This is a genomic window from Maribacter sp. 2-571, from assembly GCF_050589625.1.
Taxonomy (GTDB): domain Bacteria; phylum Bacteroidota; class Bacteroidia; order Flavobacteriales; family Flavobacteriaceae; genus Pelagihabitans.
Genome location: NZ_JBNGOP010000011.1, coordinates 1 through 57,671, shown reverse-complemented (window position 1 = coordinate 57,671; position 57,671 = coordinate 1). Strand labels below are relative to the sequence as shown.

General features: G+C 44.6%; 44 protein-coding genes (1 of these 44 running past the window's edge). 29 read left to right on the top strand and 15 right to left on the bottom strand.

Translation table 11 applies throughout. From position 1 onward, the window contains the following. Positions 1-1,250, bottom strand: partial view of a sugar-binding protein gene (locus tag ACRD7P_RS09700; RefSeq protein ID WP_430907358.1) — the start only. The gene continues 2,053 nt to the left of window position 1, outside the view; 1,250 of the gene's 3,303 nt are visible here — the first part of the coding sequence; it begins with the start codon at positions 1,248-1,250; its stop codon lies off the left edge, out of view. A 220-nt stretch (positions 1,251-1,470) separates the two neighbouring features. Here ACRD7P_RS09700 and ACRD7P_RS09695 point away from each other — a divergent pair, with 220 nt between their 5' ends. Further along, the gene (locus ACRD7P_RS09695) at positions 1,471-2,700 is read left to right on the top strand and encodes a hypothetical protein (protein WP_430907357.1); all 1,230 of its coding nucleotides are present in this window, start codon (positions 1,471-1,473) and stop codon (positions 2,698-2,700) included. Between the two features lie 53 nt (positions 2,701-2,753). Here ACRD7P_RS09695 and ACRD7P_RS09690 read toward each other — a convergent pair whose 3' ends face one another. After that, on the bottom strand, positions 2,754-4,556 hold the full coding sequence (locus tag ACRD7P_RS09690) for a glycoside hydrolase family 15 protein (RefSeq protein ID WP_430907356.1): 1,803 nt from the start codon (positions 4,554-4,556) through the stop codon (positions 2,754-2,756). Positions 4,557-4,659: 103 nt separating this feature from the next. On the opposite strand from ACRD7P_RS09690, the gene ACRD7P_RS09685 reads away from it, so the two are divergent. From ACRD7P_RS09685 to ACRD7P_RS09645, 9 genes are all read left to right on the top strand, one after another. Continuing rightward, on the top strand, positions 4,660-6,873 hold the full coding sequence (locus tag ACRD7P_RS09685) for a bifunctional alpha,alpha-trehalose-phosphate synthase (UDP-forming)/trehalose-phosphatase (protein WP_430907355.1): 2,214 nt from the start codon (positions 4,660-4,662) through the stop codon (positions 6,871-6,873). Positions 6,874-7,163: 290 nt separating this feature from the next. After that, positions 7,164-8,366 (top strand): nuclear transport factor 2 family protein, encoded by a 1,203-nt coding sequence (locus tag ACRD7P_RS09680; RefSeq protein WP_430907354.1) that lies wholly within the window; start codon positions 7,164-7,166, stop codon positions 8,364-8,366. A gap of 6 nt (positions 8,367-8,372) precedes the next feature. Continuing rightward, positions 8,373-9,548 carry an MFS transporter gene (locus ACRD7P_RS09675; protein ID WP_430907353.1) on the top strand — a complete coding sequence of 392 codons (1,176 nt, stop codon included), beginning with the start codon at positions 8,373-8,375 and terminating at the stop codon, positions 9,546-9,548. A gap of 384 nt (positions 9,549-9,932) precedes the next feature. Next, entirely contained in the window at positions 9,933-10,436 is a 504-nt protein-coding gene (locus tag ACRD7P_RS09670; protein WP_430907352.1) for a VOC family protein, read from the top strand. A gap of 82 nt (positions 10,437-10,518) precedes the next feature. Then, on the top strand, positions 10,519-11,808 hold the full coding sequence (locus ACRD7P_RS09665; RefSeq protein ID WP_430907351.1) for a M28 family peptidase: 1,290 nt from the start codon (positions 10,519-10,521) through the stop codon (positions 11,806-11,808). A 59-nt stretch (positions 11,809-11,867) separates the two neighbouring features. Beyond that, positions 11,868-13,490 (top strand): M1 family metallopeptidase, encoded by a 1,623-nt coding sequence (locus ACRD7P_RS09660; RefSeq protein WP_430907350.1) that lies wholly within the window; start codon positions 11,868-11,870, stop codon positions 13,488-13,490. A gap of 10 nt (positions 13,491-13,500) precedes the next feature. Next, the gene (locus ACRD7P_RS09655) at positions 13,501-14,421 is read left to right on the top strand and encodes a carbon-nitrogen hydrolase family protein (protein WP_430907349.1); all 921 of its coding nucleotides are present in this window, start codon (positions 13,501-13,503) and stop codon (positions 14,419-14,421) included. Between the two features lie 110 nt (positions 14,422-14,531). After that, positions 14,532-14,990: a COG2426 family protein gene (locus ACRD7P_RS09650; RefSeq protein WP_430907348.1), complete on the top strand. Its 459-nt coding sequence runs from the start codon at positions 14,532-14,534 to the stop codon at positions 14,988-14,990. Between the two features lie 80 nt (positions 14,991-15,070). Beyond that, positions 15,071-15,457 carry a pyruvate kinase gene (locus ACRD7P_RS09645; RefSeq protein ID WP_430907347.1) on the top strand — a complete coding sequence of 129 codons (387 nt, stop codon included), beginning with the start codon at positions 15,071-15,073 and terminating at the stop codon, positions 15,455-15,457. 182 nt (positions 15,458-15,639) lie between these two features. On the opposite strand, the gene ACRD7P_RS09640 is transcribed toward ACRD7P_RS09645, so the two are convergent. After that, complete coding sequence (locus tag ACRD7P_RS09640) at positions 15,640-19,047, bottom strand: ThuA domain-containing protein (protein WP_430907346.1); 3,408 nt, start codon at positions 19,045-19,047, stop codon at positions 15,640-15,642. Positions 19,048-19,157: 110 nt separating this feature from the next. On the opposite strand from ACRD7P_RS09640, the gene ACRD7P_RS09635 reads away from it, so the two are divergent. The 3 genes from ACRD7P_RS09635 to ACRD7P_RS09625 all read left to right on the top strand — a co-directional run bounded on the left by ACRD7P_RS09635 (position 19,158) and on the right by ACRD7P_RS09625 (position 21,771). Then, the gene (locus ACRD7P_RS09635) at positions 19,158-19,739 is read left to right on the top strand and encodes a YdeI/OmpD-associated family protein (RefSeq protein WP_430907345.1); all 582 of its coding nucleotides are present in this window, start codon (positions 19,158-19,160) and stop codon (positions 19,737-19,739) included. A gap of 144 nt (positions 19,740-19,883) precedes the next feature. Next, positions 19,884-20,798 carry an HNH endonuclease gene (locus ACRD7P_RS09630; RefSeq protein ID WP_430907344.1) on the top strand — a complete coding sequence of 305 codons (915 nt, stop codon included), beginning with the start codon at positions 19,884-19,886 and terminating at the stop codon, positions 20,796-20,798. A 175-nt stretch (positions 20,799-20,973) separates the two neighbouring features. Then, positions 20,974-21,771 (top strand): CDP-alcohol phosphatidyltransferase family protein, encoded by a 798-nt coding sequence (locus tag ACRD7P_RS09625; RefSeq protein ID WP_430907343.1) that lies wholly within the window; start codon positions 20,974-20,976, stop codon positions 21,769-21,771. Positions 21,772-21,773: 2 nt separating this feature from the next. Here ACRD7P_RS09625 and ACRD7P_RS09620 read toward each other — a convergent pair whose 3' ends face one another. Then, positions 21,774-25,004, bottom strand: coding sequence for a S41 family peptidase (locus ACRD7P_RS09620; protein ID WP_430907342.1), 3,231 nt, complete (start codon positions 25,002-25,004; stop codon positions 21,774-21,776). A gap of 103 nt (positions 25,005-25,107) precedes the next feature. On the opposite strand from ACRD7P_RS09620, the gene ACRD7P_RS09615 reads away from it, so the two are divergent. The 6 genes from ACRD7P_RS09615 (at position 25,108) to ACRD7P_RS09590 (ending at position 33,751) form a co-directional block, all read left to right on the top strand. After that, complete coding sequence (locus tag ACRD7P_RS09615; RefSeq protein ID WP_430907341.1) at positions 25,108-25,725, top strand: SAM-dependent methyltransferase; 618 nt, start codon at positions 25,108-25,110, stop codon at positions 25,723-25,725. 273 nt (positions 25,726-25,998) lie between these two features. Further along, a complete protein-coding gene (locus ACRD7P_RS09610) occupies positions 25,999-29,223 on the top strand; it encodes a VPS10 domain-containing protein (protein WP_430907439.1) in 3,225 nt (1,074 codons plus the stop codon). Positions 29,224-29,342: 119 nt separating this feature from the next. After that, positions 29,343-31,298 (top strand): S9 family peptidase, encoded by a 1,956-nt coding sequence (locus ACRD7P_RS09605; RefSeq protein WP_430907340.1) that lies wholly within the window; start codon positions 29,343-29,345, stop codon positions 31,296-31,298. Positions 31,299-31,314: 16 nt separating this feature from the next. Next, a complete protein-coding gene (locus tag ACRD7P_RS09600) occupies positions 31,315-31,995 on the top strand; it encodes a DUF2490 domain-containing protein (protein ID WP_430907339.1) in 681 nt (226 codons plus the stop codon). A 62-nt stretch (positions 31,996-32,057) separates the two neighbouring features. Continuing rightward, positions 32,058-33,275, top strand: coding sequence for a bifunctional alpha/beta hydrolase/OsmC family protein (locus tag ACRD7P_RS09595; RefSeq protein ID WP_430907338.1), 1,218 nt, complete (start codon positions 32,058-32,060; stop codon positions 33,273-33,275). Further along, entirely contained in the window at positions 33,272-33,751 is a 480-nt protein-coding gene (locus ACRD7P_RS09590; protein WP_430907337.1) for a YdeI/OmpD-associated family protein, read from the top strand. The genes ACRD7P_RS09595 and ACRD7P_RS09590 overlap by 4 nt, the downstream gene beginning before the upstream one ends. A 183-nt stretch (positions 33,752-33,934) precedes the next feature. Here ACRD7P_RS09590 and ACRD7P_RS09585 read toward each other — a convergent pair whose 3' ends face one another. Together ACRD7P_RS09585 and ACRD7P_RS09580 are read right to left on the bottom strand one after the other, a co-directional pair. After that, complete coding sequence (locus ACRD7P_RS09585; RefSeq protein WP_430907336.1) at positions 33,935-34,345, bottom strand: DUF1348 family protein; 411 nt, start codon at positions 34,343-34,345, stop codon at positions 33,935-33,937. Positions 34,346-34,354: 9 nt separating this feature from the next. Continuing rightward, positions 34,355-35,980: an NAD(P)/FAD-dependent oxidoreductase gene (locus ACRD7P_RS09580; protein ID WP_430907335.1), complete on the bottom strand. Its 1,626-nt coding sequence runs from the start codon at positions 35,978-35,980 to the stop codon at positions 34,355-34,357. 946 nt (positions 35,981-36,926) lie between these two features. Between ACRD7P_RS09580 and ACRD7P_RS09575 the strand changes: the two genes are divergently transcribed. Then, positions 36,927-37,526: a superoxide dismutase family protein gene (locus ACRD7P_RS09575; RefSeq protein WP_430907334.1), complete on the top strand. Its 600-nt coding sequence runs from the start codon at positions 36,927-36,929 to the stop codon at positions 37,524-37,526. A 632-nt stretch (positions 37,527-38,158) separates the two neighbouring features. On the opposite strand, the gene ACRD7P_RS09570 is transcribed toward ACRD7P_RS09575, so the two are convergent. Beyond that, on the bottom strand, positions 38,159-38,959 hold the full coding sequence (locus tag ACRD7P_RS09570) for a hypothetical protein (protein WP_430907333.1): 801 nt from the start codon (positions 38,957-38,959) through the stop codon (positions 38,159-38,161). Positions 38,960-39,240: 281 nt separating this feature from the next. On the opposite strand from ACRD7P_RS09570, the gene ACRD7P_RS09565 reads away from it, so the two are divergent. Next, positions 39,241-40,428 carry an LETM1-related biofilm-associated protein gene (locus ACRD7P_RS09565; protein ID WP_430907332.1) on the top strand — a complete coding sequence of 396 codons (1,188 nt, stop codon included), beginning with the start codon at positions 39,241-39,243 and terminating at the stop codon, positions 40,426-40,428. An 81-nt stretch (positions 40,429-40,509) separates the two neighbouring features. Here ACRD7P_RS09565 and ACRD7P_RS09560 read toward each other — a convergent pair whose 3' ends face one another. The 5 genes from ACRD7P_RS09560 to ACRD7P_RS09540 form a co-directional block, all read right to left on the bottom strand. Continuing rightward, positions 40,510-41,265 carry a LytR/AlgR family response regulator transcription factor gene (locus tag ACRD7P_RS09560; protein WP_430907331.1) on the bottom strand — a complete coding sequence of 252 codons (756 nt, stop codon included), beginning with the start codon at positions 41,263-41,265 and terminating at the stop codon, positions 40,510-40,512. 45 nt (positions 41,266-41,310) lie between these two features. Then, a complete protein-coding gene (locus tag ACRD7P_RS09555; protein ID WP_430907330.1) occupies positions 41,311-41,649 on the bottom strand; it encodes a 2TM domain-containing protein in 339 nt (112 codons plus the stop codon). Further along, entirely contained in the window at positions 41,636-41,980 is a 345-nt protein-coding gene (locus tag ACRD7P_RS09550) for a 2TM domain-containing protein (protein ID WP_430907329.1), read from the bottom strand. The genes ACRD7P_RS09555 and ACRD7P_RS09550 overlap by 14 nt, the downstream gene beginning before the upstream one ends. Positions 41,981-41,998: 18 nt before the next feature. Beyond that, a complete protein-coding gene (locus tag ACRD7P_RS09545; protein ID WP_430907328.1) occupies positions 41,999-42,310 on the bottom strand; it encodes a 2TM domain-containing protein in 312 nt (103 codons plus the stop codon). Between the two features lie 126 nt (positions 42,311-42,436). Beyond that, entirely contained in the window at positions 42,437-43,774 is a 1,338-nt protein-coding gene (locus ACRD7P_RS09540; protein WP_430907327.1) for a histidine kinase, read from the bottom strand. Between the two features lie 387 nt (positions 43,775-44,161). Here ACRD7P_RS09540 and ACRD7P_RS09535 point away from each other — a divergent pair, with 387 nt between their 5' ends. The 6 genes from ACRD7P_RS09535 to ACRD7P_RS09510 all read left to right on the top strand — a co-directional run bounded on the left by ACRD7P_RS09535 (position 44,162) and on the right by ACRD7P_RS09510 (position 52,297). After that, on the top strand, positions 44,162-45,805 hold the full coding sequence (locus ACRD7P_RS09535) for an AMP-binding protein (protein ID WP_430907326.1): 1,644 nt from the start codon (positions 44,162-44,164) through the stop codon (positions 45,803-45,805). Positions 45,806-45,903: 98 nt separating this feature from the next. Beyond that, a complete protein-coding gene (locus ACRD7P_RS09530) occupies positions 45,904-47,250 on the top strand; it encodes a DEAD/DEAH box helicase (RefSeq protein ID WP_430907325.1) in 1,347 nt (448 codons plus the stop codon). A 242-nt stretch (positions 47,251-47,492) separates the two neighbouring features. Continuing rightward, on the top strand, positions 47,493-48,188 hold the full coding sequence (locus ACRD7P_RS09525) for a Type 1 glutamine amidotransferase-like domain-containing protein (RefSeq protein ID WP_430907324.1): 696 nt from the start codon (positions 47,493-47,495) through the stop codon (positions 48,186-48,188). A gap of 8 nt (positions 48,189-48,196) precedes the next feature. Then, positions 48,197-49,594, top strand: coding sequence for a short-chain fatty acid transporter (locus ACRD7P_RS09520; RefSeq protein ID WP_430907323.1), 1,398 nt, complete (start codon positions 48,197-48,199; stop codon positions 49,592-49,594). A gap of 1,180 nt (positions 49,595-50,774) precedes the next feature. After that, a complete protein-coding gene (locus tag ACRD7P_RS09515; RefSeq protein ID WP_430907322.1) occupies positions 50,775-50,906 on the top strand; it encodes a hypothetical protein in 132 nt (43 codons plus the stop codon). Positions 50,907-51,355: 449 nt separating this feature from the next. Then, complete coding sequence (locus ACRD7P_RS09510) at positions 51,356-52,297, top strand: LysR substrate-binding domain-containing protein (RefSeq protein ID WP_430907321.1); 942 nt, start codon at positions 51,356-51,358, stop codon at positions 52,295-52,297. Between the two features lie 190 nt (positions 52,298-52,487). Here the strand turns inward: ACRD7P_RS09510 and ACRD7P_RS09505 are convergent, their stop codons facing one another. After that, entirely contained in the window at positions 52,488-52,685 is a 198-nt protein-coding gene (locus ACRD7P_RS09505) for a hypothetical protein (RefSeq protein WP_430907320.1), read from the bottom strand. Positions 52,686-52,776: 91 nt separating this feature from the next. Between ACRD7P_RS09505 and ACRD7P_RS09500 the strand changes: the two genes are divergently transcribed. Beyond that, positions 52,777-54,114 (top strand): D-alanyl-D-alanine carboxypeptidase/D-alanyl-D-alanine-endopeptidase, encoded by a 1,338-nt coding sequence (locus tag ACRD7P_RS09500; RefSeq protein ID WP_430907319.1) that lies wholly within the window; start codon positions 52,777-52,779, stop codon positions 54,112-54,114. 34 nt (positions 54,115-54,148) lie between these two features. Here ACRD7P_RS09500 and nudK read toward each other — a convergent pair whose 3' ends face one another. Beyond that, the gene (gene nudK, locus ACRD7P_RS09495) at positions 54,149-54,730 is read right to left on the bottom strand and encodes a GDP-mannose pyrophosphatase NudK (protein ID WP_430907318.1); all 582 of its coding nucleotides are present in this window, start codon (positions 54,728-54,730) and stop codon (positions 54,149-54,151) included. Between the two features lie 137 nt (positions 54,731-54,867). Between nudK and ACRD7P_RS09490 the strand changes: the two genes are divergently transcribed. Then, the gene (locus ACRD7P_RS09490; protein WP_430907317.1) at positions 54,868-56,592 is read left to right on the top strand and encodes an amidohydrolase; all 1,725 of its coding nucleotides are present in this window, start codon (positions 54,868-54,870) and stop codon (positions 56,590-56,592) included. Positions 56,593-56,758: 166 nt separating this feature from the next. On the opposite strand, the gene ACRD7P_RS09485 is transcribed toward ACRD7P_RS09490, so the two are convergent. Then, the gene (locus tag ACRD7P_RS09485; protein ID WP_430907316.1) at positions 56,759-57,412 is read right to left on the bottom strand and encodes a DUF2461 domain-containing protein; all 654 of its coding nucleotides are present in this window, start codon (positions 57,410-57,412) and stop codon (positions 56,759-56,761) included. Positions 57,413-57,671: the final 259 nt, after the last annotated feature.

Genomic DNA, 57,671 nt, shown 5'->3' with positions numbered 1-57,671 from the left:
ACGGGACCGTAGTTGTCCTCAATAAACTCCACCATTGCCACCGTGGCCAAAAAAGGGCTTCCAGCTGCGGCACTTCCGGGTGCGGAAGCAAAATATTGTAATACCGGTCTGAGGTTACCCCCTATCGTTCCCACTCCTTCATTCTGAAAGATCTGCCCTATCTCCACAGTTCGTTTGGCCATTCTTCGCGCGGCCCACAGGTTATCGTTACCATTGGCACCTTGTGCGATGATGCTTCCGCTATTGGCTTCTTGTACCGCCTTTTGAAAATTCCAATCGGTCTGTGAAAAAGCCCCCGCAAAATTCCAAGCTTCGTTACTGTACTCCACATATAGGGTGATATCGGCGGTCAACCTGTTTTTAAACAGACGTGCCAAATTACGGACATAGTTATCGTTGGCATGGATCGGTACATTGATCCAGGCATCCTTTCCGGTAATATTAATATGATCGATAATGGTCTCCCATGCAAGTCCCCTATTGTCAAAGGACCCGGCCCGTATTGTTGTAGCATCGTTTTCACGAGCTACCCTACGCTGATTCCAGCTGATTTCCAAAGGTCCCAATTCCTGATCCGGATTGGAAAATGTAGCATTTCCGTTAGTTTGGGACCAATCCATATACCTGTAAATACTAAAAGGTGCAATGGCGTTCAGCCATAAATCGGTAAACACTTGATCGGTATCCAGTTCATAACCGGGCCTTACGATTTTCAAATCCGTGATGCCCGTATTTTGAGCCGATGAAGGATTGCGTTTTGTTCCTATCAGTTCTATTTGAAAAAACGGGCGTCCAGGAAGGTTTGTCCTAAAATCGATATCAAAGGTCGTGGTATTTGTAGCCGCATTATAACTTTCGTTAAGGATTTCGCCATCGAATTTCACCCGTATGCGTTCGGCAATACCTTTAAACGATGCCTTATAAATACCATCGACGTTCAATCGTGGTGGATTTGGATCCTGTGCGGGGCTGTTTTCACTACCATACCCTCTACCGTTCCGTAGGTCAAAACAGGTTAAAACAAAATCTTCCGTCGGCCAACCTCCGGAGTCCGTTGCCGAAGCCACAAACTTTCCATCGACTTTATCGGGTTTCTGAAAGCCGCGCGTATCTTTTACGATATCGACAAAGACCAGACCACTTCTGGGATCTCCGAGATTCATACCTACATTGTCCTGTGCACTTCCCATGAAGTGTCCAATACAGTAGAGTGTAAAAAAGAGTACTATTTTTAACGTAGTTTTTTTCATGATTTTAAGGTTTTTGATGATACATTTAAGGCAGTAGGTGTTTCGTGCCTAGTATCCGAAGCCAAACAATCCTATGATTAGGATTACACGACACTAAGAATAGTTCGACAAAAACATCTATTTTTTGAATATTTCTTAAACTTATCTACTTAAATTGATAAAATCACAGTTAAAAACCGTTTATTAACCGTTAATTGAAACAGAAATACAATTTGATCCTATGGGAGAAAACGCACTTTTAGAGGAGGCCCAACGCATAGCCACCTCATCGGTCATGAAAGGCTCTTCTACCTATTCGAGCCTATTACTTTATCTTGCCAAGGCATCTATTTCCGGAAATATTCCAAAAGAGAGTACCATAGCTTTCGATATTTTTGGTAGAAAAAACTTTGACCCTTCCCAGAGCACGTTAATACGGGTATACATTTATCATCTTCGAAAGAAAATCGACACCTATTATAATTCCATAGGGTCCAATAACGCGCAACGTTTGCTCTTACCTAAGGGGAACTACAAATTGTTTATTGAAAAAAAGGCACCTAGCCAAGGTTGGACAAAACAAATAAGACCAAAACATCTTGTAATACCGGCGGTAACGGTTTTCGTGCTATCGGCTTTGGTCTGGGCAATTCCGGCACTAACGCGCCTTGCTACGGGCCAGAAGGACACGGGACTTTGGTCGGACCTCATTTCGACCGACGTACCGTTGACCGTAGTCATCGGCGATTTTTACATTTTCAACGAATATCATGCGAATACCAATAATCGCCGTTTGGTACGGGATCCGGAAATCAATTCTAAAGAGGACTACGAACGCTACATGAACACTGCCGGTATGGGCAGTAAGACCAATACCCTTAATTTTACCATGCTGCCTTTTTATAGCAGTTTTTGGATAAAGGATATTTCGCAGACCTTTATCCCACACGACCGCAGTTTTTCGCTGAGGACGGCTTCCCGATTCAATCCCGTGGAACTACAAGACCATAATATTGTTGTGGTCGGCATGCTCAAGACCATAGGCATGTTTCAAAGCTATTTCGATAATTCGGACTACAGTTTCGTCGATAACTACTGCTTGGTATATACCGATCCCAAAAGTGGAAAAGAGACTACTTATACCCCTACCGGAAACCCGAGCGAGGGCCACAAGGATTACACGTTTATCTCAAAAATCCCTGGCCCCGGCACCAATAAAATCTACCTTTTTGGTGGGCTATGGGATATTGGTGCCGATGAGGGACTAAAGAATTTCACCAATCCCGAACTGCGAAAAACATTGGAAAAAACCATGGTAAAAACGTTCGGGTACGTACCGGAATATTATGAAATTTTAATGGAGGCCAATGGGTATGACCGTATGGGAATAGACTCCAAGATCATACGCATCAATGAAATACAAAAAGAAAAGGTTGTATGGGATTTTAAGGTTGTACAACGATCGCCCTAATTGACACAACGTATTGCCATTGTGGACCCTCCCGGGCAGTCCAATAAAATTTCCTATATCCGCATGGCATCCAACACCTGTTCCTCGGAATCTTTTCGTGAAAAATTAATGGCACATTCGATCAGGGCCAAATGCGAGTATGCCTGAGGGAAATTGCCCAACAACCGTTTCGTCCTAAAATCGATATCCTCGCTAAAAAGTCCCAAATGGTTGCTATATCCCAACAACCGGTCAAAATATTCCTTGGATTTTTCCTCCTCCCCTATTTTGTAAAGGCTGTTGATAAACCAAAACGTACAGATGGTAAAGGAAGACGAGGGCAGACCGAAGTCGTCTTCGTTTTTGTAACGGTACAGCAGTCCGTCGTTGCTCAGTTCTTTTTCGATGGCCCTCACGGTACTTACAAATTTCGGCTCCTTGGCATGAATAAAGCCGTACGATTCCATGAGCAGTACAGAAGCATCCAAATCCTTTGATCCGTAAGATTGGGTAAAGGCATTTACCTCTTCGTTCCAGGCATTGTCATGGATATCCCTTTTGATTTCCTGTTCCAAGGCCGTCCATTTCTCCATTTTGGTGGTTTTTCGGAGGATACGCGCCACTTTAATGGCCCGGTCTACGGCCACCCAACAAAGTACCTTTGAAAAGGTGAAATGCCGATCTTCCGTACGGAATTCCCAAATGCCCTTATCGGCCTCTTTCCAGTGGTTCGACACGATCCATACGATGCCCTTGGTAATGCCCCAAAGCTCCTCACCGTTTTCAATATCGTTCGAATACTTTGCGAGTTGCTCGTAAATGACATCCATTAAAATACCGTAGATATCGTTCTGCTTTTGTTTGTAGGCCGCATTTCCGATGCGTACCGGTTTGGAACCCTTATACCCCTCCAAGTGGTCCAATGTTTGTTCGGTCAGTTTCTTTTCCCTGTTGATACCGTACATGATCTGCAGTTTCTCGTCCTTATCGGGCATGAGGTCTACAATAAATTGCAGGTAACGTCGGGCAACATTTTTATGGCCCAAATCCCCGATTACCTTTATCACCATGGAAGCGTCCCGGATCCAACAAAAACGATAGTCCCAATTACGGACCTCACCGATGGTTTCGGGCAGTGATGTGGTTGCGGCGGCGAGCACGGCACCGGTACGATCATAGCTCAATAGCTTTAAGGTAATGGCACTGCGACTGATCTGGGCATTATATTTTTTATAGGTGGGTGTTTTGCTGCTCCAGTTCAACCAGTATACCTTGGTACGTTCCAACTCGGTATAAATTTTCCGAACCGTCGGCACAAATATCTTTTCGTTATAACCGATAAGCACATAACCGTCCTGGCGAAGTTCAATTTCCCTTCCTTCCACCAGTGCATTTTTATTAAAGGAAGTATATAAAAAGATGGTATCGTACTTTTCACCATGGGTAAGGCTGGCGACAAAGTTCTTTTTTACATAGGTCTCGGTCTTTCCCATGGCGTACTCCAGACGCGGATCATATTTGATCCGAAAACTGGGTTTCCCGGAAACATGTTTAAAATACCGTACTACCTCGGGCGGGGAATTATACCCTCCCCCTTCCTTACGGTACCTGGGCATAAAATCCCGAATCTCAAAAACATCCTTTCCTTTTGAAAAATGGGTAATCAGCACTGCCGTATGTTTTTTATACCGTTGCTTTATGGTATAGCCCTCATCCACTAGAATCTCAAAGCTCCCTCCCTTGGAGTCGTCCAACAGTTTGGCGAACACGGAAGAAGAATCGAATTCCGGCAAACAACACCAATCCAAACTACCCGTTTTTGAAATTAAGGCCGCACTCCGGCAATTTCCTATAATACCATAGTCTAAATTATCCATTCCGTAAAAATCTTGATTCAATCGGGCAATCCATTGGTTTTACCCCCGTTTTTGTCGAAATTTAGAGAAATTATTGGCAACCACTAGCAAAAAGATCCGTTTTATGGGTAAAACTATCATAATCTCAAATAGACTCCCCGTTCAATTGCAAATTAGCAATGGGACCATTGCCGCCATCCCCAGCGTCGGCGGTTTGGCAACGGGAATGAAATCGGTACACTCGGGAGGCGATAGTCTATGGATCGGATGGAGCGGACTTACGGACGAAGAAATACCGGAATCGTTGGAGCGCGATATCGACACGGCCCTGGCAAAGCACGGCTCCTCCAAGGTAAGGTTGACCGAAGCGGAAGTGGAGGGCTTTTATTTTGGGTTTAGCAACCGTACCATTTGGCCGTTGTTCCATTACTTTTTGGAATACTCCGAATTTGAACTGGATAGCTGGAACACCTACAAAACGGTAAACCAAAAATTTGCCGATGCCATTTTGGAAAAGGCGGAGGCCGACGATGTGATTTGGATCCATGATTATCAGTTGATGTTGGTGCCACAAATGGTCAGGGAGAAAAGACCGGAGGTTTCCATTGGGTTCTTTTTACATATTCCCTTTCCATCCTTTGAAATATTCCGAACCCTACCATGGCGTCGTGAAATATTGGAAGGGCTTTTGGGATCCGACCTTATCGGTTTCCATATCTACGATTATGAACGGCATTTTTTGAGCTCCGTGCGCCGCCTTTTGGGGCTTGAGGTCAGTTTTAACGATATTTATCAGGACAACCGTATTATTAAGGTCGATTCTTTCCCTATGGGAATCGATTACAAAAAATTCAGCACGGCCGCCGAAGAACACGGACAGCGAACGGTAACGGAGCAGTCGGAACTGCAACAGCGCTTGAACAAACATAAGACCAATGATCCGGAGGCAAAATTCTTACTGTCCATAGATCGCTTGGATTATAGTAAAGGCATTGCAAAACGCTTGTATGCCTTTGAATATTTTTTGAACAAATACCCGCAATATAAAGAGAAGGTCCGTTTGATCGTACTCGCGGTACCTTCCCGGTCCAATGTACCACAATATCAATTGTTAAAACGGGAAATAGACGAATTGGTAGGCCGTATCAACGGAGAATTTTCGACCGTGAGCTGGACCCCCATTTGGTATTTTTATCGTTCCATGCCCTTTGATAACCTGATTGATCTGTATACTTCCAGCGATATCGCCTGGTTGACCCCTTTGCGGGACGGTATGAACCTGGTCGCAAAGGAATACATTGCCACACGGACCGACGGAACGGGCGTATTGATCTTGAGCGAAATGGCGGGATCGGCAAACGAAATGAACGAGGCCCTATTGATCAACCCGAACAATTTTGAGCAGATCGCCGACACCATCGATGAGGCCATCAACATGCCAAAAGAAGAACAACGGCAGCGAAATGGGCAATTGCAACAACGCTTAAAACGGTACAATGTGGAAAAATGGGCCCAAAGTTTTATGAGCTCCCTGCTTGCACAAAAAGAACGTGATGCCGCCCATGTATCTCGAAAATTGAACGATTCGCGTTTGCAAACCATATTGAACGCCTATACCTCCGCGGACAGGCGATTGCTTTTCCTAGATTATGACGGTACCTTGGCAGGGTTTCACAACGATCCCCAAAAAGCGGTGCCGGACGAAGAGCTTTATGCGCTTTTGGACGCCCTTCACCAACAAAAGGGAACCGACCTTTACCTGATCAGTGGTCGCGACAAGGATACTTTTTCCCGATGGTTTCAAGCTAAAAAATACAATATGATCGTAGAACACGGGGTTTGGATCTCTCAAAATGGTGAGGATTTTAGAATGCTGGAAAATGTAAAAAACGATTGGATGGAAAAAATACGTCCCGTATTGGAATCCTTTGTTGATCGAACACCGGGAAGTTTTATTGAGGAGAAAAATTATTCCTTGGCATGGCATTATCGCAAGACCGACCCCGATTTTGGAAACTTAAGGGCTTCCGAACTGACAACCGTATTGACCAGCCTAATCGGAACCGACGATTTAAGTGTTCTGAACGGTAATAAAGTAATGGAGGTAAAAAGCAGTAACGTAAATAAGGGACGGGCGTCCGTACGGGTGTTTGGTGAAAAGGATTATGATTTCGTATTCGCTATCGGTGACGATTGGACCGATGAATTTATGTTTCAGGAACTGCCCGATACCGCGGTTACCGTAAAGGTGGGGCTTCAAAAGACACATGCGAAGTACTTCCTTGAAAACACCAAACAGGTGCGGGAACTATTGCATGCCTTCCTGAAGGAGGCTTAAAACGATTCCAAATACTTCGGCAGCTCCCGTAATGGAGCTATTTCGGCTACCGATGTAAACTGTACCATACGCTTTATAGACCCTAATACCATTTCAAAGTTAAAATGGTATAACACCTTTCCAATACACTTCGAACATCTGGTATTCAAGGACCACAAAAAATGGCGGTTTTTTATTTGGGTAGTTTCAAAGCAAAAATGGTATAGGGTGTATTTTTAAGATAAATTGGTATAACTTATCTTGTCGGCCAAATACGGATAGTACTATCCAACATGAATAACAGCTTATATATGGGACCAAAAAAAACAGTGTTTGTCGCGGTTTTCGTTTTTTTATTGCTTTTTCCGTTCCTTACCGGAAACGCACAGGCCAATACCGAAGTATATCTGTTTCGACTTCAGATGAACGGGGATAGCGTACGGCTATCCGATCCGAGGAATATTTCGAATAATGAAGGATACGACAATCAACCCTCTTTTTATGATGAAAATAGCGTATTGTTCGCCGCTACCAGAGATGGGCAAACCGATATTTTAAAATTCAATATTGAAGAGGGCAGCACTTCCTCATGGATCAGCGACACGCCGACCGGTAGCGAATACTCTCCGTTACGGATACCGGCAACGGATGAAGTTTCTGCCATTCGGTTGGATATCGATGGGCTGCAACGCCTGTATCGCTATAACACCGACAACGGTACCTCAGAACTATTGGTCCCAAAAATGAAAATAGGCTATCAGCTATGGTATGCTCCAGACATTTTGGTGTTCACCGTACTTTCCCAGGATAAAATGGACCTTTGGATGACGGACTTTACGAAGGGTACCTCAAAAATGCTCCAAAAAAATGTTGGTCGATCTTTACAAAAAATACCGAATACCAATTTGATCAGTTACACAAGCGCTACCGATCAGGTGCTGGAGCTAAGATCGATAGATCCCATTTCGGGCAAAACGAGTACGATTACGGATTTAAAGGATATTCAAGATGTTTGTTGGCTTCCTGACGGCTCTTTGGTCGCCGGAAAGGGAAAGCGCATCTACCGTATGATCATATCGGAAAATGCGGAATGGGAACCCTTACAGGCGTTTACCGATACCAATATCAACGCCATTTCGAGAATAGCGGTAAATACCAGTGGAACACGACTGGCCTTTGTAGCGGAAACCTCCCCTGAAACCATCGTGCAAAAGCAACTGGATGCCTGTAACCGTCGTGATATCGATGCCTTTGTGGCGACCTTTTCAGATGACGTTGCAGTGTACGAGTTCCCCAACAAGCTTAGTTACAAGGGAGTGACGGAACTTCGCAACAGATATTCCGCCTTTTTTGAAAAAACGGGGAACCTACATTCCAAAATCGTCAAAAGAATGGTTATCGGAAACAAGGTAATAGACGAAGAAGAAGTAACCGCTAACGACGCTATTTTTAAGGTGGTTGCCGTGTACGAAGTGGCTGAAGGAAGAATACGTAAAATGACATTTATCCGATAAGCACATTTGAGACCTCCCGGACATATCCTTTCGACCTTGATCATTGCACAATTTGCATGTACCGCTACTTGGTTTTCCGGTAACGTAATCGTGAACGAACTTGCCGAAAAAACAGGTTTTGGACCGGAAGCTTCGGGTTACCTGCTTTCATCAGTGCAATTGGGTTTCATTATCGGCACATTGGTTTTCGCCCTTTTTACGATTGCCGACCGCTTTAGCCCTTCCAAGGTTTTTTTTGGCTGTGCACTGCTAACCGCGCTATGTAACCTATCCTTACTTTTTATCGATAGTTCTAAAATAGCCTTGTTACTGGCCCGCTTCGGAACCGGTTTTTTCCTTGCGGGAATTTACCCCGTGGGAATGAAAATTGCCGCGGATTACTATGGGAAAAAACTGGGGAAAGCCTTGGGTCTTTTAGTGGGCGCCTTAGTGCTCGGGTCGGCACTCCCTTATTTGATACGTGCCCTAGCTTGGGATACCGATCATACCCTGATCATAAAGGCGACCAGCGCCATTACCGTTATCGGTGGTTTACTGTTATGGCTATTGGTTCCGGACGGGCCGCACCGCAAACCAAGTATCGGATTACAGTTGGGAGCAGGTATACAGCTCTTTAAAACGGCCCCTTTTCGTAAAGCGGCTTTTGGGTATTTTGGCCACATGTGGGAACTTTACGCCTTTTGGGCCTTTACCCCCTTGGCAATAACCGCGGTAAATGGCGGCAACGGCACTACGATTTCGGTTCCTTTGATGACTTTTTTGGTTTTTCTGGGCGGCGCGCTATCATGCGCCATTGGCGGTTTTTGGTCCCTTAAGATCGGAAGTAAAAAAGTGGCGTTGCGCGCACTAATGGTTTCCGGCTGTTGTTGCCTGCTGTCCCCATTATTTTTTGGTTTTACCACCATGGGCTTTGTTACCATCTGGTGTTTATGGGGCATGGCGGTCACCGCAGATTCTCCACAGTTCTCCAGTTTGGTAGCACAAACCGTAGCGGCCGATCTAAGAGGAACGGGGTTAACACTTGTCAATTGTATCGGCTTCGCCATCAGTATCGTCAGCATTCAGTTGCTATCCCTGATGTCCGAAAACATAGCGATAGAATACCTATTTGTTCTCTTGGCAATAGGGCCGCTCATCGGTATTTTACAGCTTAAAAAAGGGAAAACCGGTTCTGGGTATTAATGCCCAAGTTCGATGCAATTGGGATGTGACATTCTTAAAAAGACATCGATGTCGCAGACATACCGGAAATGTCCGTCGCATAGCATTTTCGACCGAACGGAACGAACCCCGACACAACCACTTCAACCATCCGCTAAAATCGTTGGCAGGGCAACTGCTTTTTTTATCTTAATAATCCAGTTAATTTTAATACATTGTTCCTGCAACCAAACGCATATGTCATGTAACCGCCATGCACCGAACACTGATATTGGATGTCGCTATATTTCCGTTCGTCATCCACCAGAAACCAAATGGTATGGCCCTAGGAAACAACAATGTGGTGCAATGAACTCGTTTAAACTTTTTTCATTTGCACAGTAGGTAACACTAAAAAAATTAACTATGCGAAAATTACAGTTCTTTCTATGTTTGTGCTACGGTTTCCTCCTTATGGGACAGGATGTACCTAATTTTGATAAACCGACAATATCCATAGGCCTTGTAGCTTCCGATATGGAGGCATCTTACGCCTTTTATACCGAAGTGATCGGATTGCAGGAAGTGGGTGCCTTTACCGTAGATTCGACATTTAGCAAAAGATCCGGACTATCGGGAGGTGTGGCCTTTGACGTAAAAATTCTTAAGGTTGAAAATAGCGAAACCGCCTCTGAGCTCAAACTCGTTTCCTTTCAAAAAGAAGGCTCGGGAAAAGACCGATACATTCAAGAACAGAACGGAATGCGTTACATGACCTTGTTCGTGAATACCATGGACGCAATATCGGAACGCATCAAAGTAAGTGGTATTCCCTTGTTGAGCGAACCCGGCCTTACCATTGGGGATGGTCGCAAATTTGTGCTCATACAAGATCCCGATGGTGTCTTTGTAGAGTTAATCGGTAATTGAACACCATAAAACGGTTCAAACTTTTTCAATTTACAAATAGATGAAAAGCAGATTTTTATTTTTAGCATTTTTCGTTTGTCTTATGGCAAACGCACAGACCGATCAACGCCTGTACTCCATAATCGATTCCATTTCCGCCGAACGAATCGCTTCCGATGTTGCCACATTGGCAAATTTTGGCACGCGACACACCTTAAGCGATACCCTTTCCAAAACGCGGGGCATCGGGGCCGCAAGAAGGTGGATCAAATCGGAGTTTGAGAAAACGGCAAAGGCCTGTGCAGGTTGCCTAGAAGTTTCCTATCAAAAAAATCTTGTCCCGAAAGGAGATAACGACCGTATTACCAAGGATGTTTGGGTGGTAAACGTGCTGGCCGTCAAACGGGGTACAAAATACCCTAACCGATACATCATTATGAGTGGCGATATCGATTCAAGGGTAAGCGACCCGAACGATCATACCTCCGATGCTCCCGGCGCCAATGACAATGCCAGCGGCATGGCCGGCACTTTGGAAGCCGCTAGGGTACTTTCGCAATACGAATTTGAAAACAGTATCCTCTTTTTGGGACTATCGGGAGAGGAACAAGGGCTGTATGGCGGGAAAGGCCTTGCCGCCCACGCCAAGGAACAAGGATGGGAGATCATAGGTATTTTCAACAATGACATGATAGGCAATATTACCGGCGTAGATGGCATTACCAGCAACACTGATTTTAGGATATTTTCGGAACCCGTACCGCCGACCGAAACGGAGAAACAGCGTAATGCCCGTCGTTTTTATGGCGGTGAGGTCGATGGTATTTCAAGACAATTGGCCCGTTACGTCTATAAAAATGTAAGGACCTATATGCCGGAGATGCATCCAATGCTGGTATACCGCCTAGATCGTTTTGGACGTGGTGGACACCATAGGCCTTTCAATGACGCAGGTTATGCGGGAATTAGAATTATGGAGGCCCATGAAAACTATACCCAACAACACCAAGACATCCGAACGGAAGGAGGTATTGCCTACGGTGATGTTCTGGAACATGTAAATTTTGAATATGCCCGCAAGTTGACCGCCGTAAATGCCATCAACCTCGCCTCCCTGGCATGGGCACCACCGGCACCGACCTCGGTAAGTATCGGCGGAATCGTAGAACCGTCCGCAAAGTTTCAATGGAGTCCGGTGGACGGGGCCGTTGGCTATAAAATCTATTGGCGCGATACTACATCCCCTACTTGGGACAACAGCCGGTTTGTTGGGAACCTAACGGAGTATACCCTGGATGGCATCGTTATTGATAATTATTTTTTCGGAATTTCGGCAGTGGGAAAAGATGGCTTTGAAAGTCCGGTCGTTTTCCCGAACGCTATTTTTCGATAATCAAGTTCATACCATTGTTATGGCCTTATAGTTTGATTCACCCTAGCCCCAAGCCCAAAATGAGCAAGCCAATACATTATTTCCTATTTTGCTTGATGCTGACCGCCACTGCGTTCGGACAGGAATTTACGATGCAAGATACCCTTAGGGGCAGTATAACACCAGAACGGGCCTGGTGGGACCTTAATTATTATCATCTCAATATTGAGGTACTACCCGATAAAAAAAGCATTGCGGGACATAATACCATACGTTATCAGGTTTTGGAAGAACAACAAGTGTTACAGATAGACCTGCAACCACCCCTAAAAATCGAAAAGGTAATTCAAGAGGGCCAAGCATTGGAGATTTCCTCCAAGGGAAATGCCCATTTTGTAAAACTCGTAAAAAAGCAAAAAAAAGGAGCGTTCAACGAAATACGGGTATCCTATTCCGGAAGTCCACGAGAGGCGGTAAACGCTCCTTGGGACGGAGGGTTCTCCTGGAAAAAGGACACTAATGGAAAGCATTTTGTGGCCACTTCTTGCCAAGGGTTGGGTGCTAGCGTTTGGTGGCCCAACAAAGACCATATGTACGATGAAGTGGATAGCATGGCCATCAGCGTAAAAGTCCCTAAAGGACTAATGAACATCTCCAACGGGCGTTTGCGCAAGGTAGATACGGAAACCAATACCTACCATTGGTTCGTTTCGAACCCGATCAACAACTATGGGGTCAACGTAAACATTGGCGACTATGTACATTTTGGTGAAAAATACAAGGGCGAAAAGGGTATTTTGGATATGGACTACTATGTTCTTCGTGCCGATCTCGAAAAAGCAAAGCCCCATTTCAAGGATGCCCCCAAAATGATGAAGGCCTTTGAGCATTGGTTCGGCCCCTACCCTTTTTATGAGGACGGCTTTAAACTGGTACAGGTGCCTTACTTGGGCATGGAGCACCAAAGCTCGGTGACTTACGGAAATCAATTTAAAAAAGGATATTTGGGTACCGACCTTTCCGGTACCGGTTGGGGACTCAAATTCGATTTTATCATCATACACGAGGCCGGCCACGAATGGTTCGCCAACAACATTACGTATAAGGATGCCGCGGATATGTGGGTACACGAAGGGTTCACCGCCTACTCCGAAAGTTTGTTCTTGGATTATTACTACGGTACCAAAGCAGCCGCGGACTATGTGGTAGGCACGCGGCGTGGCATTCGCAATGATCGTACGGTCATCGGAACCTATAACGTAAACCATGAAGGTAGTGGGGACATGTATTACAAAGGGGCAAACCTCTTGCATATGATCCGAACACTTCTCGACGACGACGCGAAATGGCGAAAAATATTAAGGGGGCTGAATACCGAATTTTATCATCAAACGGTGACAACCCAACAAATAGAGACGTATATCATGGAGAAGTCGGGCCTGGACCTGGCACCGATATTCGAACAATACCTTAGAACCACCGATATTCCCGTATTGGAATACCGGTTTAACAGCGACGGAACCGTTAGCCATCGGTACACCCATGTGGTGGAAGGTTTTGAAATGCCCATTTTGGTGCATACCGGTAAATCGTCGCATGTGATTTCGCCTACTAGCGAATGGCAGACCGAACGCTTGCGGTATAGCGAAAAGCAGCTGGTAACGGCCCGTGACTACTACGTAACGACCCAATTGGTAAACTAAAGGCGGCATTATGAAGGTAAAGGTTGGTCTTGTACAGGATAGCCCCGTTTTTTTTGACAAGGAAAAAACCTTGGACAAAGTCGTTTCCCTGACCCAAAAATATGCAGCGGAAGGCTGTCAGTTACTCGTTTTTCCGGAGTCTTTTGTCCCCGGATACCCCCGAGGTTTCGATTTTGGGGCGACCATTGGAAGCAGAACAAAAGAAGGCAGGGAACTATATGCGGAATACCATAAAAACAGTATTTCGCTGCAGGGTGAAGACCTTAATAGGTTGGAGAAACTGTCGGCCGAGGAAAACGTATACCTCAACATCGGATGTACCGAAAAAATGGAACATAACGGTAGCTTGTACTGTTCCATGCTGTACATTTCACCCGAAAAAGGGCTGCTTGGGGTGCATCGAAAAATAAAGCCTACGGGCACCGAACGTATTGTTTGGGCGGAAGCGGGCGCCGAATCACTCGTCAGTTTCCAAACTAAAATTGGTCGCATGGGCGGTTTGATCTGCTGGGAAAACTATATGCCCCTGGCCCGTATGGCCATGTATCAAAAAGGACTGGACCTTTATATTGCCCCAACTGCGGACGCCCGCCCGGAATGGACGGCCACTATGCAACATATAGCCCTAGAAGGACGCTGTTTCGTTCTGGGTTGCAATCAATACCATACCAAATCGATGTATCCGAAAACGTATCAAAAACTATTGAAGAAGTCTCCCGAAGTCCTATGCCCAGGTGGGAGCCTTATCGTATCGCCTTTGGGCAAAATTTTGTCCGGCCCCCTTTTCGGCTCTTCGGGATTGGTCAGTGCTACCTTGGACTTGGAAGAGGTTATCCAGAGCAGGCTTGATTTTGACGCGAACGGGCACTACAGCCGACCCGATCTCTTCCATTTTGAAGTGGAAGGACAGCCAAAAACCGTCAACGAGTGAAAAACCACTACAAAATTTTCAAACACCTCAAACATTATGACTTTTTTAAGTCCGGATTATATGTAAATCCTTTTTTGTGCGTTAGTTTTGCACGTTAAAAGAAAACGCTTTTGATCCAAGACTTCTTTATAGCATTTTTATGGAGCATCTCTCCTTTTGGGGAGGCGAAAGTCGGTATTCCGTTCGGAATGATTAAAGGGCTGAATATCTATGCCGTTTTCGCCATATGTTTTACGGCCAATGTGCTCGTTTTTCCAATGATGTCCTTTTTTCTTGATCGTGTGAACAAGTATTTACTACGTTGGAGGTTTTACAAGAAAAATGCCATTTTTGTAGCAAAAAGGGCCAAAACAGGTTCCGGGAAAAATATCAGAAAATATGGTTTTTGGGGGCTTATCTTCTTCGTTATGCTACCGATACCCGGTACGGGCGTATACGCAGGCAGTATTGCCAGCTATCTTTTTAAAATAGAACGCCAAAAAGCCTTTTTGGCCAATACCATAGGTATCTTTTTTTCTTCATTGATCGTATGGACCATGACCCTCGTTGGCATGCGACAACTCTGGTAAACCTACTTTGTTGATAATTCGGGACAAACTTGTTTTTGGGAAACCAAAATCACTTCTATTTTTGCCAACTTTGAGTCCCAATGGAAAAATTAAAAGTAGGCGATAAAGTGTATAATGTGCGGCAGGACGGATTTTCCGATTTTGCGCGATATTCTTTTTCCGAAGTAGTGAAACTTACCAAAACCCTTGCCATACTTAAAAATGGAGTGCGATTGGTAAACCAACCGAAAATATCCTATATCGTGGCCGATATCGGTTATTCCGTTTCCCGGAACAAGGGAGCACATTGGCACATCGTTTCCTTAAATGCCATTCGAAAGGCCCAAGTGGAAAACGAAAAAATTGCGGCACACGAATGGTTTGAAAACAAAACATTTACGCTTCCCGAAAAACAAGAGATTTACAAGGCTTTCCTGAAAATGGAAGCGGCCGATATGGCTGCGTCCCAGTTGGACGTAAAACGATAGACACATTTTTTATCACAATACATTTCCCTTCAAAATAATCGATTATCGGTACAGTGGTAATGTATCCTACGGATTATCCCGTCACACAAAAGGCCAGTTCCTAAGAACCGGCCTCTTCTATCGTAAAATTTAGTACCGACCAATACCATTTTAACTTGGAAATGGTATGCGTCTATTGGTGACTATCCATTAAAACGAACGTTCATTAAGGCCACTTGGCCTAAAACCGCTCCCGCTTTGGGCTTGTACACAAAATAAACTTCCTTGGCCTTCTCGTTTATGGATTTCGCCAGGGGAATGACCACCATCCCTCCAGGTTGTCCTGCGACCGGCACCGGCATGCTGCCCGTACCCAAAAGTGGCCCGTCAGGGGCGTTCAAACGCATTTCTATCTGCATACCCGCCTTTGGAGCCTCTTGCCAACCGGCCGTAATACCTACCGAGGTTACGCCAGTAAGATCGATCTCCTCGAGCGCGAACCATCCTTCTTCGGCAGGTACGATCAATAGTTTCATTCCGCTGAACTCTATAGGGGCAAAACCGGATATCTTGTCCTTTCCGGTAAAGGGTACGGTACTGCCCCGGAGGGTAACCGAATTCACTCCGGTCAAGGGGCCGGCCACGGCACCGCCCTTATCCGTATAACTGGCCGTCAGCACCATTACATTATCGGCAGGCGAAGGTTTGGGTACAATACTGCCCGCTAAGGGGAGCGACTTTTCCTCATTCCCGGTAGCGACCAAAGATTGGATATAGCGTGCAATCTGCTCCGATTCGCTACTGGTTACATTTGGGTGCGCCGGCATCATAACCTCGCCCCAAACACCCGCACCACCCGCAATGATCTTCTTTTGCAAATAGCTCAAGGCATTGGCATCGCCCTGATATTTTTCCGCTACGGCCAAGTAGGTAGGTCCGATCGAGGCTTCCGCTTCTTTATGGCAGGTTTTACAATCCATCGACTGGGTTAGCGCTTTTCCGGTAACCGCTGCGGAAACTTGATGGTGTCCAAGGGACTTGTTTACTTCATCCATCCCTTCCATATAATCGACCGATACAAAAACGTTGTTCAGGTCAATGGTATCCTCACCATCGGCATCGTTAACGGTCACCTTATAATTGACCGGGGTTCCGGCAATAAAAAAGGAAGCGTTACCACCGCTAAGATCTATAGAAATCTCTGGTCTTGAGTTACCAGCGGTCACCAAAACCGGTTTTGCGCTGGCAGCCGCACCTTTGTCGTCTTTTACGGTAACGGAAACCCTGTAATCCCCTGCATCTTTATAAGTATGCTCGATTTCGGGTTCCGTGGTTTCCCGGGTTTCCCCGTTTCCTAAATCCCACTCATAGCTTACGACGTCTTTTTCCCGGTCCCTAGCGGTTACGGTAGCCTTGATCGACAGGGGAAGCTTCCCAGAAGTTTTGTCGACGATCATATTATCGATCAACGGTGCCCGATTGCCACCATTGAAAGAGACATAGCCCAGACCGGAATCATCGTTTTTGGTAAACCAACCACTGCCATACTCCAAAAGGTACATACGGCCGTCGGGGCCCAGCTCCATATCGATGAGATTGTTCACCTCAATATCCGAAGCAAAAGGTTCCATTTTATTAAAAGTACCATCTTCAAAAAGGGAAACGGCCATCATCCAACCCCGCATCCAATCGTAAACGATCACCTTTCCGTCATAATATGATGGAAGTCCACCCCCATCCGGGAAAAGATCGGAATAATAAGTGGGCCCCGCCATCGCGTTTCTTCCACCCGAGCCGGCCTGGGGATAATCGGGCGAATCCGTGTAGGGATAAAACATAAATGCCGGTTGGGCAGGGGGCAATTCTTTAAGCCCCGTATTGTTTCGGGAATTGTTTACCGGAAGTAAAGGATCAAAAGCCGTACCTGTTTCGCCCGTGGCATAATCGTATTCCATATAGGGTTTATTGTCCCCAATGAACAAGGGCCATCCAAAGTTACCGGCGCTCCTGGCCTGGTTCATTTCATCGTACCCCATGGGCCCTCTCGTCGTTAAACTGTCCGCTCTGGAATCGGGACCGATATCACCCCAATATACGTAGCCCTTTTTGGGGTCAACGGAAATTCGGTAAGGATTCCGATGCCCCATGGTATAAATTTCAGGGCGTGTTTTTTCGGTGCCCTCAGGAAATAGGTTTCCCTTGGGTATCGCATAGCTGCCATCTTCCTTTACCTTGATACGGAGTATTTTCCCCCTCAGATCATTGGTGTTTGCCGACGAACGCCGTGCATCGTACTGTTCCTTACCGGGCAAATCGTTCAAGGGTGCAAAACCGTTATTGGTGTAGGGAACATCTTTTTCATTGAACGGTGTGGAATTGTCGCCCGTACTCAAATACAAAAGCTTGTCGGGACCAAAGGCTATGGAACCTCCGGTATGACAGCAAATTTCGCGCTGGGTATCGACTTCCAATATAATCTGTTCCGAGTCCATATCGAAAACTGCGTCTTTATATTGGAAACGCGAAAGTCGGTTTACCCACTTATCCCCTGCCGGTGCGTAGTATACGTATACCCAGTGATTGGTATCATAGTCGGGATCTTTTTGAATGCCCATAAGCCCCTCTTCCGCATTTGCATCAGGTGTTTCCAGTGTTTTGTGGTACACCTCTAAAAAGGCCACTTGCTTGAGTTCTTTTTTGCTTTCGTCGAACCGTAGGATTTCGCCCCTTCGTTGGGCTATCAAAATATCGTTAGCGGAGACAACGGTCATTTCAGTTGGTTCATAAAGCCCTCCGCGCAACAGTTCTACCTTGGAAAAACGGTCGATATCCGGTGGTATCTGTGTGGTCGCCTTGGCATAGTCCAGCACCTTGTTCCCTCCTATCGCATATTGGATACCGCCCAAAAGGTGCTTTAAGAACAGTTCTTCGGAGTACGTTTCATCGGTATGTCCCGCACCGGTATAAAAGGCCCGCCCACCATCATATTCATGATACCATGCAAAAGGGTGGTCCTCGCCATTTTTTCCGCCCTCATAGGTACTTTCGTCCACCGTCATAACCACATTTACGTCGGTATTTATCTTTTTATAATTATAGATTTCGTCCTTTCGCCGCCATATGCTATCGGTGAAATGTGCGGTCGCTTCAAACTCGGTGTCTACGATATGGAAGTCCGCCTCCGGTGTTCCGGCGGGATGACTCAAAAACTGTGCGCCGGCCAGTTTGGAATACCAGCCCCAATCGTATTCGGTATCGGCTGCCGCATGAATACCGACATAACCGCCACCAGCTTGTATATACCGCTCAAAAGCAGCTTCTTGAACGTGGTCCAATACATTTCCGGTCGTACTCAAAAACACTACCGCCGAATATTGTTGTAAGCTTTCGTCGTTAAAGGTCTCCGCCGCTTTTGTAGTGTCCACCTCAAAACCATGGGCATCGCCCAATTTTTGAATGGCCGCCATACCCGCTGGAATAGAGCTATGTTTAAACCCCATGGTTTTGGAAAACACCAAAATTTTGGGTTTTCCCGTCCGCTGCTCCGTATCGCTGCAACCTGTAAACAATATCCCAATGGACAACACCAAAAAGTAGAATACCTTTTTCATTTCAAATAGTTTTATCATTTCCCCCTAAAAATAGGCAATACCCTTCGCATTTGTCCAATCAAAACGCTATAAAGTCTTATTTTTGATTCTAAGGAAAAGTTTCTTCCCTCATGGAAAACATCAAAACATATTACTTTAAAAACGATTCGGAATGGCGCAATTGGTTAAAAATCAATTTCGCCCAAAAGGAGGGTATTTTTCTGATTTTCTATAAAATCGCCCATGAAAAACCTAGTATGCGCTGGGAAGAGGCGGTAAAAGTGGCCTTGTGTTACGGCTGGATCGATAGCACCGTAAAAAGTTTGGGGGATGGAAAAAGAAGACAGTACTTTTGTCCCCGAAAACCAAAAAGCGTTTGGAGCAAATTGAACAAGGGTTATATTGAAACCTTGACCGAACAAGGCTTAATGCACGAAAGTGGATATGCCAAAATAGCGTTGGCGAAAGAAGACGGGTCATGGACCGCCCTGGACGATGTCGAAAACGGAATTGTACCCCAAGACCTGCAAAAAGCGTTCGAGGCCAATTCAAAGGCCTTGGAACATTTTGACGGTTTTACCCGAGGCCAACGAAAAAACTACCTTTATTGGCTCAACCAGGCCAAACGACCGGAAACCCGTCAGAAACGGATCGCTGAAATCATCAGGCTTTCGGAGAAAGGTATTACATCACGTACAGGCGGTACCCGATAAGGTCAATACACGATATTAAAACAAAAGCTATGCCCATTACCAGAATTATTGCTGTCTCTTTTTTAGCTACCATTTATAAACCTATTATAAAAAATTAAACTTCACGAAGCGATTGTAAAAGTTATTGAGTCAAAAGGAACTCAAATGACGACTACTGAAATCGCAAACGAATTAAATAAAAATAATTGGTATCGGAAAAATGATGGTTCAGAAATAACTGCCTTTCAAATACACGGAAGGACTAGGACTTATTCAAATTTATTTAATAGAAACGGGGCAATAGTAAGTTTAGTTGAACAACCAAAAACTGAAAAATCTTTTAGACCACCGAAATGGCACAGGGATGAAATAATACTTGCACTTGACCTTTATCATTCAATTGAACCAAGAGAAATGGATAGTAAGAATCCGAAAGTCATTGAGGTTTCAGAAATACTAAATAAGCTTCCTATTCATAAGGAAAGGATTGATAATGTAAAATTTAGAAATCCTAATGGAGTATCTATGAAGTTAAACAACTTAAAGGCTATTGACCCTGAATATGATGGAAAAGGAATGGATAGATACAGCAAGCTTGACGAAGAAGTTTTCTTTGAGTTTCAAAAAAATAATGATGGGCTTAAACGAATCGCAAAACAGATAAAGAAAACTGTTTCTAATTCGGAATTAACCAAAAACCTGTATCGAATTGGAGAAGATGATGATGAAGAACAACTAAAAGTAAAAGAAGGGAAAGTAATTTATAAATTACACAAACACAGAGAACGGAATCCAAAACTGAATAAAAAGAAAAAAGAGAATTACTTAAAAAAGTACGGAAAGTTAGATTGTGAAATATGCGGATTTGACTTTTATGAAATCTATGGAGAATTGGGAAAAGGATTTATGGAATGTCATCATAAAATGCCATTGTGCGAAATAGAAGGTGAATCTCAGACCTCATTAGATGATTTAGCTTTAGTATGTGCAAATTGTCATAGAATGCTTCATCGTGAATTGGATTCTCTAAGTGTGAACGAACTGAAAAAAATAATAAAAAAACGTAAACTTAGGTATTAAATTCCGTCAAGCCCCTCTCCCTACATATGGCATCGCGGCAGCATACTTCCAGAAAATAGCGTGAGGTGTCGCTTTACCAAATCGTAAAATTAACCTTATCTTTGCGTAAGGAGCAAACAGTGTTTTGGGCCAGCGTGTTTTCGTTTCCCTATTTTCTGTTTTCCCCCAGTTTCAAATGTCAAAACTACCCAAGGAGAATCAATTTTTTGATTTGTCGGACTATGGCAGACCAATTGCCAGAATTATTGCCCAACGCCTAAAGCATACCGCTTTCACCCCTGTTCATGTCACCATAGGTTTTGTACTATGTGGCCTAATGGCAATCGTATGCGTATTGCAACAGTACTATTGGGCAGCCGCATTTTTTCTGGTGCTGAAATCCATTTTGGACGCTGCAGACGGGGAATTGGCAAGAATAAAACAAACCCCCAGTTATACCGGCCGCTATTTGGATTCGGTTTCCGATATTCTTTTAAATCTTATGATCTTGATTACGGTCTGGTATGTTACCGATGCCTCCCTGATGTATACCTTGTTCGCCTTTTTTGGCATTCAACTACAAGGCACCCTATACAATTATTACTATGTTATCTTAAGGAACAAGCATGATGGAGACAAAACCAGTAGGGTTTTTGAAAACAGCACCCCAACTGCCATGAAAGGGGAGAAACAACGTACCGTCAATATTCTTTTTATGGCCTATACCCTACTTTATGGGGTTTTCGACAGAGTCATTTATCATTTGGACCGCAAGGCGGTAGAAAGTCAACATTTGCCCAACTGGTTCATGACCATCGTGTCCACCTTTGGTCTTGGTTTCCAACTTCTTATCATTGGTGTGATGCTCGTTCTCGAAATGAAACACCTTATCGTTCCCTTTTTTATAGGGTATTCTTTTTTCATTTTTGTTTTTATCGCGGTTCGAAGGTTGATGAACCCAAAACGAACGGTACCGCATAGCAATTCCCAATAGCACTACTCTACTGTATTCATCAATTCCGTTACGGCACGTTCCAATTGTTGGTCCCGCCCTTTATCGATGATCCCTGGCATATTTTTCACTTGAATATCCGGTTCGGTCTGGTTGTTTTCCATCCATTCCCCAGCTTTGTTTTTGGCACTGACCGGTACCACGCCCCAGCTGCCTCCATTGGGTAGGCGTTCCCATCCTGCAAAGCTACAGGTACCGGGAACGGGCATGCCCACCGTTTTGCCGATCTTAAGATCTTTATACCCACTGGCAAAGCATGAGCCATCGCTATACATTGATTCGTTGAACAGCGCCAAGGTAGGTTTTGTCCACCTTGCCGTGGGTTCCCCTCCTACTTTTCGGGCTTCGGTCTCATAGGAAAGAAACGGTTCCCCCGTAAAAAACATGGCCAAATCGGCCACCAAATCGCCACCACCATTAAAACGGGTGTCCACGATAACGCCCTTCGTCCCGTTAAATTTTCCCATCATACGCTCGTAAATGGTACGATAGGGGCCGTCGCTCATACCGGGAATATGTACATAGCCCAATTGTCCCTTACTTTTAAGGGCGACCTCTTCTTCGTTCTTTTTTACCCATCGTTTGTATAGCAATCGGTTTTCTTCCCGCAAGGATATCGGTTTTACGGTATACTGGGTACGTTTTCCTTTAGCATCCAACACCTCTATAAGCGTAAACCTACCCGCCTTTCTATTCAAATATGCGGCAACATCCCTAGAAGGAAGCAGTACTTCCCCATCTATTTTTTCGATGATGTCGCCCGGGGTAACGGAAACGCCGCTCTTGTCCAAAGGGCCTCCCTTGATGATCTCTACTACCTTTATACCGTTACCGCTATAATCGTAGTCCCTAAAAATGCCCAAGGAAGCGGTTTTATCCTCGTTCGGTATAGTACTGTTGTAACCGGAACCGGCATGGGAAACGTTCAGTTCGCCCAACATTTCGGAAACCAACTCCGCAAATTCCACGGAATTCCCGACATGAGCTACACGGTCTTCATAAGCCGTGCGCATTTTCGGCCAATCGATCCCATGAAAATTGGAATGGTAAAAAATTCCGTTGGTGCGCGACCATATGTGCTCGAACATGTACTTCCGCTCGGCGGTACTGCTAAATTGCATTTCCGCTTTTATTTTTACAGGTTCCGTTTTTTTACCTTTCGTATCGACTTTCGCTATTTTTCCATCGGAGAGTATGTACAAGTTTTCTTGATCGGAATCCCACTGCAAACTTGCCGATTTTGCCCCAAGGGGCACCAGCATTTTTGTTTCTTTGGTGCGTAATTCCGTTTCCCATAAATTTAGGTCCTTTTCAAAACGCGCTAAATAGTACAGGTGTTCACCATCTTTTGAAAGTACGGCATCGCTCAAAAACGCGGAATGTATGGTGAGTCGCTTCTTGCGTTCCTTCATATCCTCCCAATCGAAAGTAATCGGTGTTACTTTTGCTTTTGTCCCCTTCTTCCCCTTTTTCTCGTCTTTTTTCTTCTCATCGGACTCTTTTTCCTTCTTTTTGTCCTTTTCGATCAATTTTTTAAGATCATACTCCTCCTTGTCCATATTGAACTCGTCCCAGGCATCCTTTGAAAAAAACATGCTGTATACATCAAACTGAAGACGGCCGCTGGTCGCGTAACTTTTAAGCCCGTTGCGGTTCCCGAACCATATCATTTGCTTTCCCCCGTTCACCCATTTCGGGGCCAGATCATAATAACCGCTATCGGTAAGGTTCACACGTTTTTTTCCGTCGGCGGACAATACTAATATTTCGTAATTGCTCAGGGTAGCCCCCCATTCCACCAATAGCCATTTGCTATCCGGGCTCCATCTGAAATATTGGTCCCCATCGGAAAAATGATAGAGATCGTTTGGCGTCAAAAGGGTTTTAGTCTCTTTGGTGGTAAGGTCCATCACTTTTAGGGTCCTCCTGTCCTCGATATAGGCCATTGACGTTCCGTCGGGTGAAAATTCCGCCAGATAATTGGCCTTATCGTTCTTAAGTATCGGTACTTCATTGAGCAACGTAGCGGCAAATAGATAGGGTTCTTCCTTTCGTACGATTTCGGTTTTGTAAATTCCCCATCTTCCATTTCGTTCGCTAGAATAGGTAACGGCTTTACCATCGGGAGTAAATTTCACAAAACGTTCCTGTTCGGGTGTATCAGTAAGGCGTTTGGTAAGGGCACCGTCTACAGCGGTAACAAATACCTCGCCCCGCGAGATAAAAGCGATCTGTTTTCCATCGGGCGCAATATCCATCTCCTGAACATTACCATTGACCGACAAAAAGGCATCCGTATTGCCAACATCCTGGGTGCGTATGTCGATGATCACCTTTTTAGGCGCTCCAGCTTCTTCCATCACATAGAGCTCTCCATGATAAGAAAAGGCCAACCGACCGTTTCCGGAACTTAAAGAACGTATCGGATGTGTTTTAAAAGCGGTAAGCTGTTCCGACGTTTCGGGTTTGGCCAAATCTATTTGGTGCACATTAAACGTACCCGAGGCTTCACTCAAATAAAAAATGGTTTTTCCATCCTTACCGTAAACCGGGTTTCGGTCCTCCCCTTTGAACTTGGAAATCATGGTATGGGTATCCGTGGCCAAATCGTACTTCCAAAGATCCCTTGTTATGGCAGAAACATGGTGTTTTCGAAATTCGTTCTCGTACCCTTTTAAATCGTGATATACCATTTGGGTACCGTCGGGGGCAATTTGTACGTCTTCTGCCGGAATGGACCACACCTGTGTCACACGCCCACCGGACACTGGCACCTGATAGAGTTCGGGCTGTTCCGCAACCGGAAATTGGCGATGCAATACATGGTCCTGACGGACAGCACCAAAAAGAACGGCGCCGCCATCCGCGGAAAACGTATAGGGACTTTCATCCGCACTATGAAAGGTGAGCCGTGTTGCGCGACCACCCTTGGCATCCATTACAAAAACATCAAAATTACCATAACGGTCCGAGGCAAAAGCCAACGAATTTCCATCCTTGCTCCACACGACCCTATTATCGTGCGCTTCATGAAACGTAAGCTGGGTCGCGGTACCGCCTTCCGAAGATACGCGAAAGATGTTTCCCTTGTAGGTGAACGCGATTACGGTTCCGTCCGGGGATAACGATGGGTATCGTGCCCATTTGGGCCGTATTTGCCCGAAAGCAACAAAAGTGAGTAGAAAAAGAATGGAGAAAAACGTTCCTTTGGTCATAGGTGGTCGGTGCTAAAATGAAAAAGCGCCAAGATAAGAAAAGCCCCACGATCGTCTTTTGTATTTTTGATATATTTAAGAACGCTTTACAAACATAATATCCATGCAACAGGATACCGAGGCCTATTACTGGACACAACGCTATAAAGAGGAACGAACAGGATGGGATATTGGCAGCCCCTCTACCCCTTTAAAAACGTATATTGACCAATTGTGGGACACCGAATGCAAGATCTTAATACCGGGAGCGGGAAACGCATACGAGGCGGAATACCTTTGGAAAAAAGGTTTTAAGCACGTATTCGTATTAGACGTATCCCAAACGCCCTTGCTGGCGTTTTCGAAACGCAATCCCGATTTTCCAAAAGACCAGCTTTTACAAGAAAACTTTTTCGACCATCAGGGCACCTATGCGCTTGTTTTGGAGCAAACTTTTTTCTGTTCCTTCGTGCCTACCAAAACCAATAGGAATGCCTACGCAAAAAAGATGCACGAGCTGCTCATCGAAAACGGAAAATTGGTCGGACTCTGGTTCGACTTTCCATTGACCGGAGACATGGAAAAACGACCCTTTGGAGGCACGAAAACAGCATATTTAACCCATTTGGAGCCCTTTTTTCATCCCATCGTATTCGAACGATGCTACAACTCTATAGCACCACGGCAGGGAAATGAATTGTTCGGCATATTCCAAAGACGTTCAACGGACCGTCCAAAATGATTTTCAAGCTGAACTTCCGTTTCTGGCGCATATCCCTTTTTAGGAGATTGTTCGGCACACGATTTAACAAAAAAAGCAGTGCGTAAAAAGGAGCTTCCCTTAACAACTCCTTAAGAAATACCGTTAAAGTTTTTGGTATATTTAGACAGACTAATAATTACGGTAACGACGATAAAAAATACATGTGGGCGGCACCTATTCTGGCCCACTTTTTTATTGTTTTTCCGTTGACCCAAAAACGAAAATTTGAAAAATACTCCGCTTCTTGCCGTGATGCTCTTGGCATCGTTCTCCCTATTTTCCCAAAAATTTGACATGGACCTCCTTCAGGACATGACGCCCCGTAACATAGGTCCCGGTGGTATGAGCGGTCGTGTTACCGCAATCGATGTCGTGCATGACGATCCGGACGAAATTTATGTGGGCACTGCCTCGGGTGGGTTATGGAAGTCCACTTCTGGGGGAATTCAATGGAAACCTATTTTTGATGAGGAAGTTACCGCCTCTGTCGGGGCAATCGCCATTCAGCAAAGCAACCCTTCGGTATTGTGGGTCGGTACCGGAGAGGGCAACCCAAGAAACAGTTTGAACGGTGGTTATGGTATTTATAAATCCCTGGACGGTGGGAAATCATGGCAGGCCATGGGCCTTGAAAAGACCCGTCATATCCATAGGATAAAAATCGACCCTACCGATCCGAATACGGTTTATGTAGGCGCGATCGGATCGCCTTGGGGCGAGCACCCGGAAAGAGGGGTCTTTAAAACGACCGATGGTGGTAACACCTGGAAAAAAATACTTTTCGCAAACAACAGCACCGGTGTTGCCGATCTGGTAATGGATCCGAACAATCCCAACAAATTGATCGCGGCCCTATGGGAACACAAACGGGACCCCTGGTTCTTTAAATCCGGAGGAGAAGGGAGCGGCCTTTATATGACCCATGACGGTGGTGAAAATTGGAAAAAACTGACGGATGAAGACGGGCTTCCGAAAGGCGAATTGGGCCGCATCGGTATCGCCATCGCTCCAGGTAAGACCAATGTGGTGTATGCGCTGATCGAAGCCAAAAAAAATGCACTCTACAAATCGGTGGACGGTGGTTTTAAATGGAAAAAAATCAACGATAAAAGCGATATCGGCAATCGCCCGTTCTACTATTCCGAAATTTATGTCGACCCTGGAAATGAGAACAGGGTATATTCCGTATTCACCTATGTGAACGTTTCGGAGGACGGTGGTAAAAATTTCACACAGTTAATGCCGGCTTACGGAGTGGACAATGGTGTTCATCCCGATCACCATGCGTGGTGGATACACCCAAAAAACGGTCAGTTTATGATGGACGGGAACGATGGCGGCGTAAACATCACTAAAGATGGGGGCAAATCGTGGCGGTTCATCGGAAACATTCCGGTAGCACAATTTTACCATATCAATGTAGACAACGAGTTTCCGTACAATGTGTATGGCGGAATGCAGGATAATGGCTCGTGGCGAGGCCCGGCCTACGTTTGGCGCGCCCAGGGTATCCGCAACAGTTATTGGCAGGAAATTGCCTTTGGTGATGGTTTTGACGTGGTACCCGACCTTGATAACAACCAGTTTGGCTATGCGATGAGCCAACAGGGGTTCGTGTCCCGGTACGATTGGAAAACGGGAAACAATTATTTGGTACGGCCCACACCACCAGATGCCGAAACCAAGCTCCGTTTTAATTGGAACGCCGCAATAGGCCAAGACCCTTTTGACAACGGTACGGTTTATTTTGGGAGCCAATTCGTACATAAAAGCACCGATAAAGGGCTCACCTGGCAGGTAATTTCACCGGACCTGACCACGAACGATGCCAACAAACAAAAACAAAGTGAAAGTGGTGGACTTACCATGGATGCCACCGGTGCGGAAAACCATTGCACCCTATTGGTAATAGAACCCTCTCCCCTGGAAAAAGACATGCTTTGGACCGCCTCCGATGATGGCAGGGTACATTATACCACCACAGGGGGCAATGACTGGGTAGAGGTTACCAAAAATATTAAGGGGTTGCCCGCCGGTAGTTGGATCACTCAAATAAAGGCCTCCAATAAAAAGAAAGGGGAAGCACTTTTGGTCGCGAACGACTACCGCCGCTTCAATTATACCCCATATGCCTACCGAACCACGAACTATGGACAGACCTGGGAACGTATCGTTGACGAAGGGGACGTAAGCAGTTATACGTTATCCATAGTGGAGGATATCGAAAACGCTAACCTTCTCTTTTTAGGAACCGACGATGGTCTTTATATTTCTTTCGATGCGGCAAACTCTTGGCAAAAGTGGACAGAAGGTTTCCCGACGGTTTCCACCAAGGATCTGGTGATCCAACCCAGGGAACACGATCTGGTTATCGGAACGTTCGGGCGTGCCGCCTGGGTATTGGACGATATTCGTCCACTGCGCAAGTTGGCTTCCAATATGGAAACCCTACAGGAAGAAATTAGGCTATTCACACCTCCCATCGCTTATCAGGCGGCTTACCAACAGCCTACCGGAAGCCGTTTTGGCGGCGACGCCCTGTACAACGGCACCAATAGGAAAGAAGGGGCCATGATCACCTACTACATAAAAGAAGGAAAGAAAAAAGAAGCCCAAGACGATAAAGAAGGTGATGCCGCCGAAAAAACAGCGAAAGATAGCACAACGACAGATACCGACGCTGCCGACAAAAAAGAAGATTCCAGAACCGGGGTACAGAAAAAGGACTCCATACAGTTCAATTTTTATGACGGTGACCGTTTGATCCGGACCTTAAAGTACAAGACCCCTGAAAAAGCCGGTTTTCATCGTATTTATTGGGAAATGGATGAAAAAGGCCCGGATCGTCTGGCGCGCAAACCAAGTACCGATAAAAGCGAACGCGGTGGTAAGGCCGTAAAACCGGGGAAGTACACCATTGAGGCCTTGTTCGGAGAAAAGAAGTCCGAAACCGTTATTGAAGTGAAGACCGACCCGAGACTCCGGGTCTCCGAAACGGCTATAAACGAGGCCTACGATTACTCGGAAAAAGTACACCAAATGACACAGACCGCGGCCGATGCCCTAAAGCAACTTGTCGACAGTAAGGAAATCGCGGCCGACTACGAGAAAACGTTGAAGAAGCGGGACAAAAAGCAATATGCGGACCAGATAAAAGCGTCAAAAACGATGACCAAAGAAATCGATAGCATCATCGCCTTGTACATTGGCAAGGAGGACAAACGGCAGGGAATTACCCGAAATCCGGAGATGACCGTTACCCAGCGCTTACAAAACGCCGGTTATTATGGCGCTACGCGACCGAACGGAATCACCGCTACCGAAAAGAAACTGTTACAATATGCGCAGGAGGATCTAAAAAAAGCCTTGACCAAAACCAACGCTTTTTTTGAAGAAAAATGGAAGACCTACCGAGAACAAATAGAGGCATCCGCGGTTTCCCCGTTCAAAGAAGTAAAAATCTTTCGTTTAGAATAGCGTGATTTATCCCTTTAGACGTCCCAAAAAACGAAACGTACGCTTTAGCCGTAGAAGAAGTTTAAGTCCATTCAAAAATGTTCCCTCGGAAAAACAGAACATCAATTAAATAAATCATCATGAAAAAACGTATTGTAGTTTGCCTTTTGGCAGTAATTGTTTGGGGTTGCAAGGAGAAAGAGACACCGGTAGAACCTACCGTTGCCGAAACCATGAAAACCTACACCATTGAACAAATGATGGATAACGAAGCCATCCGTGGCGGTAGTTTTTCGCCCGATAAATCACGGTTACTGGTTTCGAGCAATCGTTCAGGAATTTACAATATGTATACGATTTCGGCCCAGGGCGGGGAAATGAAACCCGTTACCGCTTCGGACAGTTCCTCCGTTTTTGGGATTTCATATTTTCCCGAAGACGAGCGCATGCTTTTCCGTATGGATGGTAATGGCGATGAAATTTATCATATTTATTTAAGGGACCTCGACGGTTCTCATCGGGACTTGACGCCCTATGAGGGAAAAAGGGCCAATTTTTATGGTTGGACAAAAAATAAAAGTAGTTTTCTATTTTCCTCTAACAAACGGGACGATCGTTATTCCGACCTGTATGAAATAGATATTAGGGATTTTTCGGAAAAACTGGTCTATACCAACGAAGAAGGATATTTTCTAGGAGGGCTCTCGAACGACAAAAAATACCTTACGTTGATCAAACCCATAAATACAAACGATTCCGATTTGTTTCTTTATGGTATTGAGGACAAGTCCCTTACCAAAATTAATCAGAACCAAAGCGCAAACAGCCCTGAGGACTTTTCCCCGGACGGTAAATATGTTTACTTTACCACGGACGAGGGTGGGGAGTTCAGTAGGCTTATGCGCTATGGTATCGCAGATAAAACGGTCGAAGAAGTGATGCAGCGGGACTGGGACATTCTAGGAAGTTATTTTACCGAAAACGGCACCTATCAGGTTACCTATATTAACGAAGATGCAAAAAATGTAATCGAGGTGATGGATGTCGCCAATGGGAAGAACATCGAACTACCCGCTTTGGACGGAATGGATATTACCAACGTGGGATTCTCAAGGGACGAAAAGTCGATGCGGTTTTATGCGGGCGGCTCCCATACTCCGTCGAACCTTTATGTCTATGATCTAGAAACAAAGGAACAAACAAAACTCACAGAAGTACTGAACAATGAGATCCAGGGACAAGATTTGGTGCATGCCGAAGTAATTCGATACAAATCGTTCGATGGCCTGGAAATCCCCGCTATTTATTATAAGCCACACCAAGCCACCGCGGACAACAAGGTACCGGCCTTGGTATGGGTACATGGCGGCCCTGGAGGACAATCACGACAGAATTTCAATTCCCTGCTCCAATATGTCGTAAACCACGGTTATGCGGTACTGGCCGTCAACAATAGGGGAAGTAGTGGATATGGAAAGAGCTTTTTTAAAATGGACGACTTGAACCATGGCGACAAAGATCTTAAGGATTGTATTGAAGGAAAAAATTGGTTGGCGGAACAGAAAGAGATCAATCCCGATAAAATTGGAATCATAGGAGGTTCCTACGGTGGTTATATGACCATGGCCGCCTTGACCTACGCCCCTGAGGAATTTGATGTAGGTGTCAACCTTTTCGGGGTTACCAATTGGATCCGTACCCTTCGGAGCATTCCACCATGGTGGGAGGCCCAAAAAGAAGCGCTCTATTTAGAGTTGGGCGACCCCAATAGTGCCGATTCAGTACGTTTGCGTGCTATTTCCCCATTGTTCCATACCGACAAGGTGACCAAGCCGTTGATCGTACTTCAGGGTGCCAAAGATCCAAGGGTACTCCAAGTGGAATCCGATGAAATTGTAGCCGGGGTCAAAGCGAACGGGGTGCCAGTGGAGTATGTACTATTTGAGGATGAGGGACATGGTTTTGTCAAGAAAGAGAACCAGATCAAGGCCAACAGTAAAATTTTGGAATTTTTAGACCGGTATTTGAAAAAAGAGAAGGAAAAACCGGTACAAGATGGACAATCCATGACGACCGATCCGGAAACCAAACCATAAAAAGTAACGATAATTCATGAAAAAAATAGTAATCTGCGTAGCTTCATTGCTATGTATTACAGGGCTAGTCGCCCAAGATTCAGGCGAGAACGCCTTGGGTTCTTGGCATATGTATTTTGGTACAAATCGTGTTTCCGATAAACTGAGCATCCATACCGAGGGCCAGTTGCGGTATTATGAAACAGGCGAGAACTTCAACCAATTGTTGCTCCGCACCGGGCTCAACTATCACATCGACCCGAATGCTATCGTTACCGGGGGGTATGCCTTTATCGATACCGACCCCACTTTTGAAGAACTTGCCGGTGACCGAGATATAACCGAACATCGTATTTTTGAACAGCTGATCTTAAAAAACAAGGTTTGGGAGCTTCTTTTTGAGCATCGTTACCGGCTAGAGCAACGTTTTTTGAACTTTGGCCAAAACAATACCGATGTGCAACACCGTGCCCGGTATCGCGTACAGGTTACCTTGCCGCTAACCGACACTTTTTTCCTTAACTTTTATGATGAAGTGTTCTTGAATTTACAGGATCAGGTATTTGGACAAAATCGGATGTACGCCGCGGTCGGGATTCATGTCACCAACAATTTGAGTGTACAGTCGGGCTATTTAAAAAATCATTTTAACAATACCAACTTTGATCGCTTACAGGTCGCCGTTTTTTACAATCCCGATTTTCGAAAACAAAAATGAGATTGACCAGCAACGGACCAATACGTAAAACCGGTTTTTATTTTATATTTTAAACATCGCATATGGGCATACAAAAAGTTACTTTTTCAAATAAGGAAGGACAGAACCTCGTGGGTAGAATAGAAATGCCGGTCAATGGCCATCCGCACAATTTTGCCATTTTCGCGCATTGTTTTACCTGTAACAAAAACCTGCTGGCGATCAAGAACATATCAAAAGCACTGACCGCAAGCGGTTTTGGATTGCTACGGTTCGATTTTACCGGTCTTGGCGAAAGCGATGGAGATTTTGCCGATACCAACTTCTCGGGCAATGTTACGGATCTTGTTGCCGCTGCCGACTTTCTTAAAGCGCACTACCAAGCCCCTAGCCTTTTGGTAGGGCATTCGTTGGGTGGTGCCGCCGTACTTTTTGCCGCGGAACAAATTGCTTCCGTAAAGGCCATGGCCACTATTGGTGCCCCATCGGACCCGACCCACGTACAACATCTTTTAAAAAGTGGTTTGGAAGAAATCGAGAAAAAAGGGAAGGCGGTCATCAATTTGAGCGGACGCGATTTTACCATTAAAAAACAGTTTCTCGATGACCTTAAAACCAAATCGCTGCCAGAGACGGTTAAAAAGCTTAGAAAACCGTTACTGATCCTCCATTCCCCTCAGGACAATACCGTTGGCATTAAGAACGCCGAAGAAATTTATGTGGCAGCGCACCACCCCAAAAGCTTTGTTTCCTTGGACGGTGCCGACCACTTGCTGATGAAAAAGGCCGATTCGCTCTATGCGGGCCAGGTTATCGCGGGCTGGGCACAGCGTTATATTAGCGCTCCGGAAAAAGCGGTACTTAAATCGAAACATAATGTAGTGGCAAGTTTGGATGCCGAAGATGGTTTTACCACCAATATGAAGGTCGGCAACCATTATGTAACCGCCGATGAGCCTTTGGATGTCGGGGGAAACGACTACGGACCCTCCCCCTACGAATTCGTATCGGCCGGACTTTCGGCCTGTACCGCAATGACCATACAAATGTATGCGAAACGCAAAGGTTGGCCGGTAGAAAACGTTGAAGTACATACGTCTTACGTAAAGTCGCATGCTGCCGATTGTGAGGCATGCGAATCGGAAAGTTCAAAAATAGATACCTTCCAACGCGCCATCAAACTGGTAGGTAATCTGGATGATGCGCAAAAAGCGCGCATATTGGAAATTGCCGACAAATGCCCGGTCCATAGAACGTTGCATAGTCCTACACAGGTAATAACTGAATTACTGGACGCGTGAAAAGTACCGTTTTTGAAGTAACGCTCATGGGGAAATCCGGAATATTGCTTCCAGAAAAAATAGTCCTACCGTTTTTAGAAAAAGGTTTGAAACGCGTACAGGTCGAGGCCAAGTTTGAAGGGAACACCATTAGCTTTCATGGCGCCATACAGCGACGGGGTGACGGTTATTTTATGATGTTCGGCAAAAAGAACCAAAAAACCCTGGGCATTTTTCCCAATGATTATTTTACGATACAATTTTTTGAGGACCGTACCAAGTACGGCGTTTTCATGTCCGAAGAGCTCGATGCCGTTTTGATGAGCGACGTAGCGGCATCCCAGATTTTTGAAGGGCTTACAGATGGCAAAAAAAGGGGCATTATTTATATGATCTCAAGATACAAAGGAGCACAAACTCGTATCGATAAATCCCTATTGCTTTGTGAAAACTTAAAGAAAGGGATACGGGACAATCGACATCTCCTAAAAACCTGACTCCGCTTCCCAATGTGGATTTGGACTTTAATACCGCTTCGGCGTTTCTGGCACTACACAAAACTACATTCTTAAGAAGGTCTATGGCCAAAAGTCAATTTGATACCATACTCACACCGCCTATCTGAAACAGGAGCTTAGAAAAAAATACCCCGATACTTTTGCATCGGGGTATTGTTCACATCAGACCAGTTCAAGTAACGCCTTGTCGATGGGAACATCATTTGAACTGATCGTATGATAAATGATCTGTCCTTTGAGATTGACTTCCCAAAATTCGTTCCCGTAGGTCCTGAAATACTCAAAATTTGCAGTTCTCCATTCGTACATAAACTGCACGGCTATTTTATTTTCCGAAAAAAGGGTTACGTTTTTCTCGATAACGTAATCCAGTTCTCTTTGCCATTTGATCTCTAAATTCGATTCCAGCTCCCTTCTATTGGTAATAATCTTACCTCTATAGCGAAAGTAGAATCCATCGATGGCAAAACAGGATAAAATGCTCCGAATATCCTTGTTATTCCAAAGATTTTCGGCAATCTGAACGGAACGGAGTACGGTCTCTTCCGTAAACGGTGGTTTCACTAATTCCATACGGCTACCTTATACCATTTCCACAGTTTCGTTTATCTTGCGCTCATTGACTACCGTAAAAGGATTCAGATACAGGTTTTCCTGTAAATAATCGCCTATCACTTCCTTGATCTTATGGATCATACGATTGTAATCATCCGCCGACTGTTCCTCAATCTTCTTTTCGGAACCTACGATAAATTCTTCTTCGTGCATAATTCTTAAAACCTGCTTCTGCATCCTAAAATGTTCCGTATACAGATGGCCCCAAACGTTGGTGTCCTGAAATTTATAATCGTCTTGATGTTTGAACTCGTTATAATGACCCCTGGAAGACACTTCGCCAAACCGACGTATCAACGAAATTGCCTCAGGGTGGTTGTGCGACATGTAGGCCATTTGATTTTGATCTTCGAGCATTTCGTGCAGTTCTTCAATACGTTTCACATAACCCACGAAAGTACTTTTAGAAAAGTTATTTTCGGACAACGCCTTCAAAATGGCCGTTTTGGCATGATACCCCATTGCCACACCACCTGTTAGGCCAGGGGAGCGCAACGGATCGATAAAAAAGGCGGCATCGCCCACCGTCAACCAGCCATCACCCGCGATTTGCTTGGCACGTCTTCTAAAATTCAACCGTTTTGCAAAAGGTTTGTGATTGGGATAATACCCATCTAAAAGTTCCGCTCCATCCAAGAGTTGCTTTAGGGTCGGTATTTTTTCGATATACTTTTCAAATGTTGCAAGGGAACCTTCCTCATTTATAATGTTGTCCCTATCGTTTCTTAGCGAAATCCCGATGCTCCAAATCTGTTCGTATACACAGTTAAACGTACTTGCCAGCACGTCCCTATCCAAAACGGGATTCTCCGGATCGCTTAAATAAATCAACATTGCGGAGAGATTTTCCGGCTCCGATTTTTGCCATGACACCAAGGGAATGTACCAAACCCAACCTTCTTTAAAACAAAGATGCTGCGTATATTCGTCTCTCGGATTCTCCGCGTCCAACGCCCAATTCTCATAATCCTTCAACCATTTCACATTTTTGTAATATGCCCAAACAGCTGACGTTTGAAAGGGAACGTCGGACTCCATATAATCTCCATCGGAACAATAATGATTGTTAATGATACTTGCGGGGCCTGTAGCGTCGACCACAATTTTACAATCCAAAAACATTTCCTTTCCATCTTGGATGTATTTGATCTTGTTCCCGTTGGATGAAAGGTTACAGCCCGAAGCATTGACACGTGCCCCCCTGGTAATCGTTATCCCTTGCTTTTGACAATTTTTTTCAAGCAATTCGTCGAAAGTCCTTCTTTCGATCTGAAAGGTTTCGTCAAAAGTTTCTATAATATACTCGGGCAATGTCGTGAGGTCCTTGTTCTTTTCATTACAGTGCCAAAACCCCAAACCTTTTTTTGTGTAAAAAAGACGTTGAAAGACCTCGTGCCTTACGTCGTTCGATCGTATCGCTTTACAAAATCCCGAAAGCGTGCTTTCCCCGATTTTGTGTGGGTATTTTTTTTGGCCTTCCAATACAATGATATTGGAATTTGGGCGCTCTTTTTTGATCCAAGAAGCCAGATTCAGCCCTTGTGGGCCCGCTCCTAAAATTGCGACGTCATAATTCAGATTTTTTGTTTCCATTTTCCCTTTTTTAAGAATTAAATATTAATTAAAAATTGATACTCACTAATTCTGGTTTCGATGCTCCTATAATTGGTGCTTAACCCTGTTCAAAAGGGTTTCGATAGTGGGTAGGGGTTAAACCCGTTCCCCCTCGACTGTCCTCGAATGCTCAGTAACCATTGGCCGTCCATACGGCGTATTAAGGTATAGCCGACCCCTGCCCAGGCAGCTAAACTTCCTATACCGAAGTAAAAGAGCATCCTGCGACCAAGAAACTTAAACGATTAATCAACATGCGCATTACTCGTCCATTCCAATAGTGCCCATCGAAAGGGACACCGCACTATTGGCATTGAAACATGCTTAAACTAATGGTGGTGAGTTATATTAGAATTGTATCGCTGTTGGGCATACGGACATCGTTGCGATCAAATCATCAATGTCGGTCGGTACCGTAATGTCAGCGAAAAGTTGGTGGTCAGATAATATGGCCGTAACCCAATTACTCCTAAATGAGTGGAAGCAACACATTACGTATCTGTGATTCTATATTATACTTGTAGGTTTAAACTTACTCTAATATATGATTTTACTTTTTAAATACACAATAAAATTTTAAGATGTCCGAGGATAAAAACATAACGACTTGGTTTTTATCCCTTTAAATATTAAAATATTTTTTGAAGTACCTACCATTAGTCCCGCTCCCATCAAAAACCGAATCTTGACAGGTTTCCAGTTCCCCGACACACCTGATTGTCCGTTCCATACTATTGCCTTCCTTGCTTGAACTTTTCTAAGTAGTAGGTTACAATAGCGTCCAAAGTAGGGCACCGTAAATTTATACGCATCAATGTACTGCCCCTTATATAGATAGCGCCCACTTATAAAAACCTATGGGCAATTATTGCCATCGGCCATAATTTTGTTTAATTTTAAAAACAACTTAAAAACAGATACATAGATGAAGCGTTTACAAATTTTGACCCTTGTCCTATTAGCAGGTTTTTCATATCAGTGCAAGGATGCGAAAAAGGGAATGGAGGATGCCAAGGAAGAAACCGAAGCGGCAGTCGATGAGATGAAAAAAGAAACGGAAGAGGCGATGGCCCCAAAGACCATCACATTTGCCATGAGCCCTAAAAGCGATAGTTCGGTCGAGGGCGAGGTAACGTTCACGGAAGAGGATGGATCGGTGAAAATGGTAGCAATGCTTTCCGGACTTTCCGAGGGGGAACATGCCATACACATACACGAAAAAGCCGATTGCTCCTCAGCGGACGGCAAATCTACGGGAGGCCACTGGAACCCTACCAAAGAACCTCATGGAAAATGGGGCGCGGCCGAGGGATACCATAAGGGCGACATTGGAAATTTTGCCGCCGATGCCGAAGGAAAGGCAACAAAAACGTTTGTAACCGACCAATGGTGCATCGGTTGTGACGATGCCACCAAAAACATTGTAGGTAAAGCGGTAATCGTTCATCAAGGGGTAGACGATTATGAGAGCCAACCCAGCGGTGCTGCCGGAAAAAGGGTAAGTTGTACCGGAATTATCCAATAAGCGAAAAGGGACAACACCAAGAATGAGCAATTCGTTTGCACTTATATTTTACGCGTCAAAAGCAAATGGTGTGCCTTTATTTGGTCATTTTAGCCGCTATAGCTAAGCCATACATATTTAGAATGACTTCATAATTGGTTTAAAGCGGATTCTATCGCTTTAAAACGTTTGACATAAAAAAAAGGCTGCCGATATCATCGGCAGCCTTTTTTTGTTTTCAAGTGAACCTGGTCCACTTTTTCTCAATTGCTTAAGAAAATTCCGTTTTCTTTTTTGTGTTCAATGTCTTGTTCAACGCTTTTTTAGCGGCGAACAGACGGTACGCCATAAAAAACATAAATGAAAACCAAGTAACGAGCAATGTATATTCCATAATTTTCGGGGGATTAGTGGAACAATGTTCAATTAAAAAATGTAATCAATTCCGTAACACTTGGGGCATTGCAGAATTTTAATAAAACTTTAATATATTTAAATGTAATGTTTCTTTTTCAATTTTCCTACATTTTAATGCAATATTACGGTGATTTTATTTCAGTGCGTTCCAAAAAAGATAGGAAAATACTAAGAGTGCCGTTTCTTAGTGTTTTCGTTTAAACCAAGAAGGCTCCGTTATTTTCGGAAGAAGAAGATCAACCGCGACATCCGCGAATAACACCGAACACATAATCGTCCAACGCTTCGTCAAACTCGTCTCCACAGTTCGCATCGCTACTTCCGCCACTTGAATTGTTTACATTGCTGCATTGATCATGATCCAAGCAATCCTTGGTCCATGCGCTCGGAATCCACCAACGACCACAATCCGCACCGCAGCGTCCCATGCATCCATAGTTTTCCCTTGCCTTACTACCTACGGCCACATTATCGACATGGTTGCCCCTACTATCGTCGTACTCCGCGTTCACAAAGGTGTTTTTACGTATACAGGTAATACCTTCATTTCTACTTTTAAGCACAGCTTGGGGGTCCTTTGAATAGACCTCTCTTTTACCATAGGTATAGTTTTCGGGAGATTTTCCCCAATATTCGATCAAACTGAGCAGGGAATATTCCACCAGCTCGATATCACCGTCCTTGGTGACCAACAGGTATTCGGCAATGTGTTTGCCAACTTCCAAGAGGTACTCCTTTTCCACCTCGGAAACCACATAATCGTGGCCATCTACCGAAATAGACTCGCTCCGATAATCTACTTTACCGTTGATTTCTTTTTCATTCAGCAAAATATCGATATCGAAAGTAAGTTCTCCAGTGGCTGTGGCGGAGTAGGCAATGTCGGTATCCTGAATGGCCATTTTTCCGGCAAAGACATCTTCATTTTGTCGATGGAGGCCAATAGTGCTTCCTTGGGGGTCGGTGCCATCGTCAGCACAGTTATTGAACAAAAGCATACCACATAGCAAGATTGCTACTTTTAAATAATTTTTCATGATTTTTGGGGTTTAAAATGTATTGAAAATTAAAGATTTTTAAAAGATTAACAAGAAAAAAGCCGTTAAATAGTTTTCCAAAACCGTATTTCGCCTGCCGACCAAAAACGAGTCCGACTGCTGCCCATCTCCGTTTCGCATTGGGAATTCTGCGATTTATTTATGAGAACGGATAGCTAAACAGTACCCGGTTGTCCGGGTTACCGCCATTGGTAAATCTGGTATTTTGCTAGGTAAGCTCAACATATTTGTCTTACTTTGATTACAAATAGTAGCATTACATGAACCCTTCGGCCCCAGGATGGATCACCAAGTTTGGATCTGAGGTACAAGACCGACCAAACCACTATAAGGACGTTACGGACCTTTATCAAGGACTCAAAAAAACGGGTTTTGTGTACGGTATCAATACCGATATCCCCAAATTTATTGAAACGGCACATTCCCTTTCCGAAGATGAAAAGGCAAAACTCAATCTGCTCACGGCGCTTTACTATACGTATCGCTTAGAAAAAGGGGAAAATGATTTTACCATTTTTTTAGAGGTCATATTCGCCTTCTATCAGGAGCTCAGAGTAAACCAAATCTCTTTTCTGGCCAGTCTTTTTGTTGAAAAAAAGACTTCTACGCAACTGGAAAAACTAATAGAATCCAGAGTGTATTTGGATGACAACGTTATCAGCAAAACGTTCAATAGCATCATTACCAACTCGCTGTTGTTTATTGATGTGTTGTTGTTCAAGCGCTATTTAAAGCATTCTGAAGGCATATATCAATATGCCCAGACCTTGGAATATTTGGCAATCAACGTTACCTATCATGCATTGCATTCAAAGGAAAAAAATAAAAACGATAAGAAATTGGCCCAGCTGTTCGAGGCCTCCCTCACCTTTATCGACGGTAGTGCGCAACATTTTGACGGTTCGTACCGGGAACGATTGCTAAAGAACAAAACACCCCTTGAAAATCAGTATTTTTTGGATATCGCTTGCCTATCGGTATGGGAAGACCATTCTTTGGAATATCAAGAATCGGACTTTATTTTCGGTATCGGTAACGATTTAGGGTTCCAAAACAAGCAGATTGCCTTGGCGCTTGAAGAGGTCACCTACTTTTTCCATAAAAATGCCGATACGATACCATTTTTAAAAGATCAAAACCTAGCATTACAGTTTTACGATAGCATGTCGAAAATTGTAAATAAGTTGATTTTAAGAAATAGCAAAAGACTGCAAAAAGAACTTTCGGAAAGTAAAGAGTTGGTTTCCTTGATATCAAAATCCACGATCAAGGAATTGACTCCCGACGAACGCAAAAAAATGCAGCATCAGCTGTTGGATATTTTCAAGAGTATTCCGTCTTTGGCCATTTTCATATTACCGGGCGGGGCCGTGCTACTTCCCATTTTCATCAAACTCATTCCTAAATTATTACCATCGTCTTTCGATGACAATCGCATCGAAAAATAATCCGATTTCTGATAAAACAGGCGCTATAAGGAAAATCTATTGCTCATCTCAATACGTTAACATTCAGATTTTTAATATTCATTACTCCAACCATAGCTTAAAGTCTTTTACACGTTCCCTACTCACGATGATTTCTTGGTCGGAAAACCGGTTAAGCTTTATTTGAAGTCTTGAATTGGTATATGAAACGATGTCTTTGATGTGCTCGATGTTGATGTAAAATTTACGACTTACCCGAAAAAACGTTTTGGGCTCCAACTCTGTTTCCAATCCTTCCAAGGTCGTTTCCAAAAGATAGTTCCTGCCATCTGAGGTGGCGGCATAGGTACCTTTGTTCTCGCTATAAAAACACTCGACCTCATCTGCATTAATGATTTTTAAGTGCTGCCCTACCCTAGCCGTAAATCGTTTTTTATACTCTCGCTCCAATGGGTTTACCAGCAGTTTTTTAATGTCATCAAAATCCAGGGCCATTTTTTGGGTTTCCGGTTTAAAGTCCCGATATTTTTTTACGGCCATCTCCAACTCCTCGTCATCGATAGGTTTTAGAAGGTAGTCGATACTGTTCAACTTAAAGGCCTGCAACGCGTACTCGTCATAGGCCGTGGTAAAGATGATGGCACTCCGCACATCTACTTGCTCAAAAATTTCAAAGGAAAGCCCATCGGAAAGCTGAATGTCCAAAAAAATCAGGTCTGGGTGCGCATTATCGCCAAACCAGGCAATCGCTTCTTCTATGGAGTGCAGCATGGCCGATACGGGCACGTTCAATTTCTCCAACAGCCTTCCCAGTCGTCTTGCGGACGGCTTTTCATCTTCTATTATTATTGTTTTCATTTGTTATTTTTTAGGTCGGGATACGTATATAATAGCACGGGCAACCTATATATCGCCCCCCTCTTTCTCCATATATTTCCTTATCTGTCGTTCTTCCCACTTTTTGCCGAATGCGGGAACGCCGATGTACACTTTAAGCGCGTGCAAAAGCAGCACCGCACCCCATACGATCGGAGTGCCAAAAAGGTCCCAATCGACGGGTTTTAGTATGTCCGGATTACCCAAGGCCTCTTTGCTGACCAATATTACCGTAATACGGCTCTGAAACACGAACAACATTAGGTTGACCAGTACATAGAGCAAGACATGCCTGTAAAAACGGCGAAGTTGCTTTACGCGTTTCTTGGCCCGCTCCAATTTGGTCAGTTTTTTAGTCTTTGCCATCGCCTATCCGAAATGTATAGTTAGGGCTTTCCTGCACCCGATCTTCTTTTTCCATAAACTTCCTCATCTGCCTATCTTCCCAATTTTTACCAAAAATCATATAATCGAATGTATTTGCGGCATGAAATGCCAAACCGACCCCCCAAGCGAGCCAAACGAAAAATGTTCCCATGTCCCAAAAGGCATTCGTAAGGGATTCCCCATTCCTCAAATGAGTGAATATTTTGGTTACCGTAATAAACGAATTTACGATAACATAGGCGGTAAAATGGGTATAAAATCGTTTTAGCGCCCTTACTTTTTCCCGCGCTTTAGCTTCTTTAGTCTCCATGCTTTTTCTTTTTAGTCGTTATTGTTGTTTCCATCGATCGGATGAGCGATCGTCCTCCATGAATTCTTTCATTTTACGTTCCTCCCATTGTTTTCCAAAAAACGGATTCCAACCGAAAGCTTTTGCACCTTGAAACAACAGGCCGATACCCCAACCCAGGGCGGGCCAAAGAAACCAGGCATAACCCCACTTGTCGCCCTCGTAATTCAAATAGGCCAAAAATGAAATGACCACGATGTACGACAATACACTGGTGTAGAACTTTTTGATCAAAGCAACACGTTCCTTTGCCCGCATGTATTTAGCATCATCGTTTTCCAAAAAGTTCATACTTCTATGATTTTATTATTTGGTACAAATATCGGAACGCTTTAAACGGTTTTAAAGAAAGGTGTTCCGAACTGTATTTTTTTGGGGACGAACCGTAATATGGATACGATCCTACTTTAAAATTGCTCAGAAGTGTTCGTCCTCCATAAGTTCCCGCAATTTGCGCTCTTCCCATTTTTTCCCCCAGAGCGGATGAATTCGGTACGCTTCCAAACCATGCACGGCCAAACCATAGCCCCATCCCAAAATCGGGAAAATGACCCAAGGAAAACTGGTGGTCTTATAGTTTAAAAAGGCTAAAAACGGGATGACGATACAAAAACTGAACAGGTTCCCATAAAAACTTTTTACCGCCGCTACCCGCTCTTTGGCCTTATGGTATCGCTTGTCCTCGATGTAGTTTTTTTGACCCTCCACCGCGGATACTTGCTTTTTCAACATGGGGATCCGTACCTGAAAGTCCGATGCCGTTTTATCAATGATTACTTTTTGGTCGGTCAACAGTTCGTATCGTTGCCGTATGTTTTGAAGGCCTACGCCACTGCTCTTTTTAACCACTTGTTTTTCCTGAAGATTGTTCGACACCACCAAATAGCCCTCCTCGGCGAACACCTTTAGATGCAACGGTTTTGTTTTCATAACGATGTTATGTTTCACGGCATTTTCCAGCAACAGTTGCAAGGACAATGGTATAATATGCGCCTCCGGTATGTTTTCCATTTCGGGAATATCGAACACGATACTATCTTCAAAACGCATTTTTAATAAGCGAACGTAGGTTTTTGCAAAGCGCAATTCCTCATCTACCGAAACCAGTTCCTTGTTTTTTTGCTCCAGCACGTAACGGTATACCTTACTCAGGGAAGTGGTGAACTTTTGTGCCTGATAGGGATCTTCCTCAATTAAACTGGTAAGCACGTTCAAACTGTTGAACAAGAAATGGGGATCTAGTTGGTTTTTTAGGGCATCGAATTTTGCAGAGGCCGCACCGGCAATGATCTTCTGTTCTTTTACGCGCCGGTCCTGTCGGTTTTTGTAGTACCAAATCACGTAAAAAATAGTGACTACCACAATGGATGTCGTCAGCGAAATCAGATAATCGGCGGCACTGCCACCCTTAAGGACCGTTGCAAAATCCTTTTCGTGAATACCCACATAGATGATGATATGAGCGGTAAAGATTCCCAACATGGAAACCACCACATGCCCGAAAAAAGCAGTGGTCAACGGTTTCGGCCGAAACAACGTTTTCTTGTATTTCCGTGTCACATATTCGAACCAAATGGTATTGGTGACGAAAAGCAGCATGGAGAAAACAAAATTTTCCCAAAAACTGGTCCATAAATAATAGGCCGTTATCCCGTCGTCGAACCTGCCTAAGAAAAAGTTGACCATCAAAAAAACCAAATACAGGGAAAAAGCCACTATAATCCCATTTTTCAAATGCTTTTTGTAATCGATCATGCTAAATTTTCCGTTCTGTTATAAATTCGACGCTATTTGCTATGCAGGGCCATACCCTTTTAACACCAAGGATAAAGGTAGGAAAATCCCCGAACAGCAGCTCAACCAGAAACTACCGCTGCGCCCCGTCATTTTATTGTTCAACCACAAAAATGGGGTTTGATGGATATGCAACGGAAAAAAAACTACCCAATTGTCGTTTTCGGATACTGAACCGTAATCCGGGCGGGCACCATGGGAAAAGAACACCGGATAACACGCCCAAGGAAAGGCCATCGTTTTTAAATCACGGTCCGCAAAGCCCCCAAACAAGAAATGCAGCTTACCGTCAAAGGATAAACCTTCACCTAAAATGAGTATCTTTAATAAAATCAATAACAGCCTTATATGCCCAATTTCAACACTCCATTGGAAGCTTTTTTTTACTGGGAACAGAATGATGCGGACCGTATTTTTCTGCGCCAACCGGTCAACGGAACGTACACCGAACATACGTATGGCGAAGCGGGACTAGAGGCGAGAAAAATAGCATCGGCGATCATTGCGCTCGACCTACCACCAAGAAGCCAGATCGCCCTGCTCTCCAAAAACTGCTCGCATTGGTTTATGGCGGACCTGGCCATTATGATGGCGGGACATGTTTCCGTACCCATATATCCTACGTTGAACGCGGATTCCATTGCGCAAATTCTACAATTGAGCCATGCCAAGGCCATTTTTATCGGGAAGTTGGATGATTTTGAGTCGCAAGAAGCCGGTATATCGGGCATAACCAAAATCGGGGTAGCTGCTTACGGCCATACTACCGCACTTTTATGGGAAGGGCTTTTGGAGCAACATCCGCCCCTAACGACTCCACATCAACAAAAACCAGAGGAACTGACCACCTTGATCTATACCTCAGGGACTACCGGAAAGCCAAAAGGCGTTATGCACAGTGCAGGTAATTTTATGACGAGCGCCGCTGCGCTTGTAGATTTGGTAGCACTTCCCGAACATCCGAAACTGTTTTCCTATTTGCCGTTGTCCCATATTGCGGAACGCGCAGGGGTAGAAATGCGGGGAATGCTTATGGGCGCACAAATATTTTTTGCGGAATCGTTGGATACGTTTGCACGAGACCTAGAGGCGGCCCAACCCCATTCCTTTGGGGCCGTACCCCGGATCATGACCAAATTCCAAGAGAAGATATTGGAGCAACTTCCACAAAAAAAATTGAATGTATTACTTAAAATACCTCTACTTAAAAATCTAATTAAAAATAAGTTACGAAAAAAATTGGGGTTAAGGGATGCCCGTATTATCGTTTCCGGGGCGGCACCAATGGCAAAATCGCTTTTGCATTGGTACGCAAAACTCGGCATTGCCGTAAACCAAATGTACGGGATGACGGAGGATTGTATCGTTTCCCATACCAATGTGCCCGGGGCCAACAAAATCGGCAGTGTGGGCAAACCGCTAAAAGGAGTGCTTACGAAGCTGTCGCCAGAAGGAGAAATATGTATAAAAAACGACTGTTTGCTGCTCGGGTATTTTGAAGCTCCCGAAGCTACCAAGGCCACCTTTACGAGCGATGGTTTTTTAAAGACCGGGGATGTGGGAGAATACGACCACGACGGTTACCTTACCATTACGGGACGATTGAAGGACCAGTTTAAGACCGATAAGGGCAAGTACATTGCGCCCGCTCCCATAGAACTTGCGCTATCGAAAAATACCGACATCGACCAAATATGTATCGTAGGAACCGGAATCCCGCAACCCATTGCCCTGATCACCCCTTCCCTGGCCGGCAAGGAAAAACCTAGGTTGGAGTTGAGCAGTAGCTTGGAAACGACCCGTTCCGAACTGAACCAAACGCTCGAAAAACATGAAAAAATAGAAAAAGTAGTGGTCATGAAAGAAGAGTGGACCGTTGACAATGGCTGTATTACCCCTACTTTAAAAGTAAAACGAAACACTATCGAGCAAATGCACCGTGCCTACTACAAATCGTGGTTCGACCTTTCGGAAACGGTTCTTTTCGAGTAAGCACATTTCCGGTTTTTGAACCGGCACGACACACGACCAATAAAAAGCTACGATATCCGTTCGGTTACCCTACCTTTGCCGATCATTAACAATTGTATATGACGTTTAAAGCGCTCGGCATTGCCGAACCGATACTCAGGGCCATCGATGCCGAGGGATACACCAGCCCCACCCCTATTCAACAACAGGCCATTCCCATACTTCTAAAGGGCAAGGACCTGCTAGGGGTCGCCCAAACGGGAACCGGAAAAACCGCTGCCTTTGGAATACCGATCTTGGACCATTTGTACCGAAACGGCCAAACCAACGAAAACCGGGGAAAAAGGAAAATAAAGGCCTTGATCGTAACCCCTACCCGGGAATTGGCCATACAGATCGGTGAAAGTATTACCACTTATGGCAAACATACCGGTTTAAGAAATACCGTCATTTTTGGGGGTGTAAAACAGGGCAAGCAGGTAAATGCGCTGCGAAACGGTGTCGACATTTTGATCGCCACTCCCGGAAGATTACTGGATCTGATGAACCAAGGATTTATCTCTTTCCAACATTTGGACTATGTGGTACTGGACGAAGCGGACCAGATGCTGGATATGGGCTTTATTCACGACGTACGGAAGATCATCTCCAAACTCCCAAAACAAAGACAGTCCCTTTTCTTTTCGGCAACCATGCCCAAAGCCATTGTGGAACTTTCGGGACAATTACTCGGCGATTTTGAACGGGTGACCATTAAACCGGAACAGGCCACGGCCGAAAAAGTAACCCAGGGCGTTTATTTTGTAAGCAAAAAAAACAAGCCCAAACTACTCATCCATTTGTTACATGAAAAAGCCAACGATTCGGTATTGGTCTTCTCTAGAACAAAACACGGGGCGAACAAGATTGTAAAAAAACTGGCCCAGGCCGATATCCGGTCCGCGGCCATTCATGGAAACAAATCGCAAACGGCCCGCCAAAAGGCCTTAGGGGCTTTTAAGGACGGTAAACTAAAGGTATTGGTCGCCACCGATATTGCTGCAAGGGGCATTGATGTAGAAGAGCTTTCCCTGGTAATCAATTTCGACCTTCCCAATGTGCCCGAAACCTACGTGCACCGTATTGGCCGGACCGGAAGGGCCAGTGCCAGTGGTATAGCACTTTCTTTTTGCGACAAGGAAGAACGCCCTTATCTCCGTGATATCGAAAAATTGATCAAACAACAGGTACCGCGAATGCCCGAGCACCAGTTCGTTGACGAGGGGGAAAACCATGCCGAGGATGAAAACCAGGATCGTTCCCCTGCAAAAAAGGCGCCTGCTTCCCCTAACCAGAACAGAAACCGGAACAGGAACAGGAACCGAAATCGCAATCGGAACAGAAATAGGAACAGGAACAATACCAACGGTGGAAAAAATACCGGAAACAGAAATCGTGGACAAGGTAAAAAGGACAGCAATTCCTAATTAAAGCATTCTCCTAAAAGCACAAACAACTCCAACGCCTACGGCAATATGTTCCCGTGATAGCCTTTTCAAATTTGGTTAGCAGTTTGCGCCGGTTTCTTCCAATTCTGTTGTATGATGATTACCTTTATATGGAAGAGGAAAACACTTTTGTGTCAGTCCATTGTCGGGAACAGTATAGCAATCAAATGTAAGCGGGTTGCTATATTTCATTCCCCGACGGTTCGGTAAAACGGTTCAGTATGAAAAAACAACTCCTTGCGTATGGCAGTGGGAAGCATACCCGCCCTTTGTTGCGCTACCTTGCGGAAATGACCGGAAAGGAACATCCCAATATTTGCTTTGTTCCAACGGCCAGTGGTGATGATGTAGGATATATCGATCGCTTTTACGAAGTATGTAAAACGCTGCCGGTGGTCCCGCATGTGTTAAACGTATGGATCAGTTCGTATTCCCAGCAAGAAACCTATGCGGAAATCATTCAAAAGATGGACGCTATAGTGGTCGGTGGGGGAAACACCCTGAACATGTTGGCCATTTGGAAGGCACAGGGCATCGATGTCCTCTTAAAAGCCGCCTACGACAATGGCGTAGTCATGGGTGGCGGTAGTGCAGGATCCCTATGTTGGTTCAATGGAGGTACAACGGACTCCCGACCAAAAGAGCTCAGCATCGTTCACGGTATGGGATTTATAGACAAAAGCCATTGCCCGCATTACAATTCGGAAGCCTCCCGACGCCCTTTATACCATAACAACATATTGAACGGGCACTTGTCCGATGGTTATGCTTGTGACGATGGAGCGGCAATCCATTTTATTGATGGAGCGGTCCACAAAGCCCTGGCGCTCGATGTTTCGCAACGGGCATATTACGTAAGTGCTACAAACAATACCATAACAGAGGAACTATTACCCGCTACAGTTCTTCCAAATTAAGGATACTAATGGTACGCGAACTTGGGGAGCAGGTGACCAAATGGTTTCAAAAGTACATGCCGGACGCCTTCGTGTTCGCCATTTTATTGACCTTGATCGTTGTCATCGCCGCGCTCTTATGTACGGACACCTCTCCTATGGGTATCATCATAGCATGGTACGATGGTTTTTTTGACCTCTTGGCATTCGGTATGCAGATTGTACTGATCATTATTACCGGTTTTGCCATTGCATTGTCCCCCAGCGTGAACAAGGGTATTGATTTGATGACACGCTTCATCAAAACCCCTTTTCAAACGTACCTGTTTGTGGTCATGATCGGGATGCTGCTATCCCTGGTCAGTTTTGGTTGGCTGGTCATTACCGCCGTGTTGGCCCGGGAACTGGCGCTTCGAATAAAAGGGGTGCACTATCCTTTTCTGATCGCCTGCGTATACATTTCAATGAACAGTTGGGTAATGGGACTGTCGAGCTCCATACCTTTATTATTGAATACCGAGAATAACTTTCTCATCAAGGAAGGTATCCTCTCCGATGTCGTTCCTTCTTCCGCTACCCTGGGCTCCCCATTAAATCTGACCATGATGGGGCTTATGGTTTTCGGTGCTCCCTTGTTAATGGTGCTTTTGGCGCCAAAGAAACCGCAATCGAAAGCATTGGAAGATCTTCGCCCAGCGTCCTCGGAAATGAAGGAACCAAGTATCGAACGGGAAGCGGAAAGCAATGTTTCCGAAAAAAGGAACGTTTCCGACCGACTTAACCACAGCATGCCGTTACAGGCCTTAATCACCATAATGGGCGTCAGTTATATCGTATATCACTTTGCCACAAAAGGATTGGACCTGAATTTCAATATTATGATCTTTATCTTCCTGATACTTGGAATGGCATTGCATAAAACCCCGATCGGTTTTGTTATCGCCATGAAACGGGCCAGTAGTAATGTTTCGGGCGTGCTTTTTCAATATCCCTTTTATGCCGGTATCATGGGAATTATGGGATATACCGGTTTGGGCAACCAACTGGCCGAAGGCCTAGCAACTGTGGCTACTGTAGATACCTTTCCTTTCTTCGCTTATTTGACCGGTGGTGTGGTCAATTTCGCCATTCCCTCGGCGGGTGGGGAATTTGCCGTTGTGGGGCCGGGCATGCTAGCCGCTGTACAAGAACTGGGGCATGGGCTGCCCGAGCAGCAGATTACGGCAATGGTATCGAGAGCTTCATTATCCATAGCCTATGGCGAAAGCCTGAGCAATATGCTTCAACCGTTCTATCTTTTATTGGTACTACCGATAATGGCAAAAGGTGTTCGATTACAGGCACGTGATGTTATGGGCCATTTGTTGATCCCGTTTTTACTCTTCTTCATCATTCAGGTAATCGTGGTAACGGTCGTACCATTGTAAAAGTAAGAATCCGGGCAATCATGCCCCCCACTTTAAACATATGATAAGCGATTTGGCATCGTTAGGAACGTTGAAACCTTGGTTTTAGAATCGTTCTTATAGTAGTAATTACAGTATTGCTTTAAGCAGATTTAAAAGAGAAATTTGTTTTTTCACGCTCTTCGGAGTTTCCTAAAAAAAAACATAAAATTCTAATAATCAATAATTTATATATTTTTAAATGTTAATAAAATATTAAAATAGTACCTTTTTATACATAGTACTGTAACAAAACAATTCTTGCGTCGTCTTTTAGTACAAGTCAATCATACAACAACGAACGATCTTTATAAAAAACCACAATATGAACACGATCAATAGCAATACGGCCATTACAAATAAAGCGTTAGCGCACTTTACCGTTCCCGGCAACAACCGGTCTTTCGCTTGGGCCAAGTATAAAAATCCCGAGTATTAAAATTGTTTGGACGGTCGCATTTACAATTCAGTCATCAAAAATTACAACTGGGTGATCCGAATTTCAACCGCCGATACAAAGCAACTAGTTTTACATCATCAATTAAAAACAACATTAAAAAACATATTATGAAAGCAGCAAGCAACAAAACAGCAACAGAATCGAAAACCGGACAGTACTTCTCCATCTTGGGAAACAGCAAAAGAGCACAATGGGCACAGTACCGAAAGTTCAACCGCTAAACAGCATCCACTAAAAACAACAAAAAACAACGATCATGAAAGCAGCAAGCAACAAAACCGCAACAGAATCGAAAACCGGACAGTACTTCTCCATCTTGGGAAACAGTAAAAGAGCGCAATGGGCACAGTACCGAAAGTTCAACCGTTAAACAACATCCACTAAAAACAACAAAAAACAACGATCATGAAAGCAGCAAGCAACAAAACCGCAACAGAATCGAAAACAGGACAGTACTTTTCCATATTGGGAAACAGCAAAAGAGCACAATGGGCACAGTACCGAAAGTTCAACCGCTAAAAAACATTCACTAGAAACATCAAAAAACAACGATCATGAAAGCAGCAAGCAACAAAACCGCAACAGAATCGAAAACCGGACAGTACTTTTCCATATTGGGAAACAGCAAAAGAGCGCAATGGGCACAGTACCGAAAGTTCAACCGCTAACGGTATTTACGAAAAACATCAAAAAACAACAATCATGAAAGCACTCATCAATCTTTCCCATACCGGACGCTTCGAAAGAACGTTCGAATCTAAAAGGTTCAGGTCAATTAAGAAATTGATCGACGGCAAACGCTTTCGAAATCCTGAACGCTCCTTACGCCTATAACAAACCGTAGGATTTCTTTAAAGTTAAAAGATGCCCCTCATCAAGGCATCTTTTTTAATGTCCGTTCGGGTCGTTTCACTACAACAGAAAACGACGCTCAAAGTACCCTCTCCTTTACTACCGAGCATTAAGAAATTCAATACGATTGATCTTACCCCGAACCATTAACCCTGTCGAGAACGTAGAGATCATGCCATTCGTAGCGATGTCGTACCGTTGCACCTTAGTGCCGACCGCGCTTTGACAACACTGATGAAAGCGGCCCTACCCCAACCGTCAAAACAAATATCATGTGAAACCTATAAGGGCGCACTTTCAAACGCAACTATAACGTTCAAATTCGAACACAACATAACTTGGCATTACCGAGCGCCGGTCGTTAAAAAAGAAACAATACTATAAGTTAAATCGATGCTTTTTTATATTTTTATCTTGTAAACCTATAGTAAATGACCATAACGCAATTGCAATACGTGCTCGCGGTAGCGGAACACCAAAACTTCACCCTTGCCGCGCAAAAAAGTTTTGTTACCCAACCTACTTTGAGCATGCAGGTACAAAAGCTGGAAGATGAACTGGACGTTCGTATTTTTGACCGGGGCAAAAAACCGATCGGCATTACGCAAGTAGGTGAAAAAATTATCGCACAGGCCAAGAATATCGTCAACGAAGCGGAGCGCATTAAAGATATCGTAGATCAGGACAAAGGTTTTATCGGCGGCGATTTTACCTTGGGTATCATTCCTACCATTATGCCAACGCTACTGCCCATGTTCTTGAAAACCTTTATTAAAAGGTATCCTAAGGTAAACCTGATCATAAAGGAGCAAGGTACCGAAACCATGATACAGAACATACAGGAGGGCCATTTGGATGCCGCCATTGCGGCAACCCCTTTGGAAACGGCTTTTATTAAGGAGCGCCCCCTGTATTACGAGCCTTTTGTAGGTTATGTACCGCCGAGCCACCGTTTGAACGACCGAAAAAAAATAGATCCCGCCGATTTGGAAATCAACGATATTCTATTGTTACAGGACGGGCATTGCTTTAGGGACGGCGTCATCAATCTCTGTAAGGTTCCTAAAAACATTAAGGACGACCATTTTCAGTTGCAAAGCGGCAGTTTCGAAACCTTGGTGAACCTATCGGACGAGGGAATGGGCATGACGCTCCTTCCCTTTTTGAACACTTTAGGGCTCGACGGCGACAAAAACAAGAACCTGCGACATTTTAACGACCCCAGTCCCGCTAGGGAGGTCAGCCTGATCTATCATAAAAATGAACTGAAAATACAAATTATCGAGGCCATGCACGAGGTGATTTCGGGAGTGGTCAGAGGGGCCATTGCCTTTCAGGACGTGAAGATTATCAGCCCCTTGAACCGTTCTTAGTGTCATGGTCAACTATCCCTGACGCCCCTGTTCGATGTTTGTAAACGTGCTACCGACTTTTTGATTATTGGTGGTAGCGACCGAAACGAGCCGGTTACGGGACGACTATAATCCTTTTTGAGGAATTTCCCTGAAAGGTAGTGTTACCAACATGGCCAAAAAAAAGCCCCAACGGATGTCGGGGCTTTTCTTATGCTTTTAAAAAAATTAAACTTTCGTGTAGTTCCGGCTTGTCGGTTAAAAATTGACGCAACCAGTGTTTTAGTTCTTCGACTTCGTTAGGAAGTAATCTTTGAATCGCTTTTTCTACCTCCTTACAAAACAATTTCGTGTCAAAACTAACTTTTTGGAGAACTGTTTTAGTGTACTCCAGCATAGCTCTAGGCATATATCAAAATGTTTAAGTGAGTTGTTACACCCAAGTTAACAAAAAAACCAGCTTTTTATTGCGGCCACCTAGTTAAAAAATAACTAATTTAGTGTTAAACGCCCTAGATATCGATATTCAAGCCCTTTCTTATTTTATGAAATTCTTAAAAAAACCGCCGTTCGTAATACTATTTTTGTTGATGACGGTATCGGGCTGTGGTTCAACAAAATCGCGCAAAGTGCACCGGAAGATACACCCTTTGCTGATGTCGGAACAGTACCAAAATCAGTTTACGGGGCTTTTTGTAATCGATGCCGATACCCGCGATACCCTGTATAATTTTAACGGTGACCGCTACTTCACCCCGGCAAGCAATACCAAAATAGCGACCCTTTATTCCAGCTTGAGGCTTTTGCCAGATCAGATGCCGGCAATGCGTTACAGCGCCAAATCGGACACCCTTTTTATTCAAGGTACGGGAGACCCTACATTGTTACACCCTTACTTTATGGACAGTACGGCACTACGGTTTCTTCAAAGCGCGGAACAGCCATACGTTTCATTATCCCTTGACAATTTTTATGACGATCGTTTCGGTCCCGGTTGGGCCTGGGACGATTACGATTATTACTACCATCCCGAAAAAAGTGGCTTTCCGCTCTACGGAAATGTCCTTACCCTGTATCAACGGGATTCCCTTTTCGCCATTCCTCCCTATTTTCAGGATTCGGTAGTACCATCCAAAAGAAACCGCTACCGTGAAGAACATCGAAATACCTTTTATGCTTACGGTACCCATGGAGATACCCTTGTTGTTCCCTTTAGGGCGGATAACAGTAGTATTCGAAGTTTATTGGAGCAAGCAACGGAAAAACCTGTTTTTATGGGCACCGCTCCTCCTGAACGAGCGTATACCATACTGTATGGTACCCCTTCCGATTCGGTATACCGTAGGATGATGCTAAAAAGCGATAATTTTTTAGCGGAACAATTGCTGATTATGGCATCCACTACCCTATCCGATAGTTTAAGCGGTAGCATCGCCCGAAAGCACATCCTCGCGAACGGCCTTTCCGATCTGGAACAAATGCCCCGATGGGTAGATGGTTCCGGACTTTCCCGTTACAACCTTTTTAGTCCAAAGTCATTGGTCCATATTTTATATAAATTGCACAAGGAGGTTCCCCAAAACAGATTGTTTCAATTTTTTCCGGCAGGAGGAAGTTCCGAGGGGACTTTAAAAAATCAGTTTAAAGATACCGACACGCCCTACATTTATGCGAAATCCGGAAGCTTGGGGAATAACTACTGTCTTAGCGGTTATTTGCTGACCGCTTCAAAAAAAACCCTGATCTTTAGTTTTATGAACAATCATTTTCGGCGTCCGGTAAAAGAGACCAAAGCGCAAATGGAAATTGTTTTGTCTGCATTAAGGGATACCTATTGACGCATCCCATCGTCATATTTGTTCGGAAACGGCCCTAAAACAACTTATGCAACGCGGCATACTGAAGCAACATGATGGTCTTTGCATCTTGGATCGCTCCCGTCTCCACCATTTTTAGGGCATCGGTAAAAGACAGCTCCAACACCTCTATGTTTTCTGTTTCATCATCGGCTCCGCCCCCTTCGCTTACCTTCATGGTATCTTCATAGGTGCCCACGAACAAAAAAACGATTTCGGTTACCGAGCCTGGTGACATGTAGGCCTCATATACCCTTTTTACACTATGAATACGATACCCGGTTTCCTCTTCAACTTCCTTGCGTATACAATCTTCAGGATGATCTCCATCCAAAAGCCCCGCGCATACCTCTATGAGCATACCGCTTTCATTTCCGTTTACATAGGTCGGCATTCGAAATTGTCTGGTCAGTACAACGGTTTCCTTTTCCTTATTGTATAATAAGATCGCTGCCCCATTTCCCCGGTCATACGCCTCCCGTTCTTGCGTTTCCCATGTGCCATCGTCTTTTTGATACTCAAAACGGTATTTATGCAACAAATACCAATTGTCGGACAACAATTCTTTTTCAATATTTCTAACCCGTTTGTTTGCCATAGTGCTAATATACGGTCTCTTTGTACACCTACGGCGCAATGGAATCGATCTCCTGAACAAATATGGGCTTTGGGTTTGATTCTGTCTTTCATTAATCGTAATTTTCCCGGCAACGAACGTTTTAAAATCATCACCCTATGCAACTGCGCCCTACTCTTTTTTATTTGCTTTCAACAGTCTTGCTCTTTTTAAGTTCATGCTCTGCCCCACAAAAGGAATCGGCTACGGTATTGATTTTTGGAGGGCCCATTTATACCGTTGATACTACGCAGACTACCGTGGCCGCGGTAGCGACCAAAGACAGTATTGTTCTTTTCGCGGGAAGTTTGGAAGAAGCGGAAAAATACACCACGGAAGAAACGGTGCGGATAGACCTAAAAGGAAGAACCATGACCCCCGGCCTCATAGAAGGCCACGGTCATTTTATGGGTTTGGGATACAATGAGCTCAATTTGGATCTATTGCAGACCACCAGCTATCAAGAAATTATCGATGCGGTCGCCGCAGCGGTGGAAAAGGTGGCGCCCGGCGAGTGGATAACCGGCCGGGGATGGCACCAAAGCAAGTGGTCGGAAATGCCCGAAGATACCGTTCATGGCTTTCAGACGCACGATCTTCTGAGCGCGGTATCGCCCGATAATCCCGTTTATCTGCGGCACGCCAGCGGCCACGCCGGTTTTGCCAACGCGAAGGCCATGGAAATTGCAGGGGTCGGCCTGTTACCAAAGGACGGAGTGGACAAATTGGCCATAGAAGGTGGAGAGGTCATGCGCGATGGGCTTGGAAGGCCCACCGGTATTTTTAACGAGCGGGCCATGACCCTCATTACAAAACACATTCCCGAGAGCACTCCGGAAAAAGATACAAAAGCCTTTAACTTGGCCGTTGCCGCTTGCCATAAAAACGGTATCACAAGTTTTCACGACGCAGGAATCGGTAGGGAGACCATAGCCCTGTACCGGAAACAAAAAAAAGCGGGCGCTATGAACGTTAGGCTATACGCCATGCTCACCGGTTGGGAAAAGGACCTTTTGGAAGAATGGTACGGCAAAGGCCCGGAAATAGACCCGGACAACCGGCTTACCATTCGATCCATAAAACTCAACTGCGATGGCGCTTTGGGATCGAGAGGTGCTTGGTTATTGGAATCTTATAGTGACCGACCGGGACATTTTGGACATGAGACGCTTCCGATGGAGTTCGTGAGGTCCACCGCCATAAAAGGGCTGCAAAATGGATTTCAGGTTTGCGCACATGCCATCGGAGATCGGGCCAATCGGGAAATATTGGATCGTTATGAAGTTGCGCTCAAAGAAATATCCCTTGCGAATGCGGACCATCGTTTTCGTATTGAACATGCCCAACACCTCCATCCTGACGATATTCCTCGTTTTGCGGCCTTGAACGTTATCCCGGCGATGCAAGCGGTACATATGTCGTCCGATAGGCCTTGGGCAATTGATCGGTTAGGGGAAAAACGGATCAAAGAGGGCGCCTATATGTGGCAGACCCTTTTGAAAAGCGGTGTTCCTATCGTAAATGGGACCGATGTACCGGTGGAACCAATAAACCCTATTGCCAGTTTTTATGCCAGTGTTAGCCGTAAAACCTTAAAGGGAACACCGGAAAATGGTTATGAACCCGACCAAAAAATGACCAGGGAGCAAGCCTTACGCTCGTATACGCTAGACGCCGCGTACGGTGCTTTTGAGGAGAACATCAAAGGGTCCATCACCAAAGGAAAATTGGCCGACTTTACCATTTTTGATCAAGATTTGATGACAGTTGCCGAAAACGAATTGCTGGACACCAAGGTGGTCATGACCATTTTTAACGGAAAAGTTGTTTTCGAAAAAAAGTAAGCACGACTATAGGCACGCTCCCTACTCCTAAACAATTGTTGGTGCGAAAATTTTAGGTGTTGGCCGGGCGACACAATATTTGTGAGGGCAATACCATTTTAACTTTGAAATAGCGTTAACAAATAGTTTCCCTTTAAGGTATATCAAAAGGAAATTTAGGACCTTATTACACGGTGACCGCCCTGTTCAAATACCGTCGGAAAGGAAGCATTTCTTTGTAGACAGCAATGACCTTTGTCTCAAAATCATCTTGAAATACCCATTCTATCGGAAATTCCTTGGCCACGGCAAAGGTTTTGTTACGAAGTAAATCGATGTGCGGATGGTCATTTGCAAATCCCTTTGGGGCATTGGTCAGTTTGGTATCCTCATATAACCCGCCGAAGGTTTTTTTAAAGGAAGGCTTTTTCAGAATTTTTTTAAGCTGCTCTCCGTCATAATCGATGGCGTCGCGTATGCTACGCAATTTTTTTGGTTCGGGCCGCCACAGCCCTCCTGCGAACATGCCCCTTGTGATACCGATTTCAATATAAAAATCCCCTGTACCGGGACGTTTATCGAGTCCCGCTCCAAAATGATCCTTATAAATAGGCTTATTCGGATGGAACATTAGGTTGTTGTTGATCCTATTGATTCCTTTTCGACCAGGGGTGTCGTAGTACCCATCGTCCACGGTCGCCAATTGAGCATTCAAGCTATCGAGCCAATGGATGAAGGCATCCCGTACACTGTGGTACTCCTTTCTGTTGGCGTCCATCCATTCCTTGTTATTATTGCGCTGTAAGTCCTTTAAGAACTGTGTTAATCGAACAAAATCCATGCTGATGTATGTGAATTGTTTGTTTTACAATATAGCGTAAAACAGCTTAAATTAAAGTGTAGTCCAATGAATGACAATGGCAGGCCCGTTGGGCACTTTATCAGTATTTAGTAGTTAGTATTAAGTACTTGGTATTCAGTACTCAGTACTCACTACTCGGTACTAACTACTCACTACTAACTACTCAATAGTGTCCGGTTGTAACTAAAAGATTTTCAATTGGTTGCAATTGTCGTTCTTTGAAATTTGAAATTCGTTC

Excerpts from the sequence above, each read along its gene's own strand:
- ACRD7P_RS09600 (WP_430907339.1), top strand. The coding sequence starts at position 31,315 with ATGAAAAAAATAGTAATCTGCGTAGCTTCATTGCTATGTATTACAGGG.
- ACRD7P_RS09510 (WP_430907321.1), top strand. The coding sequence starts at position 51,356 with ATGACCATAACGCAATTGCAATACGTGCTCGCGGTAGCGGAACACCAA.
- ACRD7P_RS09530 (WP_430907325.1), top strand. The coding sequence starts at position 45,904 with ATGACGTTTAAAGCGCTCGGCATTGCCGAACCGATACTCAGGGCCATC.
- nudK (WP_430907318.1), bottom strand. The coding sequence starts at position 54,730 with ATGGCAAACAAACGGGTTAGAAATATTGAAAAAGAATTGTTGTCCGAC.
- ACRD7P_RS09630 (WP_430907344.1), top strand. The coding sequence starts at position 19,884 with ATGACGACTACTGAAATCGCAAACGAATTAAATAAAAATAATTGGTAT.
- ACRD7P_RS09660 (WP_430907350.1), top strand. The coding sequence starts at position 11,868 with ATGAGCAAGCCAATACATTATTTCCTATTTTGCTTGATGCTGACCGCC.
- ACRD7P_RS09690 (WP_430907356.1), bottom strand. The coding sequence starts at position 4,556 with ATGGATAATTTAGACTATGGTATTATAGGAAATTGCCGGAGTGCGGCC.
- ACRD7P_RS09505 (WP_430907320.1), bottom strand. The coding sequence starts at position 52,685 with ATGCCTAGAGCTATGCTGGAGTACACTAAAACAGTTCTCCAAAAAGTT.
- ACRD7P_RS09595 (WP_430907338.1), top strand. The coding sequence starts at position 32,058 with ATGGGCATACAAAAAGTTACTTTTTCAAATAAGGAAGGACAGAACCTC.
- ACRD7P_RS09645 (WP_430907347.1), top strand. The coding sequence starts at position 15,071 with ATGGAAAAATTAAAAGTAGGCGATAAAGTGTATAATGTGCGGCAGGAC.
- ACRD7P_RS09625 (WP_430907343.1), top strand. The coding sequence starts at position 20,974 with ATGTCAAAACTACCCAAGGAGAATCAATTTTTTGATTTGTCGGACTAT.
- ACRD7P_RS09610 (WP_430907439.1), top strand. The coding sequence starts at position 25,999 with ATGCTCTTGGCATCGTTCTCCCTATTTTCCCAAAAATTTGACATGGAC.
- ACRD7P_RS09655 (WP_430907349.1), top strand. The coding sequence starts at position 13,501 with ATGAAGGTAAAGGTTGGTCTTGTACAGGATAGCCCCGTTTTTTTTGAC.
- ACRD7P_RS09550 (WP_430907329.1), bottom strand. The coding sequence starts at position 41,980 with ATGGAGACTAAAGAAGCTAAAGCGCGGGAAAAAGTAAGGGCGCTAAAA.
- ACRD7P_RS09585 (WP_430907336.1), bottom strand. The coding sequence starts at position 34,345 with ATGGAATTAGTGAAACCACCGTTTACGGAAGAGACCGTACTCCGTTCC.
- ACRD7P_RS09490 (WP_430907317.1), top strand. The coding sequence starts at position 54,868 with ATGCAACTGCGCCCTACTCTTTTTTATTTGCTTTCAACAGTCTTGCTC.
- ACRD7P_RS09575 (WP_430907334.1), top strand. The coding sequence starts at position 36,927 with ATGAAGCGTTTACAAATTTTGACCCTTGTCCTATTAGCAGGTTTTTCA.
- ACRD7P_RS09545 (WP_430907328.1), bottom strand. The coding sequence starts at position 42,310 with ATGAACTTTTTGGAAAACGATGATGCTAAATACATGCGGGCAAAGGAA.
- ACRD7P_RS09535 (WP_430907326.1), top strand. The coding sequence starts at position 44,162 with ATGCCCAATTTCAACACTCCATTGGAAGCTTTTTTTTACTGGGAACAG.
- ACRD7P_RS09520 (WP_430907323.1), top strand. The coding sequence starts at position 48,197 with ATGGTACGCGAACTTGGGGAGCAGGTGACCAAATGGTTTCAAAAGTAC.
- ACRD7P_RS09620 (WP_430907342.1), bottom strand. The coding sequence starts at position 25,004 with ATGACCAAAGGAACGTTTTTCTCCATTCTTTTTCTACTCACTTTTGTT.
- ACRD7P_RS09485 (WP_430907316.1), bottom strand. The coding sequence starts at position 57,412 with ATGGATTTTGTTCGATTAACACAGTTCTTAAAGGACTTACAGCGCAAT.
- ACRD7P_RS09615 (WP_430907341.1), top strand. The coding sequence starts at position 25,108 with ATGCAACAGGATACCGAGGCCTATTACTGGACACAACGCTATAAAGAG.
- ACRD7P_RS09540 (WP_430907327.1), bottom strand. The coding sequence starts at position 43,774 with ATGATCGATTACAAAAAGCATTTGAAAAATGGGATTATAGTGGCTTTT.
- ACRD7P_RS09570 (WP_430907333.1), bottom strand. The coding sequence starts at position 38,959 with ATGAAAAATTATTTAAAAGTAGCAATCTTGCTATGTGGTATGCTTTTG.
- ACRD7P_RS09560 (WP_430907331.1), bottom strand. The coding sequence starts at position 41,265 with ATGAAAACAATAATAATAGAAGATGAAAAGCCGTCCGCAAGACGACTG.
- ACRD7P_RS09665 (WP_430907351.1), top strand. The coding sequence starts at position 10,519 with ATGGCAAACGCACAGACCGATCAACGCCTGTACTCCATAATCGATTCC.
- ACRD7P_RS09525 (WP_430907324.1), top strand. The coding sequence starts at position 47,493 with ATGAAAAAACAACTCCTTGCGTATGGCAGTGGGAAGCATACCCGCCCT.
- ACRD7P_RS09515 (WP_430907322.1), top strand. The coding sequence starts at position 50,775 with ATGAAAGCACTCATCAATCTTTCCCATACCGGACGCTTCGAAAGAACG.
- ACRD7P_RS09680 (WP_430907354.1), top strand. The coding sequence starts at position 7,164 with ATGGGACCAAAAAAAACAGTGTTTGTCGCGGTTTTCGTTTTTTTATTG.
- ACRD7P_RS09555 (WP_430907330.1), bottom strand. The coding sequence starts at position 41,649 with ATGGCAAAGACTAAAAAACTGACCAAATTGGAGCGGGCCAAGAAACGC.
- ACRD7P_RS09635 (WP_430907345.1), top strand. The coding sequence starts at position 19,158 with ATGGAAAACATCAAAACATATTACTTTAAAAACGATTCGGAATGGCGC.
- ACRD7P_RS09580 (WP_430907335.1), bottom strand. The coding sequence starts at position 35,980 with ATGGAAACAAAAAATCTGAATTATGACGTCGCAATTTTAGGAGCGGGC.
- ACRD7P_RS09640 (WP_430907346.1), bottom strand. The coding sequence starts at position 19,047 with ATGAAAAAGGTATTCTACTTTTTGGTGTTGTCCATTGGGATATTGTTT.
- ACRD7P_RS09685 (WP_430907355.1), top strand. The coding sequence starts at position 4,660 with ATGGGTAAAACTATCATAATCTCAAATAGACTCCCCGTTCAATTGCAA.
- ACRD7P_RS09565 (WP_430907332.1), top strand. The coding sequence starts at position 39,241 with ATGAACCCTTCGGCCCCAGGATGGATCACCAAGTTTGGATCTGAGGTA.
- ACRD7P_RS09695 (WP_430907357.1), top strand. The coding sequence starts at position 1,471 with ATGGGAGAAAACGCACTTTTAGAGGAGGCCCAACGCATAGCCACCTCA.
- ACRD7P_RS09670 (WP_430907352.1), top strand. The coding sequence starts at position 9,933 with ATGCGAAAATTACAGTTCTTTCTATGTTTGTGCTACGGTTTCCTCCTT.
- ACRD7P_RS09605 (WP_430907340.1), top strand. The coding sequence starts at position 29,343 with ATGAAAAAACGTATTGTAGTTTGCCTTTTGGCAGTAATTGTTTGGGGT.